At 68.7% G+C, this 40,404-nt stretch carries 58 protein-coding genes and 1 pseudogene (1 of these 59 running past the window's edge); 52 read left to right on the forward strand and 7 right to left on the reverse strand.

The window, feature by feature from the left end; translation table 11 throughout:
- Nucleotides 1-455, forward strand: partial view of a tyrosine-type recombinase/integrase gene (locus LY40_RS17575; protein WP_183787557.1) — the 3' portion only. 451 nt of this gene lie to the left of the window's left edge; the window shows 455 of its 906 coding nt (coding positions 452-906); its start codon lies off the left edge, out of view; the stop codon is at nucleotides 453-455.
- Here the strand turns inward: LY40_RS17575 and LY40_RS17580 are convergent.
- Together LY40_RS17580 and LY40_RS17585 are read right to left on the reverse strand one after the other, a co-directional pair.
- Nucleotides 452-1,183, reverse strand: a complete 732-nt coding sequence (locus LY40_RS17580) for a hypothetical protein (protein WP_183787552.1) — start codon at nucleotides 1,181-1,183, stop codon at nucleotides 452-454. The two genes, LY40_RS17575 and LY40_RS17580, sit on opposite strands and share 4 nt — an antisense overlap.
- 117 nt (nucleotides 1,184-1,300) lie before the next feature.
- The gene (locus LY40_RS17585; RefSeq protein WP_183787551.1) at nucleotides 1,301-1,750 is read right to left on the reverse strand and encodes a helix-turn-helix domain-containing protein; all 450 of its coding nucleotides are present in this window, start codon (nucleotides 1,748-1,750) and stop codon (nucleotides 1,301-1,303) included.
- 190 nt (nucleotides 1,751-1,940) lie between these two features.
- Here LY40_RS17585 and LY40_RS17590 point away from each other — a divergent pair, with 190 nt between their 5' ends.
- The 41 genes from LY40_RS17590 to LY40_RS17785 all read left to right on the forward strand — a co-directional run bounded on the left by LY40_RS17590 (nucleotide 1,941) and on the right by LY40_RS17785 (nucleotide 23,889).
- Nucleotides 1,941-2,285, forward strand: a complete 345-nt coding sequence (locus tag LY40_RS17590; RefSeq protein ID WP_183787550.1) for a helix-turn-helix domain-containing protein — start codon at nucleotides 1,941-1,943, stop codon at nucleotides 2,283-2,285.
- Nucleotides 2,282-2,530: a hypothetical protein gene (locus tag LY40_RS17595; RefSeq protein ID WP_221213709.1), complete on the forward strand. Its 249-nt coding sequence runs from the start codon at nucleotides 2,282-2,284 to the stop codon at nucleotides 2,528-2,530. The genes LY40_RS17590 and LY40_RS17595 overlap by 4 nt, the downstream gene beginning before the upstream one ends.
- Nucleotides 2,531-2,597: 67 nt before the next feature.
- Complete coding sequence (locus LY40_RS17600; protein WP_183787549.1) at nucleotides 2,598-3,002, forward strand: DUF732 domain-containing protein; 405 nt, start codon at nucleotides 2,598-2,600, stop codon at nucleotides 3,000-3,002.
- Complete coding sequence (locus LY40_RS17605; protein ID WP_183787548.1) at nucleotides 3,002-3,313, forward strand: hypothetical protein; 312 nt, start codon at nucleotides 3,002-3,004, stop codon at nucleotides 3,311-3,313. The genes LY40_RS17600 and LY40_RS17605 overlap by 1 nt, the downstream gene beginning before the upstream one ends.
- Nucleotides 3,310-3,657 carry a hypothetical protein gene (locus LY40_RS17610; protein WP_183787547.1) on the forward strand — a complete coding sequence of 116 codons (348 nt, stop codon included), beginning with the start codon at nucleotides 3,310-3,312 and terminating at the stop codon, nucleotides 3,655-3,657. The genes LY40_RS17605 and LY40_RS17610 overlap by 4 nt, the downstream gene beginning before the upstream one ends.
- On the forward strand, nucleotides 3,654-3,959 hold the full coding sequence (locus tag LY40_RS17615) for a hypothetical protein (RefSeq protein ID WP_183787546.1): 306 nt from the start codon (nucleotides 3,654-3,656) through the stop codon (nucleotides 3,957-3,959). Before LY40_RS17610 ends, LY40_RS17615 begins: the two co-directional genes overlap by 4 nt.
- Nucleotides 3,956-4,102 (forward strand): hypothetical protein, encoded by a 147-nt coding sequence (locus LY40_RS17620; protein WP_183787545.1) that lies wholly within the window; start codon nucleotides 3,956-3,958, stop codon nucleotides 4,100-4,102. Before LY40_RS17615 ends, LY40_RS17620 begins: the two co-directional genes overlap by 4 nt.
- On the forward strand, nucleotides 4,099-4,365 hold the full coding sequence (locus LY40_RS17625) for a hypothetical protein (RefSeq protein WP_183787544.1): 267 nt from the start codon (nucleotides 4,099-4,101) through the stop codon (nucleotides 4,363-4,365). Before LY40_RS17620 ends, LY40_RS17625 begins: the two co-directional genes overlap by 4 nt.
- Entirely contained in the window at nucleotides 4,362-4,547 is a 186-nt protein-coding gene (locus LY40_RS17630) for a hypothetical protein (protein WP_183787543.1), read from the forward strand. Before LY40_RS17625 ends, LY40_RS17630 begins: the two co-directional genes overlap by 4 nt.
- Nucleotides 4,544-4,732, forward strand: a complete 189-nt coding sequence (locus tag LY40_RS17635; protein ID WP_183787542.1) for a hypothetical protein — start codon at nucleotides 4,544-4,546, stop codon at nucleotides 4,730-4,732. Before LY40_RS17630 ends, LY40_RS17635 begins: the two co-directional genes overlap by 4 nt.
- A complete protein-coding gene (locus LY40_RS17640; protein ID WP_183787541.1) occupies nucleotides 4,729-5,445 on the forward strand; it encodes a hypothetical protein in 717 nt (238 codons plus the stop codon). Before LY40_RS17635 ends, LY40_RS17640 begins: the two co-directional genes overlap by 4 nt.
- Entirely contained in the window at nucleotides 5,442-5,843 is a 402-nt protein-coding gene (locus LY40_RS17645) for a hypothetical protein (protein WP_183787540.1), read from the forward strand. Before LY40_RS17640 ends, LY40_RS17645 begins: the two co-directional genes overlap by 4 nt.
- 66 nt (nucleotides 5,844-5,909) lie before the next feature.
- Nucleotides 5,910-6,215, forward strand: coding sequence for a hypothetical protein (locus LY40_RS17650; RefSeq protein WP_183787539.1), 306 nt, complete (start codon nucleotides 5,910-5,912; stop codon nucleotides 6,213-6,215).
- Nucleotides 6,212-6,988 (forward strand): BRO family protein, encoded by a 777-nt coding sequence (locus tag LY40_RS17655; RefSeq protein WP_183787538.1) that lies wholly within the window; start codon nucleotides 6,212-6,214, stop codon nucleotides 6,986-6,988. Before LY40_RS17650 ends, LY40_RS17655 begins: the two co-directional genes overlap by 4 nt.
- Nucleotides 6,989-7,022: 34 nt before the next feature.
- A complete protein-coding gene (locus LY40_RS17660; protein WP_183787537.1) occupies nucleotides 7,023-7,781 on the forward strand; it encodes a hypothetical protein in 759 nt (252 codons plus the stop codon).
- Nucleotides 7,778-8,059, forward strand: coding sequence for a hypothetical protein (locus LY40_RS17665; RefSeq protein WP_183787536.1), 282 nt, complete (start codon nucleotides 7,778-7,780; stop codon nucleotides 8,057-8,059). Before LY40_RS17660 ends, LY40_RS17665 begins: the two co-directional genes overlap by 4 nt.
- A complete protein-coding gene (locus LY40_RS17670; RefSeq protein ID WP_183787535.1) occupies nucleotides 8,056-8,538 on the forward strand; it encodes a hypothetical protein in 483 nt (160 codons plus the stop codon). The genes LY40_RS17665 and LY40_RS17670 overlap by 4 nt, the downstream gene beginning before the upstream one ends.
- Nucleotides 8,535-8,906, forward strand: coding sequence for a DUF6248 family natural product biosynthesis protein (locus LY40_RS26550; protein ID WP_504968460.1), 372 nt, complete (start codon nucleotides 8,535-8,537; stop codon nucleotides 8,904-8,906). The genes LY40_RS17670 and LY40_RS26550 overlap by 4 nt, the downstream gene beginning before the upstream one ends.
- The gene (locus tag LY40_RS17675; protein WP_258937453.1) at nucleotides 8,903-9,481 is read left to right on the forward strand and encodes a hypothetical protein; all 579 of its coding nucleotides are present in this window, start codon (nucleotides 8,903-8,905) and stop codon (nucleotides 9,479-9,481) included. The genes LY40_RS26550 and LY40_RS17675 overlap by 4 nt, the downstream gene beginning before the upstream one ends.
- Before the next feature lie 99 nt (nucleotides 9,482-9,580).
- Nucleotides 9,581-10,012 (forward strand): RusA family crossover junction endodeoxyribonuclease, encoded by a 432-nt coding sequence (locus LY40_RS17680; protein WP_258937454.1) that lies wholly within the window; start codon nucleotides 9,581-9,583, stop codon nucleotides 10,010-10,012.
- A 4-nt stretch (nucleotides 10,013-10,016) separates the two neighbouring features.
- A complete protein-coding gene (locus tag LY40_RS17685) occupies nucleotides 10,017-10,241 on the forward strand; it encodes a hypothetical protein (RefSeq protein ID WP_258937455.1) in 225 nt (74 codons plus the stop codon).
- On the forward strand, nucleotides 10,238-10,444 hold the full coding sequence (locus LY40_RS17690) for a hypothetical protein (protein ID WP_258937456.1): 207 nt from the start codon (nucleotides 10,238-10,240) through the stop codon (nucleotides 10,442-10,444). Before LY40_RS17685 ends, LY40_RS17690 begins: the two co-directional genes overlap by 4 nt.
- A gap of 118 nt (nucleotides 10,445-10,562) precedes the next feature.
- Nucleotides 10,563-11,291: a DNA-methyltransferase gene (locus LY40_RS17695; protein ID WP_258937457.1), complete on the forward strand. Its 729-nt coding sequence runs from the start codon at nucleotides 10,563-10,565 to the stop codon at nucleotides 11,289-11,291.
- A 76-nt stretch (nucleotides 11,292-11,367) separates the two neighbouring features.
- Complete coding sequence (locus tag LY40_RS17700; protein ID WP_258937458.1) at nucleotides 11,368-12,003, forward strand: hypothetical protein; 636 nt, start codon at nucleotides 11,368-11,370, stop codon at nucleotides 12,001-12,003.
- Nucleotides 12,004-12,137: 134 nt separating this feature from the next.
- On the forward strand, nucleotides 12,138-12,521 hold the full coding sequence (locus tag LY40_RS17705) for a hypothetical protein (protein WP_258937459.1): 384 nt from the start codon (nucleotides 12,138-12,140) through the stop codon (nucleotides 12,519-12,521).
- Nucleotides 12,522-13,384: 863 nt separating this feature from the next.
- Entirely contained in the window at nucleotides 13,385-13,882 is a 498-nt protein-coding gene (locus LY40_RS17710) for a phage terminase small subunit P27 family (protein ID WP_258937460.1), read from the forward strand.
- The gene (locus LY40_RS17715) at nucleotides 13,860-15,572 is read left to right on the forward strand and encodes a terminase large subunit (RefSeq protein WP_258937461.1); all 1,713 of its coding nucleotides are present in this window, start codon (nucleotides 13,860-13,862) and stop codon (nucleotides 15,570-15,572) included. Before LY40_RS17710 ends, LY40_RS17715 begins: the two co-directional genes overlap by 23 nt.
- A 12-nt stretch (nucleotides 15,573-15,584) precedes the next feature.
- Entirely contained in the window at nucleotides 15,585-17,036 is a 1,452-nt protein-coding gene (locus LY40_RS17720; RefSeq protein WP_258937462.1) for a phage portal protein, read from the forward strand.
- The gene (locus LY40_RS17725) at nucleotides 17,023-18,135 is read left to right on the forward strand and encodes a VG15 protein (protein ID WP_183787572.1); all 1,113 of its coding nucleotides are present in this window, start codon (nucleotides 17,023-17,025) and stop codon (nucleotides 18,133-18,135) included. The genes LY40_RS17720 and LY40_RS17725 overlap by 14 nt, the downstream gene beginning before the upstream one ends.
- Nucleotides 18,136-18,186: 51 nt before the next feature.
- The gene (locus LY40_RS17730) at nucleotides 18,187-18,867 is read left to right on the forward strand and encodes a hypothetical protein (protein ID WP_183787571.1); all 681 of its coding nucleotides are present in this window, start codon (nucleotides 18,187-18,189) and stop codon (nucleotides 18,865-18,867) included.
- A gap of 42 nt (nucleotides 18,868-18,909) precedes the next feature.
- A complete protein-coding gene (locus tag LY40_RS17735; RefSeq protein ID WP_183787570.1) occupies nucleotides 18,910-19,881 on the forward strand; it encodes an SU10 major capsid protein in 972 nt (323 codons plus the stop codon).
- Nucleotides 19,882-19,883: 2 nt separating this feature from the next.
- Nucleotides 19,884-20,105, forward strand: a complete 222-nt coding sequence (locus LY40_RS17740) for a hypothetical protein (protein ID WP_183787569.1) — start codon at nucleotides 19,884-19,886, stop codon at nucleotides 20,103-20,105.
- Nucleotides 20,102-20,455: a hypothetical protein gene (locus LY40_RS17745; protein WP_183787568.1), complete on the forward strand. Its 354-nt coding sequence runs from the start codon at nucleotides 20,102-20,104 to the stop codon at nucleotides 20,453-20,455. The genes LY40_RS17740 and LY40_RS17745 overlap by 4 nt, the downstream gene beginning before the upstream one ends.
- A gap of 18 nt (nucleotides 20,456-20,473) precedes the next feature.
- Entirely contained in the window at nucleotides 20,474-21,043 is a 570-nt protein-coding gene (locus tag LY40_RS17750) for a hypothetical protein (protein WP_183787567.1), read from the forward strand.
- A complete protein-coding gene (locus LY40_RS17755; protein WP_183787566.1) occupies nucleotides 21,040-21,444 on the forward strand; it encodes a DUF6093 family protein in 405 nt (134 codons plus the stop codon). Before LY40_RS17750 ends, LY40_RS17755 begins: the two co-directional genes overlap by 4 nt.
- 5 nt (nucleotides 21,445-21,449) lie before the next feature.
- Nucleotides 21,450-21,806, forward strand: a complete 357-nt coding sequence (locus LY40_RS17760; protein WP_183787565.1) for a hypothetical protein — start codon at nucleotides 21,450-21,452, stop codon at nucleotides 21,804-21,806.
- Nucleotides 21,807-22,214, forward strand: coding sequence for a hypothetical protein (locus tag LY40_RS17765; protein WP_183787564.1), 408 nt, complete (start codon nucleotides 21,807-21,809; stop codon nucleotides 22,212-22,214).
- 12 nt (nucleotides 22,215-22,226) lie between these two features.
- The gene (locus tag LY40_RS17770; RefSeq protein WP_183787563.1) at nucleotides 22,227-22,394 is read left to right on the forward strand and encodes a hypothetical protein; all 168 of its coding nucleotides are present in this window, start codon (nucleotides 22,227-22,229) and stop codon (nucleotides 22,392-22,394) included.
- Nucleotides 22,395-22,432: 38 nt separating this feature from the next.
- A complete protein-coding gene (locus LY40_RS17775; RefSeq protein WP_183787562.1) occupies nucleotides 22,433-22,921 on the forward strand; it encodes a phage tail tube protein in 489 nt (162 codons plus the stop codon).
- Nucleotides 22,922-23,008: 87 nt separating this feature from the next.
- Nucleotides 23,009-23,635 carry a hypothetical protein gene (locus LY40_RS17780; protein WP_183787561.1) on the forward strand — a complete coding sequence of 209 codons (627 nt, stop codon included), beginning with the start codon at nucleotides 23,009-23,011 and terminating at the stop codon, nucleotides 23,633-23,635.
- Nucleotides 23,636-23,643: 8 nt separating this feature from the next.
- The gene (locus LY40_RS17785) at nucleotides 23,644-23,889 is read left to right on the forward strand and encodes a hypothetical protein (RefSeq protein WP_183787560.1); all 246 of its coding nucleotides are present in this window, start codon (nucleotides 23,644-23,646) and stop codon (nucleotides 23,887-23,889) included.
- Here LY40_RS17785 and LY40_RS17790 read toward each other — a convergent pair.
- Nucleotides 23,886-24,113, reverse strand: coding sequence for a hypothetical protein (locus tag LY40_RS17790; RefSeq protein ID WP_183787559.1), 228 nt, complete (start codon nucleotides 24,111-24,113; stop codon nucleotides 23,886-23,888). The genes LY40_RS17785 and LY40_RS17790 overlap by 4 nt on opposite strands.
- An 82-nt stretch (nucleotides 24,114-24,195) precedes the next feature.
- On the opposite strand from LY40_RS17790, the gene LY40_RS17795 reads away from it, so the two are divergent.
- The 9 genes from LY40_RS17795 (at nucleotide 24,196) to LY40_RS17835 (ending at nucleotide 36,193) form a co-directional block, all read left to right on the forward strand.
- Entirely contained in the window at nucleotides 24,196-28,236 is a 4,041-nt protein-coding gene (locus LY40_RS17795) for a phage tail tape measure protein (RefSeq protein WP_258937463.1), read from the forward strand.
- A 6-nt stretch (nucleotides 28,237-28,242) separates the two neighbouring features.
- Entirely contained in the window at nucleotides 28,243-30,174 is a 1,932-nt protein-coding gene (locus LY40_RS17800; RefSeq protein WP_258937464.1) for a DNRLRE domain-containing protein, read from the forward strand.
- Entirely contained in the window at nucleotides 30,171-31,433 is a 1,263-nt protein-coding gene (locus LY40_RS17805) for a hypothetical protein (RefSeq protein WP_258937465.1), read from the forward strand. The genes LY40_RS17800 and LY40_RS17805 overlap by 4 nt, the downstream gene beginning before the upstream one ends.
- A complete protein-coding gene (locus LY40_RS17810) occupies nucleotides 31,430-32,788 on the forward strand; it encodes a tail fiber domain-containing protein (protein WP_258937466.1) in 1,359 nt (452 codons plus the stop codon). Before LY40_RS17805 ends, LY40_RS17810 begins: the two co-directional genes overlap by 4 nt.
- Before the next feature lie 23 nt (nucleotides 32,789-32,811).
- The gene (locus LY40_RS17815) at nucleotides 32,812-33,579 is read left to right on the forward strand and encodes an SGNH/GDSL hydrolase family protein (RefSeq protein WP_258937467.1); all 768 of its coding nucleotides are present in this window, start codon (nucleotides 32,812-32,814) and stop codon (nucleotides 33,577-33,579) included.
- Nucleotides 33,579-33,917 (forward strand): guided entry of tail-anchored proteins factor 1, encoded by a 339-nt coding sequence (locus tag LY40_RS17820; RefSeq protein WP_258937468.1) that lies wholly within the window; start codon nucleotides 33,579-33,581, stop codon nucleotides 33,915-33,917. The genes LY40_RS17815 and LY40_RS17820 overlap by 1 nt, the downstream gene beginning before the upstream one ends.
- A 1-nt stretch (nucleotide 33,918) precedes the next feature.
- A complete protein-coding gene (locus LY40_RS17825; protein ID WP_258937469.1) occupies nucleotides 33,919-34,689 on the forward strand; it encodes an N-acetylmuramoyl-L-alanine amidase in 771 nt (256 codons plus the stop codon).
- Nucleotides 34,682-34,993, forward strand: a complete 312-nt coding sequence (locus tag LY40_RS17830; protein WP_258937470.1) for a hypothetical protein — start codon at nucleotides 34,682-34,684, stop codon at nucleotides 34,991-34,993. The genes LY40_RS17825 and LY40_RS17830 overlap by 8 nt, the downstream gene beginning before the upstream one ends.
- 327 nt (nucleotides 34,994-35,320) lie before the next feature.
- Nucleotides 35,321-36,193, forward strand: a complete 873-nt coding sequence (locus LY40_RS17835; RefSeq protein WP_258937471.1) for a DNA adenine methylase — start codon at nucleotides 35,321-35,323, stop codon at nucleotides 36,191-36,193.
- Here the strand turns inward: LY40_RS17835 and LY40_RS17840 are convergent.
- Complete coding sequence (locus tag LY40_RS17840; RefSeq protein ID WP_258937472.1) at nucleotides 36,190-37,734, reverse strand: hypothetical protein; 1,545 nt, start codon at nucleotides 37,732-37,734, stop codon at nucleotides 36,190-36,192. The genes LY40_RS17835 and LY40_RS17840 overlap by 4 nt on opposite strands.
- A gap of 620 nt (nucleotides 37,735-38,354) precedes the next feature.
- On the opposite strand from LY40_RS17840, the gene LY40_RS17845 reads away from it, so the two are divergent.
- Nucleotides 38,355-38,717 carry a hypothetical protein gene (locus LY40_RS17845; protein WP_258937473.1) on the forward strand — a complete coding sequence of 121 codons (363 nt, stop codon included), beginning with the start codon at nucleotides 38,355-38,357 and terminating at the stop codon, nucleotides 38,715-38,717.
- A gap of 158 nt (nucleotides 38,718-38,875) precedes the next feature.
- On the opposite strand, the gene LY40_RS17850 is transcribed toward LY40_RS17845, so the two are convergent.
- The 3 genes and pseudogenes from LY40_RS17850 to LY40_RS17860 all read right to left on the reverse strand — a co-directional run.
- A complete protein-coding gene (locus LY40_RS17850) occupies nucleotides 38,876-39,406 on the reverse strand; it encodes a DUF3558 family protein (RefSeq protein ID WP_258937497.1) in 531 nt (176 codons plus the stop codon).
- An 84-nt stretch (nucleotides 39,407-39,490) separates the two neighbouring features.
- On the reverse strand, nucleotides 39,491-39,955 hold the full coding sequence (locus LY40_RS17855; protein WP_258937474.1) for a hypothetical protein: 465 nt from the start codon (nucleotides 39,953-39,955) through the stop codon (nucleotides 39,491-39,493).
- Nucleotides 39,956-40,002: 47 nt separating this feature from the next.
- Nucleotides 40,003-40,404 (reverse strand): annotated as a pseudogene (locus LY40_RS17860) (hypothetical protein); the annotation flags it as partial.

Below are 40,404 nucleotides of genomic sequence, written 5' to 3' on the forward strand. Positions count from 1 at the left end.
CGGAGATCGTCGAACTGACCGTCGACGCTGTGGACCTCGAGCAGGATCAAGTGCACGTCCTCGGCAAGGGTCGGCGGCCGCGGGTGCTGTCGATCGGGTCGAAGACCTCGCTCGCGCTCTCGCGGTATCTGCGGGTGCGCAGCAAACATCGGCAGGCCGAACGGCCGGGGTTGTGGCTGGCTACGAAGAACCGTCCGCCGATGACAGTCAACGGCTTCAAGCTGATGTTGCGTCGCCGCGGCCGCGAGTTGGACCCGCCGATTCAGAACCTGCACGCGCACCAGTTCCGCCACACGATGGCGCACGAGTGGCTCGCCAACGGCGGCAGCGAAACCGACCTGATGCGCAACGCGGGCTGGCGCTCGCCGCAGATGCTACGCCGCTACGGCGCTTCACTGGCCGACGAGCGTGCCCGCGATGCGCACCGGCGGATGGGGCTTGGCGACCGGATCTAACGCTGCGGATCGACGAGCTCGGCGACGGTGTCGACGAGCGAGAACACCAGCGACTGCGGGCCGCGGTCGGAACGCCCATCGTCGGGCCGGTCACGGCCGGGGTGGGTGTGCTCGCCGGGAAGGCCGTCCGGGCGGGCGCCGGGCCGGGGTCGCTCGGGCTCGGTGTCCGGCTCGTCGCTGTCGTCCGTGTCCGGCGGCGGCTCGGTGGTCGTGGTCGTCGTGGTGATGGTCGTTTCGTCGTCAGGCGTCGCGGTCGGTGTGGTGGTCGAGACCGTCGGGTCGGTCGTTGGCGGGGTCGGCCTGCTTGCCCGTGTGGTGCCGGGCGCATGACCGGTCGTCGTGGGGTTGGTGGGGTCGTGCTCGGCGCGAGGGTCGACGGGCTGTCGCCGCACCGGTTTCCGTGTGAGTATCGGCTCGGATAGCTGCGTCGTCTCCGCGGTGCCGCTGTCGCCGGCGGCCGGCGCGTCGGAAGTGGGGGCCAGGGCGGGGCGCACGACCAGCAACGTGGTGGCGACCGCGGCGGCGACGGTCACGCCGCCGAGTGCAAGCGGTCGCCCGTGCGCCTGCCGCGTGCGGGCCGTCGACCGTGGAGGCGAGGTGTCCGGTTCGGACGGCGGAGGGGTGAGTGCACGGTCGGCGTCGGCGTAGACGCGCAGCCACGGTTGGCGGTCGACGAACGTTTGGCGGAGCCGCTGACGATCGCGGGCGCGCCTACGTCGCAGGGTCACCACGGCGAGGGTCGCGCCTACGCTGATCAGGGCGAGTGTGATTGAAAGTTGTATCGGGAACACTCGGGCAGGGCTACCCCGCGTGAGCAGGCATTTTCAATGCGTGCCCCGTCGCGGTTAGCCGCCCGTGTTCGCATCGTTACGGGCTGCTGCGCCATTTGGGCGGCTACCCGTGCGTTCATGTAACACCCGGAGCCGCTCGGCGACGGTGACCCGCCAATCGGCGATGGTTTCGCGTTTCTCGCGCCGCGACAGGCTCGAGGCGATGACTTCTTCCTCGTAGGGGTCGCGCGGGTCGTTCAGATCGATCACTCCGACGTCGTCGGTGTCGTCGTTGACGTACTCAGGTTCGCCGCCATTGCGGATGCGGTCGAGGCTGCCGAGCTTCCAGCCGAGCGCCTTCTCGATCCGTGATTCCTTCCCCTCGCTCAGGCGTAGCCCGTTCTCGAGGTTCTGAACCGTCCCGCGTGACACACGAGCGGCCTTGGCGAGTCCGATCTGACTCCAGTCGTGCTCTTCCCGCGCGGCGCGTACGTACCTCCGCACACCCTGCCCATCACTGCCCATGTGTGCACGATCCCGCTTAGGTCTGCCCATCGGCAATGCCGATTGTCCAACGACAGTGGGCCGAGTTCGGCGAAGTTGGGCGTTCGTGAGCCTGTTTGGCATGACCCAAGTGTGCCTGACGCTGCCCAAACGGCACAACTAGTCGGCACATGGTTGCAAGTTTGAGCAGTTTTGGGCATAGTTCGGCGACATGCCAGCCGTTCCCACAGACACCGGCGCCGACATCCGCCGCGCATACGAGGACGCAGGACTGTCCCGGCAGGCGTTCGCCGCACTGGCCGATGTCCCGCCCAAGACCATCACCAACGTCACCAGTGGCGGCCACTGCTCGCGCAGCACCGCTGCCCGCATCGCCCACGCGCTGAACCAGGCGCGCGCCCGGCTCGGCCTCGTCCGTGACTGGACCCCAGATCGCGTTCTGGGCAAGCGGCCTGAGCCGAGCCGGCCGCGCGACAACCGCCCGCCCAAGGACACCCCGAAACCACCGCCCGACGCGCCGGCACGCAAACAGCCCAAGAAGCAGGTCGCGGCATGACCCCGGAACAGCGCGTCATGCGCGCCCGTATCGCCGCCCACGCCCAGCACGCCCAGGGCCGGACCAACACCGCCGCCGCGCGCAAGGCGTTCGCAGACCGGTGGGAACGCGAGGTCGACCCCGACGGCGTGCTCGCGCCGGTCGAACGTGCCAAGCGCGCCGAGCACGCCAAGCGCGCCCACTTCCAGCGTCTCGCGCTCAAGTCCGCACAGTCCCGCGCCCGCAAGACCCGCAACGCGGCATGAGTGCGGCCCCGGCGCTGCAACGCCGAGGCCGCTGAACACCGGCACCAACTACCGAAAGGAAACACCGGTGAACATCACCCATCGTATCGCCGCCGCGGCCGTCACGGTCGCTGCTGCCGCAGCCCTGTCCGGCTGCGCCACGGAGGTCGTCGGGGAGGCTGTGCCCGCGCCGCCGACCACCGAGGCGCCGGTCGGCCCGCTGCCCGCCGCCCCGGATGCGCCGCGCGAGTTCGACGAGATCGGCGCGCAGGCGTTCGTCGACACCGTCCGCGAGGAAGGGATCCCGTTCGGCTCCGAGGCCGACCTGCTTGCCCTCGGCCGCATCGCGTGCCCGCACCTGGTCGGCCACCCCCCGTCGATCGTCGACGCCATCGCCACGTTCGAGAACGCGGGGTACGCCACCGACGACGCCGGATTCATGGCCGGAGCCGCGACCGTCATGTGCTCGTGGGAACAGGGCGGTGACATCTGATGGCCGCGACCGACATCGACCGCATCGAGGCCGTCACGGCCCACGCACGCGAGCACGGCCTCGTCGGCACGATCAGCACCATCGGCGTCGGCGGCGCGCTCCCGCCGACCGTGTGGCTCAACAACACGCAGGCATTTATCCCGTGGGCTCGGGCGGTCAGCGCCGAGACCCTCACGGCCCACGGCAACTACCAGACCTGCAGCGGCACGCTGCGCGACGGCACGCCCGTGCTGGTTCAGGCCGCCCGGGGAAGCGAGGCGTCGCTGACGATCGCCGTCGAGGACCACCCCGAGTCGGGTGAGTCCGCATGATCCCGCTGACCTGGTGGATCGCCGCCAACTCCGTCGTCACCGTGCTAGCGGTCGTGCTCGCCGCCGCGGCGTTCCTCACCTACCGCAGCTACATGCGCCACGCCCGCAACGTCGTGCAGGCGCACGAGCGGTGCGGCCACTGCCGCCCTCCGCATCTGCGACGCGGCGAGTACGCCACCGGTGGTCGTGTGTCTCCCGAGGCGCCCGCGGAGCGCACCCAGCCCGGCGACCTGCCGCTGCTGTGCGGCGACGACCGGCCCGTCAGGGGTCGGCACGCCCTCACCGACGACACCCGCCACATGCCCGCCATGGGCAACCTGCACGCCGGGGGTGAGCCCCGATGACCCCGCGCGAGCAGACCGCCATGATCCGCCGCGCCCTCGCCGACGCCGGGTACCGCGTTGCGTCGCTGCACCTGCCGGACGGCACCCCAGTGCCGCGCAGCGTGACCGTCGGCTCCCGGAGCCTGGACGCCCACGTGCTGTCCGAGATCACGGTCGACGAGGGCGGCGCTGCCGCGCTGAACGTGCTGCGCCGCCTCGTCGACGACTATCTCGGGGCGTGCGCCGTGGTGAGCACCCAGACTTCGGCCCCGCGCCACATTCGGGTACTGCTGCCCGCCGATGCCGGGGGTGTGGACCAGTGACCGCCCGGTGGCACGACACCCGCCCCGAGCCGCGCGACGACGCCGGCCCCGGCGCACTGGCCGGCTGCGCCTTCCTGGCGTTCGTCGCCATCTACATGGGACTGCACGTGCTGCTGTGGGTCGGCCAGGTGGTGATCGCGTGACCGGCAACGAGATCGCCCTCATGTATCAGGGCGGCACGGACCGCCTGCTGCAGGCGTTCGATACGCGTGAGGTCACGCCCGAGCAGGTTAGGGACCGGCTGTCCGAACTGGGCCGCGCCGACCCCGAGTCGGGTCACGGCTGGGAGGACGAGTTCGTCGCCGCGGTGCTGACCGCCATCCGTGACGGGCATGCCGACCCGGTGCGGCTCGCTGGCGACGCGCTGATCGTCACGTCCGCCGACTTCCCGAGGTGGTACGCGTGACCTGTGTCCCGCCCCGTGGCCCGGCCGACTCGTTGGTCGGCGCCCGCGACTGCCCCGAACACCCGGCTCCGCGCCCAGAGCTTCCGCTCGTCAGCGCGATGCGGTGGACGCCCGACTTCCCGGTCTACCGGCCGTCCGATTTCGACACCCCGCCCTACGTGCCGAGGCGGGTGGTCGCGTGATCGACCGCGACCGGGTCGAGCTGCTGTTCCGGCTGCACGGCGTGCCCTGCCCCACGTGCGGCGTTCCGGCCGCCGCGGTGGTGCGCACCGACCGGGGCACCGCCACCGCCCACTACGCCAACCCCGACACCGGCAGCGGCCGAATCTGCCCACACCCGTCGACCGACCAGGAAGTGCACGGATGAACGAGGAAACCGCGAAAGCGCTGCGGGCGCCGTTCCCCGACGAGGACATTGGCAAGCTGCCGCGCGTGACGTGCAAGGCATGTCGCGAGCGCTCGTGCCAGAACCACCGGACGCAGAAGTGCCAGGTGTGCGGCAGCTACATCAGTACTCAGCATATCCACCTCGACTACGTCGGCCACGCCGAACTCACCGACCGGCTGCTGCAGGTCGACCCCGAGTGGACGTGGGAACCGGTCGCGTGGAGCGCCGACGGCACCCCGCATATCGACGCTGTCGGTGGCATGTGGATCCGGCTGACCGTGGCCGGGGTGACGCGGCTCGGTTACGGCCATCCGGACGGGAAGCGGGGCGGCGACGCGGTCAAGGAGATCATCGGCGACGCCCTGCGGAACGCGGCCATGAGGTTCGGGGTGGCGCTGGATCTGTGGCGCCGCGAACCGGCGCACCTCGACGACACCGCCGAGCCCGAGCAGCAGCAGGCGACGCCGACTGCGGCGACCACGGACATCGACAACGCGATCAAGAACATGCGCGACTGGATCGCCGGGGCGGGCATGACCGACCGCGACGAGGTGCGCGCGTTCGTCAACAAGATCGTCGGGCGTGAGGTCGACGGGCCGCAGTCCATGAGGCGCACCGAGATCGAGCGCGTCACGCAGCGCGCCCGCGAGATCGCCACCGAGAGCAAGGCGTCCGGAGGTGGTGAGTCGTGAGCCGTACCCCGCCGCCGATGATCCTGTCCACCCCGGATCTGCTGCTCTGCCCGCTGTGCCTTGACACGCCCATCGGTGACGGGTACGTCGAGCTGTGCCCGTCGTGTGACGCGACGTGGCAGTCGGGGACTGACGGCCCCGGCCAGTGGGTCGAGCACGACGCGCCGCAGTGCCGCTCGACGATCCAGCCGCACCGGCACCGGGTCGACATGCCCTCGCTGTCGTGGCGCTGCGCACTCGCCGACGGCCACGACGAGTGGCACCGCACCTCACAGGTGCCCGGCCTCGAGTGGAACGACGATCACCACGCGCACACGTACCTGCCTGGCCTGCCGACGATCGACTGCGCCACGGGCGATCCGTGCGAGTGCGACGCCGACATCCCCGCCGAGCTGTGACCCGTGGTCGGCCGTGCCCGTGCAGGGGCGGGCACGGCCGACCACCCCATCCCCGAGGAGACACCGATGCCCGGAAACCCCGTCATGCGGGCACGTCGCGAACGGGACGCCTGCCCGCCCATCACCCCGGCCGAGGCCGAGCAGTGGGCCGACCGCGCGGTCGAGGACGCGTTCGACCTGATCGTCGACGTGCGCGAACTCGACCCGCGCGAGACGTACGGACGCCTCGTGCTGTGGGGCCGCCAGTCGCCCGCGCGGCTCGTCACCGCCTGCTACGCGCTCGCCGCCATGCACGACCCCGACACCCCGGCCGCCGACCTTCAGGCGCGCCTCGACGCCACACCCCGACCCGCCCAGGAGACAGCCGCATGACCGACCTGACCCCGTTCACCTACGGCACCGAATCGATCCGCGTTGTCACCGTCAACGGCGAACCGTGGTTCGTCGCCGCTGATGTCTGCCGGGCGATCTCCGTCGACATCACCCAGACCCGCCGGCTCGAGGACGACGAGAAGGGTCTGCACTCAGTACAGACCCCCGGCGGGCACCAGTCCGTGACGATCGTGAACGAGCCGGGGCTGTACTCGCTGATCCTCCGCAGCCGCAAGCCCGAGGCGCGCCGTTTCCAACGGTGGATCACGCACGAGGTGATCCCCTCTATCCGCCGCACCGGTGGCTACGGGCAGCCGCAGATCCCCGGGAGCTACGCCGAAGCGCTCGAAGCCGCCGCGCGGCAGGCACGCGAACGGGAGGCCGCCGAGCAGCGCGCCCGTGAACTCGAACCGTCCGCGAACGCCTGGGAGATGCTCGTCGACGCCACCGGGGACTACTCGATGCGCGAGGCCGCGCAGATCCTCGACCGCGACCCCGCGATCAACATGGGGCAGAACCGACTCGCCCGCTACCTGCGTGAAAACGCGTGGGTGGACCGCAAGGGCACGCCGTATCAGCGCAAGGTCGACCGCGGCCAGCTCGTCGCGCGCATCCTGCCGTACCAGCACCCGCACACCGGCGAGTCCAAGCTCGACACCCAGGTGCGTGTGACGGCGAAGGGGATGCGCGAGCTGCACCGCATGCTCGGCGGCGAGCGGCCGTTGCGGCTCGACCCGCCACCCGAGGCACAGCCCGCCCTGCTCCCTGCCTGAACCATTCGCACCGAGCACGGAAGGTGCCCGACCCATGCCCCGTATCCGCACCTACAAGCCCGACTTCTTCAAGTCCCTGGACGTGTCGGCCCTGCCATTGCGCGCACGGCTGACATGGCTCGGCCTGTGGACGCAATGTGACGACCACGGCCGCTTCCTGGATCACGTGAAGCTGGTCAAGGCGGAGGTGTGGCCGCTCGACGACGTCTCTCTGCGCGACGTCGCCGACGACCTCGACACGCTCGCCGCCGCCGGGCGCATTGTGCGCTACACCGTCGGCGACCGGGACTACCTGGCAGTGCAGAACTGGCACCACCACCAGTCGATCAACCGCCCGGCCGGACCGAAGTACCCGGACCCGCCGGAGCCGATCGCGGCACCCGCCCCGGGCGAGTCGGGGCACTGTCCACACTGCTGGCACCTGCTCACGGAGGGCTCAGTGAGCATTCACGGAGCCCTCCGTGACGCCTCACGCCAGGAAGGGAAAGGAAAGGAAGGGAGGGGAGGGGACGCGCGTGAGCGCGCGGACCCCCCACCCCGAACCTGCGCGAAGCACCAGAACACGACCAACCCGCCCGCTTGCGGTGGCTGCCGCGACGCTCGCCACGCCTACGAGCAGTGGGAGCAGCACCAGCAGCAGACACGGGCATCGGTCGCCGACGAGCTCGCCCGCGCCCGCGCCGACCCCGCCCTCGTCTGCGAGCACGGCCAGGACGGCGGCCGGCACGTTCGCAGCGATACCGGCGAACGGCTGTGCGCCATGTGCCGCCGAGCCGAACGGTCAGTCGCATGAGTCCCGCGTGGGTCGTGGTGTGCGCCTGCGGTGCCCTGTCCGACCCGTCCGACGTCGTCGACGACCTCGACGGCTGGGAGGACGACCACACGCAGCACGACTGCACCCACGTCGACCCGGGCGAGTGGGACGAGCACATCGGAGTTCGCCGCTTCCCGGCCCTTCCTGCGATGACCCGCTACGAGGTCGACCTGCCCACCCCCGCTCGAGACACACCCATCACCCCGGCCCGCCGGCCGCAGACCGGCCGACGCCGCACCCACTGGAGACCCGCATGAGCATCGACGACCCGACCGTCGAGGACACCAACGAGTTGGTCCGCCACTACCTCGAGGCCGCGTATCGCTGCATCGACGGCGACACCGCCGGAGGCGCATCCGCGCTGTCCGAATACGTCGACTACGTCGACCCCGAGGAAGGATTTGCCCGCCTGTGGGCGATCGCCTGCGTCGCCCCGGTCCTCACGGCCACCGCGGTGAAGCGGCTCGCCGACGACGGCCAGGACGGGTTCTGGCACGTCGAGGCCGACGTCGACGACATGCCCACGGACGTGCGCGCAGCGGTCCAGTCCACCTCGTACGCCCTCAACGACGACACCGAGGCCGTCGCCGACATCGTCGCCGCCCACTACCGCGCCGCAGGCGGCCCCACCCGCCCCGAAAACAGCACCACCGCGCTCATGCGGCTGGTGGTCGAGCACCTGCACCTGATCGCCCCGATGATCGAGGCCGGCGCGCTCACCCCGGAGAGCTCGTGACCACCCCGGCCGTCATGGGCACGGACGCCGCGGCCTGGGGCCGCACTCACGTGTGGACCCGCGACCTCCGCCGCGACCACGACAACGTGCCCGGCCTGACCCACAGGTGCCCGTGCCAGTGGGGGCCGTGCGGCCACTGCGCCGCCGACCGCCACGACCAGCGCGTTCACGAACGCCACCCCGAAGCAGCCGGCCAGCCGACGCCCGAGGACTGGCTCACCACCCCACACGGGCTCGCAGCGCGCCATCTACGAGCCCGTGTGGCTCGCCGACCGGGCGTGCAGCTGGACCTGCCCCTGCGCCGCCACCCACACCACACAACCCGCCCAGCCCGAACAGCTCGCACTCATCTGAGGAGATCCACATGACCCTCATCGGATCAAAACCCGACGTCGACGTTCCCGACCTGCCCACGCCGTGGACGTCCGACGGCGACGCCATCCTCGACGCGAACGGTCGGTACGTGTTGGCCGTCAACCCCGGGATCACCCACCTCGACCGACACCTGATCGCGAAAGTCGTGGCCGCCACCATCAACCTCGCCCACGGCCGACGAGACGACAACGACCCGACCACGCTGCACTACTCCCGCGAGCACTGCGCCCACATCGACTCCGACGGCGACGTGTGGGACCGCGTCGGCACCACGCAGGAGGAATGGCCGCCGCTCGCCGACGCGATGACGGTGTCCGCCGACGACCTCGACCACACGAAGCCGAACCCGCTCGCCCGCGCATCCCAGGGGCTCGACCCGTTCCCGCTGCCCGACCCGCTCGGCCACGTCCTCCCGGGCGACCCCGACCCCACCGCGAAACGCGTCAGCGGGGCGGACTGCGACGCCGAGTGGGACGCGCTCCTCTGCACCCGTGAGGCCGGCCACCCCGGCCACCACATCGCCGGAGGCGAAGACGAGGTCGTCGCCGTGTGGAGGGACGACGTATGACCGCCCAGCAGTTCACACGCGCCGACACGACACCCACCGAGGGCGACCCACTGCGGACACCCCGTCTGCGGCCCGCAGAGCGGCACTCAGACGTTCCGCGTGTTCGTCCCCGGCAACCCCGCCCCGCAAGGGTCCAAACGACACATGGGCAACGGCGTCATGGTCGAGTCTTCAAAACGGGTCAAGCCCTGGCGCGCGGACATCCGCGAACACGTCCTCGCCCGACACGACGGCACGCCCCTCGACGGGCCCATCGTGGCGTCCCTCGTGTTCTTCATGCCCCGGCCCAAATCGCACTACCGCACGGGGTGCAACGCCCACCTGCTGCGCAGCAGAGCGCCCACGCGCCCCACGGGCAAGCCCGACATCGACAAGCTCGCCCGCGCCGTCCTCGATGCCCTCGGCAGCGACGGACTCAACATCTGGCACGACGACGCCCAAGTCGTCGAGCTCCACGCCAGCAAGCACTACATCTTCGCGCCCGACAAGAAGCCCGGCGTGCTCATCAGACTCAACCCGCTGGAGGGCTGAACCCATGGACACCGACCGCAGTGCGACTCGCCCCGAACAGCCGGACGGCATCGATGACCACTCGTACGACCTGCCGTCACCAAAGCACGCCGTCAAGCGCATCCACGAGTTCCTGACGGAATACGGCGACGGGCTGATCGAACCAAAGGTTTGTCCGGAGTACGAGGGCACCATGCCGCCGCTCTACGCACGAGACCTTCAAGCGCTCGCGAACGAGGCCGACCGGTGAGCATCGACTACATCCGCCGCCACTACGACGTGCCCGCCAAACGCGGCGGACGCATCCGCGACTACCAGGGCCGCACCGGCACCATCACCGGCACCGCGGACGCCAACCTCACCGTCCGACTCGACGGCGACCACCACCCCTCCCGCTACCACCCCACGTGGCAAATCGAGTATCTGCACGACGACAGGACGACAGACGCATGACCGGTGCTTGCGTGCAAATCGGACGCTTCGTAGTATTTCCCTTCGCTGAGTGTGCCTCCCCGACAGTCAGCAGGCTGTCGACCTCGGTTCGGTCCATCCGTATCCCGGGAAAGGCGCCATGCATCAGCTGCACCACGGCGACGCGCTCGCCGTCCTGCCCACGCTCGACGCGTCCAGTGTGGACACGATCATCACCGACCCGCCCTACAACTCCGGCGGCCGCACCGCGTCCGAACGCCGCAACCAGACCGCCAAGGACAAGTACGTCTCCGGCGGCAGCGGCGTCGAAAAGGCCCTCGAGGACTTCACCGGCGACAACCGCGACCAACGAGGGTTCCTCGCATGGCTGTCGCTGACCCTCGGCGAGTGCCTCCGCGTCGCCCGGCCCGGCGCGCACCTGCTCGTGTTCTCCGACTGGCGCCAGGCGCCCGTGACCAGCGACGCGCTCCAGGTCGCCGGGTGGACCTGGCAGGGCACGCTCGTGTGGCACAAGCCCATCGCCCGGCCGCGGCGCGGCGGGTTCAAGGCGAACGCCGAGTACATCCTGTGGGGCACCAACGGCAAGTTCGACGGATCCCGCGAGGTTTACCTGCCGGGCGTGTTCAGCGCCAGCCAGCCGCGCGGCCGGCAACGTCGCCACATCACGCAGAAGCCCGTCGACGGGCTACTCGACGAACTCGTGGAGATCTGCCCGTCAGGTGGAACGGTGCTCGACCCGTTCGCCGGCTCCGGCACGACCGGCGAGGCCGCCCTACGTTCCGACCGCTCGTTCGTCGGCATCGAACTGTCCGACCACTACCACCGCATCGCACGCGACCGCCTCGACGAGGTCAGCTCCACCCCCTAGCCGGGGGTAACGCTTGGCTCGGGGGCGTCGCAGCTGGGAGGCCTGCCGCCCCCGAGCCAACCATTGAGGAGTGTGCATGAACGACCACGTCCAGCGCTGCGCCACCTGCCCGCCCGGCAACCCCCGCCAAGCCGACAGCGGCCTCGTGTGCTTCCAGTGCTCCAACCGCATCCTGCGGCAGCTGCGCGAACTCGAGGAGTACCTGCCCACCCTGCAGCTCGAGAAGCGCCGCGGCGGGGCAGAACGCGGCGCCCCCGGATTCGCGTCCACATCGCCCGCCGACGACACGACCATCCACCACACCGATTGGCGCACCAACTGGTCTGCCCTCGACGGTCTCGGCGCCGTCGCCACCATCCACCAGTGGGCCCGCGCCGTACGCGAAGATCGGGCGTTCAAGCCGCCCCGGCACGTCACCCTCACCACCGAAATCGAAGCGCTCCGGCAGAACCACTCGTGGCTCACGTGCCAGCCGTTCGTCGACGAATACGCCCGCGAACTCCGCGAAGTGCACGGTGCTGTGCGCGCAGCGGCCGGCGACCCCGCTCCGCATCCGGTCGGGCGATGCATTACCGCAGATCAACACGGCGACTGCGGGGGCACTGTATACGAGCGTCTCGACTTCGGTGGTGTGCAATGCGCAAGCTGCCACCGCATCTACGCCGGTCTCGACCTCGTCAGGTTGCGAGTTTCGCAGACAGAGGCAGGATAAGCCTCTCGAACGTGCCAGTTCGGCAAGTTGAAAGGAAATCCATGCGAGCAAGCGAGAAAAATTCATTCCAACCAATCCGGTGTCGACTTTGCGGCTACCCGGCGATAGTCGATCAGAGGTCCGAGCCAAAGCAGATGGCGAGCTCAGAAATACCGGCGTTCCGAGAACGTGAGCAGCTGCGCAAGGAGCGCCGGGTAGCGCTTGAGGATTCCGGCGTCAACTTCGACGATGTGGGCGCCGAGTTCGGCCAGGAGTGCCCTAACGACACCCATGACTTCGAAGAGATCTCGTGGGCATACTCGTGGGTCAGCCGCACCGTGCAAGACAGAGTCGGTCGGTGGCCGACCCTCAACGAACTCCGGTCGGCGGTTCAGGCTGCGCGAGAGTTCAGCAAAGAATACAGCGGGAAAGACGACGGTATGTTGATCGTTACCCATAAGGACGGCGTCACGATGAAACTGGACGACTGGCCCGGACTCGACAGGTTCGTACCGAAACGACACGACCAGGAGGAGTAGACGCCAATGCCCCGACTTTCGGCCCCCCTAGCTCTCCTCGCGCTTCGCCAATCGGGCTACATCGTTACTGCCGCCACGTTGCGGTCGTGGGTCCACCGTGGACATATCACCCGAACCGCCAGCGGCTACAGCCTCGAGGAGATCACCACCTACCTCGACCGGCGGGACACGCCGAGAGATCACCCCGACATTGCCGCAGGTCGAGACATGTGCAACGCTGTCTGAGGGGACAAGTGCATCCGAAGCCCGGCAGACCGTAGTAGAGACGGACTGCCGGGCTTCGTCATGCCAGGTGGGGGGTGAGGCAATGCCCCGCGCCGCCAAGCCATGCTCAACCCCGGGCTGCCCCGAACTCGTCGACACGGGAACGGGACGCTGCGCCGACTGCAGCACCCACGCCGAGCGGGCCCGAGGCACCGCAACCCAACGGGGCTACGACCATCACCACGAGGCACGGTTCCGGCAAGCAGTGCTCGCACGCGAACCGATCTGCGGTCGCTGTCGCCGAGCATCGTCGGAACACGCTGACCATTGGCCGCTGTCGCGGCGGCAGCTGCAGCAGGCAGGACACGATCCCAACGACCCGGCGAACGGGCGCGGGCTGTGCGCCAGCTGCCACTCGAGCGAGACCGCCCGGCATCAACCCGGCGGCTGGCACGTTCACCGAACGTGACGACCGACGTGACCCTCTGACCTGCGGAAACACGCCCCACCGAGCCGCGACCCTCTGACCTGCGGAAACGGGGTGGGGGGTGACCCCCGAGGCGGGGAAATCCTGGACCGCCGGGGAGGTAAACGGCTGGGGCCGCAGCTGATCAGGTTTTCGCGGACACGGAGAGTGCCGAGACGGGGGTGAGGCAGCCGTGGCTGACCCCGTGCGCAAGAAGCCGCACCTGCAGGCGGTCCGTGAGGGCAACCCGGGGAAGCGTGCGCTCGACGAGGGGCTGCAGCTGCCGCCGGGCGACCTCGAGGAGCCGGACTGGCAGGAGACGTTCCCGACGGTGAAGGACCGGTCGCGGCAGGCGATCAACCGCCGGGCGCGGGAGGTGGCGCGGCGCGAGTGGCGCCGCGTGGTGCCGGTGCTCAAGCACACGGCCGGCCTGGCCGCGGTGGACGCGGCGGCGTTGCAGGACTACTGCATCTGCGTGGCTCGGATCGACCAGTGCGAGCGGGACCTGTCCCGCCACGGGCTGGTGATGGAAGGCGAGCGCGGGATGCAGAAGAACGGCTCGGCGACGATCGTGTCCCAGTACCGCGCCCAGTACAAGATCTACCTGCGCGAGTTCGGTCTGTCGCCGTCGGCCCGGGTCGGCATCAAGCCGCCGGGGGACGACGACGATGACAGCGACGTCTTCGACTGAGCTGCCGGTTCCGCGGGATGCGCTACTCGAGCTGGGCCTGACCGACGAGCAGATCGACGAGGCCGTCGAGTCGACACCGCTTGTGGTGGCGTGCCAGGCGCAGCGGCAACCGGGCGCGTGGTTCGACGTCGAGCGGGTGCGGCGTGCGCTGAAAGCCTTGGGCCAGTTCCGGCACACCAAGGGCCGGTGGTCCGGCCGCCCTTTCCGTATTGGCCAGGGGCTGGCGCCGTGGCAGGTGGTGTGGGTCATCGCCCCGGTGTTCGGGTGGGTGGTCTGGGACGAGGAGATCGGCGAGGTCGTGCGCGTCGCGCGCACGGTCTGGGTCGAGGTACCGCGGAAGAACGGCAAGTCGACGATCTCGTCGGGCATCGCGAACGTGTTGCTGCTCGCCGACGGCGAGGCCGGCGCCGAGGTGTACGCCGCGGCCGGTTCGCTGGACCAGGCGGGCCGGGTGTTCGAGGACGCCAAACGCATGTGCCTGACGTCGAAAGCGGCCCGCTCGCGGGTGCAGGCGTTGGCGTCGGTGATCCGCGTTCCGAAAACGGGCGGGGTGCTGCGAGCGCTGTCGAAGATCGCCGAAACCGCGCACGGTCTCAACGTCAGCGGTGGCGTGATCGACGAGGTGCACGTCCACAAGTCGCGGCACCTGATCGACGCGATCGAAACGGGCACCGGTGCCCGGTCGCAGCCGCTGATCGTGTTCATCACGACGGCCGACGAGGCCACCGAAGGCAGCATCTACGACGAGAAGCATTCGTACACGCGCAAGATCGCCGACAACGTCGTCGAGGATCCGTCGCACTACGGCGTGATCTGGGCGGCCGACGAGGGCGACGACCCGTTCGCCGAGGAGACGTGGCGCAAGGCCAACCCCGGGCTGGGCACCTCGCCGACGCTGTCCTACATCCGCAAGGAAGCCCGCAAGGCCGAGACCACCCCGAGCTACTTCCCGACGTTCTGCCGGTTGCACCTGAACCGCCGCATGCGGGACCAGGCACGGCTGATCGACATGGGCCTGTGGGACGGCAGCGCCGGAATGACCGACCTCAGCCGGGTGCAGGGACGTCGCGCGTGGGGCGGGCTGGACCTGTCGGCCGTATCCGACTTCACCGCGTGGTGGATGGGCGTCGAGACGTGGCAGCCGCACATCGAGCTCGAGTTCTTCTGGCGGTTCTACGTGCCCGAGGACCGGGTCGACGAGCTCGAGCGCCAGCTGCAGGTGCCGTTGAAGCAGTGGATCCGCAACGGGTTCGTGCGCGCCACCGAGGGCAACGTCATCGACTACACGGCGGTGCAGGCCGACGTGCTGGCCGACTGCAAGAAGGTCGACATGCAGCGCATCTCCTACGACCGCATGTTCGCCGGCCAGATGGTGCAGGAGCTGGACACGCAGCTGCGGGGCGTGGACGTGGTGCCCGTGGCGCAGACGTTCCTCGGAATGTCGCCCGCGATCAAGGAGCTGCAGCGGCTCATCGGCGAGGACGCGCTGCGGCACGGCGGCAACCCGGTGGCCCGGTGGATGGCGTCGGTGGTGGAGACCAAGGACGACGGCAACGACAACCTCAAGCTCGTCAAACCCGAGCGGCAGAAATCGCAGGCCCGCATCGACGGCATGTCGGCGCTGGTGACCGGTTTGGACGGATACGTGCGCCGGCCGGTGAAGAAGAAGACGAAGGTCGTCGCACTGTGAGGGGAGGTTCCCGTGGCGCTTCCCCAGTCCGATGAGGAATGGATCCACTACCTGTCGATCCAGCACGACGCCGAGATGCCCGAGCTGGAACGGCTGAACAGCCACTACGAGGGCACCCAGCCGTTGACGTACATGCACCCCGAGGTGCTGCGGGAGGTCGAAGACCGGATCCAGCCGGTCGTCATCGCCTGGCCGCAGCTCGTGGTGGATGCGCTCGAGGAACGGTTGGATGTCGAGGGGTTCCGGCTACCCGACGAGGAGCGGCAGGACGACGACCTGTGGCGGGTGTGGCAGGCCAACGAGATGGACGAGCAGTCCCAACTCGGGGCCGTCGATTCGCTGGTGATGCGCCGCTCGTACGTGTCGGTGGGCACGAACGAGGACGACCCGGACACACCGCTGCTGGCGGCCGAGTCGCCGCTCGAGATGTACGTCGACGTCGACCCGCGCACCCGGCGAGGTCGCGCGGCGCTGCGCCGGGTGACCGACGAGGACACCTACGCCCGCATCGGCGAGCGGCACGCCACGCTCGTACGCCCGGACTACACCGTCTGGTACGAGTACGGCAAACACGGGTGGAACGAGGTCGACCGCGACAACCACAGACTCGGCGAGCTGTCGGTGGTCTCGCTGGTGAACCGCGCCCGGCTGTCGTCTCCCCGGGCGCGCGGCAACGTGGCACAGCGTCAGGCGCGCAACGGCCAGTCCGAACTGGCGCCGATCATCCCGCTGTCGGACGCGGCGAACAAGATCGCCACCGACATGATGGTCGCCGCCGAAGGGGTGGCACTTCCGCTGCGCGGGTTCTTCAATGTGAACCCGGACGATCTGCAGGACGCCGAGGGCAACCAGCTCACTGCCGTGCAGGCGCTCCTGAAGAAGTTCCTCACCGTCCCGGACTCCGGCGAGGGCGCCCGGGAGTTCGAGTTCGCCGGGGCGAACCTGGGCGGGTTTCACGAGTCGATCGACGCGCTCGCGAAGCGCGTTGCCTCACTGGCGGGGCTGCCGCCGACGTATCTGGGGTTCACGACGTCCAACCCGGCCAGTGCGGACGCGATGCGGTCGGCCGAGTCGCGGCTGGTGAAACGGGCCGAGCGCAAGCAGCGCGCGTGGGGCGGTGCGTACGAACGCATGTGCCGCATCGTGCGCCGCCTGCAGACCGGCGAGTGGGACCCGCGGATGCGGCAGCTGGAAACGGTGTGGCGCGACGCGTCGACCCCGACCGTGGCGCAGAAGGCCGACGCCGCGGTGAAGATGTACACCACGAAGCCGGATCCGATCGTGCCCCTGCGGCAAACGCGCGAGACCATCGGCATGACGGCCGCGCAGATCCGCCGAGCCGAACGCGACGACGAGCGACGGCGACAGCAGGATCCGCTCGGCGCGATCGCCCGCGGCATGAGCGACGGCGGTGTCCCGGCCGGTGTTCCTGGCGGGCAGGACGGCGACGGTGACGACAGCTGAGGTCGCCCAGGACCACTACCGCGACCGGCAAGCCATCGCCGCGGCCGTCGCCGCGGAGGCCGCGGAGGCGTGGCGGGAGCTGAACCCGGGCGACCTGGACGCGTGGGACCTGCCAGCTGCGCAGCTCGCCGTCGTCCTGACCGGGGCGCAACAGCAGGCCGCGAGCGCCGCCGACGACTACGTCGACACAGCACTCTCAGAACAGGGAGCGGAACCGTCCCCGGCCGGGCGGGTCGACCCGCGCCGGTTCGCCGGTGTCGCCTCCGACGGCCGGCCGCTCGAGGGGCTACTGCGGTCACCGGTGGTGGCGACGAAGCTGGCCCTTGCCAGAGGCACCACGGTGCCGCGGGCACTGGCCACCGGGCAGGCCACATTGGACATGATGGTGCGCACCCAGGTCGCCGACGCTGGCCGCGCCGCGGACGGCGTGGCCGTGGCCGCCCGACCGAGCACCGGCTACGTGCGCATGCTGCAGGGCAAGTCGTGCTCGCGGTGCGCCATCCTCGCCGGCCGGTACTACCGGTGGTCGGCCGGATTCTGGCGGCACCCGCGGTGCGACTGCATCCACGTCCCCGCCCGCGGGGAACAGGCGGCCCGTTCAGAGGGACTCGTCAGTGACCCGAAGGAGTTCTTCAACTCGCTGTCACCGGCCGAGCAGGCCCAGCTGTTCACCAAAGCCGGCGCCCAGGCGATCCGAGACGGGGCCGACATGAACCAGGTCGTCAACGCCCGCCGCGGCGCGGCCGGGCTGAGCAAGCCCGGCGGAAGGTTGACGCGTGAGGAGCAGCGCATGCTGCGCGGTGGCCGCGACCGGGGCGAGCTGGCACGCACCGACGTGTTCGGCCAGCAGGTGTTCACCACGACCGAGGGCACCACGACGCGCGGCCTGGCCGGGCAGCGCATGCGCGAGCAGGGCGCCCGCACCACGCGCGAGTCCGGCGAAACCGTGACCCGCCGGGCCCGCGGCGGCGACGTGCAGCGCACCGTCAACCGACGCCGCGTACAGGCGCCGCGGCTGATGCCCGAGTCGATCTACGAACTCGCCGACAGCCGCGACGACGCGATCCGCCTGTTGAAGCGGTTCGGCTACATCATCTGACCTCCCGTGCGCGCGAGGCGCACGGGCTTTCACCTCTGCGATGGAGGACCCATGCACGAGCACCTTCCCGTCCACCCCCGCACCGGTCTCCGTGCCGTAGGCGTCGTCGTCGGCCGCCCGGTGTGGCCGGTCCTCGGCGGCAGCGAGCAGGCGGGAGACCCGCCTGCACCACCCGCGGCACCTGTGGACGGTGAGGCAGCGGCCCCGAGCAGCGCCGAGGCAGAGCCGAAGAGTTCCGACGCGGGCGACCCGCCGAAGGACTCCGACGACGAGGCGCTCGGCGACGCGGGGAAGAAGGCGCTGCGGGCCGAGCGTGAGGCACGGAAAGCGGCCGAACAGCAGATCGCCGACCGCGACGCGAAGTTGCGGGAGTACGAGGACGCCAAGCTCACCGAGCAGCAGCGCCTTGAGAAGGAACGAGACGATGCGCGGGAGGCTGCGAGTTCGACGGCGCGCGAGGCGGCGTTGTACAAGGCGGCCATCGACCACGGCCTCAACGCGGAGGACCTCGAGCTACTCGAGGGCGTGCCGGCCGAGCAGATCGAAGACCGCGCGAAGCGGCTTGCAGAAAGGCTCAACGCGCGCCCGGCCCCCACGCCGAAGCCGGACCCGTCGCAGGGCGGGCGCAGCGGCGCCGGTCTGAACCTGGACACCCAGATCCAGGAGGCGCAGCGCAGCGGCGACTTCCGCGAGGTCATCGCGCTGCAGAACCAGAAACTCGCCGAACAGTAACCCACGGGCACCGAGTGCCCAGATCGCAAGGAGTACGCCGATATGGCTTCCGTGACCGGATTGGGCACCACCTACGACCTGCCCAACTACACCGGCATCCTGCACCAGCTCACCCCCAGTGACACGCCGTTCTTCTCCGCGATCGGCGGGCTGACCGGCGGCGGCCAGACCACCTCGACCGAGTTCGAGTGGCAGACGTTCGACCTGCGCAGCGCGGGCCAGAACACCAAGGTCGAGGGCGCCGAGCCGGAAGACTCCGAGCGGACGCGCGCCAACGTCACGAACGTGGTGCAGATCCACCAGGAATCGGTGGGCGTGTCCTACTCGAAGCTGGCCGCGCCCGGCCAGAAGGCGGGCACGAACAACGAGGCGCAGAACCCGATCCGCAACGAGCTCGACTGGCAGGTCGAGCAGATGCTCAAGCAGATGGTGCGGGACGTCGAGTACAGCTCCCTGCGGGGCACCTACCAGAAGCCGGCCGACAACACCACGGCGCGGCAGACCCGCGGCCTGCTGCCCGCGATCACGACGAACGTCATCAACGTCGACTCCGATGGGGCCGGCGCTTCGGGCCCGCTGACCGACACCCTGCTGCTCGACCTCATGCAGTCGGTGTACGACAACGGCGGGCTCATGGAAGCCGAGACGGCGACGATCATCGTCAACTCGTTCCAGAAGCGGCAGCTGACGAAGATCTTCGTCGCCGACAAGGGCTACCAGGAGCAGAGCCGCAACGTCGGCGGTGTCAACGTCCAGACCATTGAGACCGACTTCGGCCGGGTCAACGTGATGCTGGACCGCCACATGCCGGCCGACCAGGTCGCGGTGGCCTCGCTCGACCAGTGCCGCCCCGTGTTCCTCGAGGTTCCGGGCAAGGGCCACTTCTTCGCCGAGCCGCTCGCCAAGACCGGCGCGAAGGACCGCACGCAGCTCTACGGCGAGGTCGGTCTCGAGTACGGCGCCGAGTCGGCCCACGGCAAGATCACCAACCTGTCCACGACGCCGCAGGCGTAGCCATGTGGCTCGAGGCTGGGATCGGAAGTTATACCGGCGAGCTCATCAACGTGTCGACGTTGTCTCGGTTGCGGGTCGTGGACTACCAGGGCTCCTGGCGCGTAGAAGGCTTTCTGCCGGGCGAAACGGACGCACTGTGGCTCGCGAACGGGTACGACTCGTTCGCGGCGGCGCGCGATGCGATGCATGCAATCGCGGCAGGACTCACCCCGGAGGATCCATGACATACATCGTGAAAGCGGGCTACGTCACCGCACAGACCAAGGTGGGCAAGGGCAGGGCCTACATCGACATCCCCCGCGGGGCACGTCTTCCCGACGACGTGTCCGCGGAGGAGATCGACTGGCTGCTGCGCTCCGGCCAGATCGCCGCCGACGACGGCCCGGCCGACGAGACCGCGGAGCCCGCCGGAGCGCCGGACGATGCCGACGATGGCGCGGACGAGGTGAGCCTCGAGGACACCGACAAGGACGGCCTCGTCGCGCTGGCCGAGTCCGAGGGCGTGGACATCGACAAGCGGTGGACCGCGGCACGCATCGCCGAGGCCATCCGCGACCACCGGAACAACAAGTAACGGAGGTGCGGAGGTTCGATGGCTGATCAACTCGCAACGGCCGAGGACCTCCGCACCCTCCTCGGCGAGGACGCAACCGGCCTCACCACAGCCGAGGCCGAGCTGCTGCTGCAGCTGGCCACCGGTGCCGTGCAGGCCGCGGCTGGGCAGTCCATCCTGCAGGCCACCGAGACCGTGGCGGTGATGGGCACGGTCGAGTCGTGGCTGTCACTGCCGAACCGCCCGGTGACCGACGTGTCGTCGGTGACCCTCGACGGCGCCGAGGTGTCGGACCACAAGCGGTTCGGCGACCGGCTGTGGCGCGCCCGCGGCTGGGCCGCCAGCGCCTATGAGCCCTCGACCGTCGAGGTGACCTACACCCACGGGTACCTGACCACCGACGCGGGCGCGCAGCTGGCACGGTCGGCGACGCTGATGGTGGCAGCGCAGATGTTCTCGAACCCGTCGAGCGCGGGCGGGTTCTCCATCGACGACTACCAGGAACAGGGCACGCCCAACTCCGACATGGCCGGCATGGTGCCGCAGCGTCTGCAGCAGGCGCTGCGACGCCAGTACGGGCCAGGCGCGCGCATGGTGAAGATCGGATGAGCCGGGCGCTACGGCTGGCCCGTCGCGGCCAGCGGAAGGCCGAGTCGCTCATGGCCGACCAGTGCACCATCCGGCCGAACACGGGCGAAACCACCGACCCGGACACCGGCAAACTCGTGCCCACCTACGGGCCGTCGGTCTACGAGGGCCGCTGCAAGATCCAGAACCAGCGGCTGCGGTATCCCAGCGAGCCAGTGGCGGGCGAGCACCAGTGGACGGTCGCGCCGACCGAGGTGCACATCCCCGTCCGCGGCACGGCCGATGTGGCGACCGGCCAGGTCGTGACCATCACCAGCTCGCACGACGACGACAACGTCGACCGCGAGTTCCGCATCCGGGTGGGCGACCGCAAGACCTACGGCACAGCTATCCGGCTCATCGTCGAAGAGATCACGGGGTGAGCGCCATGAACAACGACGTGCGCCGACTCGCCGCCGATCTGGATAAGAAGGCGGCCAGGGCCCTCCCCGCGGTGGCCGCGGTGGTGGCCAAGGGCGCGAACAACATCAAGAAGCAGATGCGGGACGAGGCCACCTCGCAAGGGTCGTACCAGCACTTCCACCGGACCATCGGCTACGACCTGCGCAAGGGCGGGCTCGAGGCCGAGATCGGTCCGGACAAGGACAAGATGCAGGGCCCGCTCGGAAACCTGTTGTATTTCGGCACGTCCCGCAGCGGCCCCGTGCTCGACATCGACTCGGCGCCGGATGCGGAGGAGCCGAACTTTCACCGGTTCCTCGAGCAGGTCACCGAGGAGTTGTAGGTGACTCACTACGACGAGGTCGCAGCCCTGCTGGACGCGACCGGATTCACCGTGCACAAAGGACACGTGCCGGACAGCCCCGAGTTGCCGTACGCGGTGCTGTGGTGGCCCGGAGTAGGCCGCCGTTCCCGCAACACACTGGCCGGATCCTCGGGCCGCTTGGACGTGTCGTTCCGCATCACCTCCATCGGACTCACCGACGTCGCGGTGCGGATCGTCGCCGAGGCGATGCAGAACGCCGTCCTCGACGCGTATCTCACCGTCGACGGGTGGGTCACTCACCAGATTCTGCACCGCGGCACAGACGTGCCGATCCAGGAAGACCGCGCCGTGACCGACACGGCGTCGGGCCGGCATCCGCTCTACACCGTCGACGCGTATCGGCTGGCTGCAGAGCGCGAACAGTAGGAGGACACCGCCATGCAGTGGGTAGAGCTCGAACACGACAAGACGAAGCGGCGCCACAAGTTCCCGAAGACCACGGGCGCGGTGGCGAGCGCGAAGCGGCGCGGCTGGTCCGAGCCGAAGAACACCGCCGACAAGGCCGCGGGCAAGGAAACCCCGGCGCCGACCACCGCCGCCAAGTAACCCCGCAACACCTGCGTCTCCTGGGAGGGTGACCGACATTGTCCGACATCATCACTGACGGCAAGACCAAGGTCTGGGAAGTCCCGGCCATCGCCGACGTCACCGCGCCGACGGTGACCGAGCTCGACGCCGGTCAACAGCTCGAGAACCGCATGACGCCGGACGGGCTGGCCGGGTTCGAGCCGGAAACGGCCGACGTGGACAACACCGCGCTCAGCTCCACGTTCGACACCAGGCTGCCCGGGCGCGCGTCGTGGTCGAACACGCAGCTGATCCTGAAGAAGCAGTCCGGCACCGACGAGGTGTACGACACGTTGGTGCGCGACTACGACACCCACATCGTCGTCCGCCGCGGCACGAACGCCAGCGACGCGTGGGCCGCCGACGACGAGGTCGAGGTGTACCCGGTTCGGTGCGGCCAGGTTAGCAACAACCCGCCCGAGGCTAACTCGGTGCAGCGCTACACCGTCCCGGTGAAGGTCACCGGCGACCCGGAGATCCGCGCCGTCGTCACCACGGCTGCCTGATCTGCCTATCTCCCCGCCGCCGGCTCCCCCGGCGGCCGGCGGCGGGGCCCTACCAACCACGTCGGGGAGAAGTCGGGAGTGTCGGGAATGGACATCGAAGAAGTGCGGCAGCGGATGCGGCAGGCCCAGCGGGCCGAAACGTCGGTGCCGATCTGTCTGCGCGGCGACCTCGTCGCCGAGTGGGAGGATCTGAACCGGCAGCTGCAGGAGCGGCAGAAGCAGCCGCGGGACTCGCTCGACGACGACGGCGGCATGCACCTGGCTGAACGGATGCAGGCCCTGTCCGACGAGATGCGCGACGCGACGGTGACGCTGCGGTTCCGCGCCATGCCGCGCCGAGACTGGTTCGCCAAGCTCGCCAAGCACCCACCGCGCGACGGCAACCAGTTCGACAAGGCCCTCGGTCTGAACCAGGACGCGTTCTTCGAGGACGTGATCCCCCGGTGCCTCGTGGAGCCAGAGCTCGACGCCGCCGAGCTCGCCGAGTTGCTCGACGTGCTGTCCGGCGCGCAGTACCAGGCCATCACGAACGCGGTATGGGGCATCAACGGCAGCGAGGTGAGCGTCCCTTTCTCGCCGATCGCCTCGCGCATGACAGCGTCCTCCGACGCGACGTCGAGGCAGCAACCCGAGCAGGCGTCTCCATCCGCCGGTGGAACGGGTGGGAACCGGAAGAAGTCACGCTCCACGAGTACGACGAAGAAGGCCGGCTGACCCGGTCGGTGACGACCTGCGAGTCGGAGTGGGACGAGGACTCGCGGGCCCACGTACTGGCCCTGCTGGCCGTGGAGGAGCAGACCTGCCGCTGCGGCGGCTACCTCCCGGAAACGTCCGACCCGGCCAACGAGGGCCGCTACACCGCGTCACCGCCGGTGCGGTGCTACCGGTGCGAAGTTCTCCATGCCCACATGCAGAGCTACGACAAGCCGGATCCCGCGTGGGTGGCGTGGCCAGTGGAAAAGCGTTAGCGGGCTCGCCACAGGTAGAAGCCGAGGCCTCCAGCGGTAAGGGCGCCGACGACCACGAGCCCGACAACTGTCGGCATCGCGACCAGCGCGGCGACGCCGAACGCGGCGATCAGGAGCGCTGGGATGAGACCCACCAGGTAGGAGCTGAGGCCCTTCGCTTGTTCGGTCCATCGGTTCAGCGTGCTCATCTGCCCTCCCAGGTCTGCTCTCGGATTGTCCGCCATGTCCGTAATTCTCGCCAGGGGGTGACACACAGTGGCTGACCGGTCGATTTCCGTCACTCTCAAGGCGAACATTGCCGGGTATATGGCGGCGCTGAAGACTGCAGGCCGTCAAACGAGGGACCTGAACGACCGGCTGGTCCAGAACCGGCAGGCCACAGAGGCTGTGGGCCGCGGGCTCGTCGGGTTCGGCACGGCCGTGGTGGGCGGCATGGCGCTGGCCACGAAGGCGGCGATCGACTGGGAGTCCGCGTGGGCTGGCGTCACCAAGACAGTCGACGGGTCCGAGTCGCAGATGGCTGCGCTCGAGGCCCGGCTGCGGGACATGGCTACCGAGCTGCCCGCTACGCACGAGGAGATCGCCTCCGTCGCGGAGGCGGCCGGGCAACTGGGCGTGCAGCGCGAGTCGGTCGCCGGGTTCACCCGCACCATGATCGACCTGGGCAACACCACGAACCTAACGGCTGAGGAAGCAGCCTCGGCCATGGCCCAGTTCGGCAACGTCATGGGCACGTCCCAGGACGACGTGGACCGGCTCGGCTCGGCGCTTGTCGCCCTGGGTAACAACTCGGCCACCACCGAGGCCGACATCCTCGAGATGTCGCAGCGTCTTGCCGGGGCGGGCAATCTCATCGGTGCGACTGAGTCAGACATCCTCGCCATGTCGGCCGCGCTGGCCTCGGTCGGCATCCGCGCGGAGGCCGGCGGCGGATCCATGTCGCGGGTAATGCAGCAGATCCACACTGCCGTGTCGGAGGGCGGCGAGGCTGTCCAGGGGTTCGCCGACGTGGCCGGCATGTCGGCCGACGAGTTCAGCAACCGCTGGTCAGACGACCCTGTCGAGGCGATCAACTCGTTCGTCCTCGGCCTCAACAATGTGGAGGCATCCGGCGGCAACGTCGTGGGCGTGCTGTCCGACCTCGGCATCCGCAGCACCGAGGACGTGCGCACCATCCTGGGCCTCAAGGGCGCCACCGACTTGTTGTCCGACTCGCTCGGCATCGCGGCCGAAGGGTGGGAAGAGAACACAGCCCTGTCGGAAGAGGCACAGCAGCGTTACGACACCGCAGCGTCGCAGATCCAGGTCGCATGGAACACGATCAAGGACGCTGCCATCGATGTTGGCGCGGCCATCATGCCGGTCGTGTCCAGCGTCGCAGGAACAGTCGGCGATCTGGCGCGTGCGTTCTCCTCGCTGCCCGACCCAGTGAAGGGAGCGCTCGGCGTTCTCGGCAGCGTGGCGGGCGTGGCATCACTGGCCGCAGGTGGGTTGATGCTGATGCTTCCTCGCATTCGTGACACCCGCGACGCCATCCGCGACCTTGGACTCACGGGCGACAGGGCCCAGGGGCGAGTACGCAGGCTCGGCCGCTCGATGCGCACAGCATCCGTGGCCGCCGCGGGGCTTGGTGCCGCAGCGGTCGGCATTGACGCCATCTTCGGAAGCCGGACGCTCGAACACAACCTGGAAGCACTCACGGTTGGCCTGGAGCGCTGGGCCACGCAGAGCAAACTTAGCGGCGAAGCGGCGCGTTTCCTGGGTGACAATGCCGAGGATCTGTCGTCCGATTTCGAACAGATCGGCTCGTGGGCGAACTTTGCTGCACGCCCGGCTCAGGCCCTCGGCGAGACTCTGTTCGGGTGGGCAGGTGTCACCAGCTCGATCGGTGACGCCGAGAAGCGTGTGCAGAGCCTCGGCCAGGCGCTCGCGCAGCTCGTCGAAGAAGGGGACGCAGACGTCGCGGCTGCCGCGTTCGAGCGCATCGCGAAGGTCGCCGGAGATGCCGGTGTTTCCACCGAGCGCGTGCGCGAACTGATGCCAGAGTATGCCGCGGCACTCGAAGTGGCGGGCGACGAGGCGAGTAACTCGGCTGGCAAGCAGGGCGAGTTCGCCGAGGGCGTGGGCGATGCCAAGTCGGAGACCGAGCAGGCCACCGACGCGCTGCAGGAGTACGCCGATCAGCAGCGGGCAATGGTCGACCCCGTCTTCGCGCTGCAGAACGCGCTACGGCGGCAGGAGGAGGCCCAGCAGGACCTGGACGAGTCGATCCGGACGCACGGTCCGAACTCGGAGCAGGCGCGCACGGCTCAGTGGGCCCTGGCCGAGGCGATCTCCGGTGTCGAGCAGGCCGCGCTGGACGGTGACATCTCGTTCGATGCCTTCAAGACGAAGCTGCAGCAGTGGGTCGAGCAGGGCAAGATCAACCAGGCGACGGCCGACACGCTCAAGGAGCGGGTGAAGACCCTCCGCGAGGAGGCCGAGGACTACCGCGGTCCGTATGACGCCACGTTCAATGCCAACACCGGGCAGGCGCGCGAGAAGATCCGCAGTCTGAACGAGCTGCTCGACATGTGGGACGGCAAGGAATCGACGGCGTACGCCAAGTTGATCCCACAGATGCTCGCGCCGGACTACCAGGGCAGCAACACCGGCCTGTACAACTTCAACTTCCCCGGCGGCGCGACCGGCGGCACGATCACGCGCTCAGGCATCAAGCGGTACGCCGGCGGCGGGACGATCGTCGGGCCGGGCACGGGCACCTCGGACAGCATCCCCGCGTTCGCCGAGGGTGGGCCGCTACTCGTGAGCAACGGCGAGTTCATCTCTACGGACGCGTCGCGGCGTCGCAACGAGGCTGCGTTGATCGCCGGGAACCGTGGGGCAACCCTGGTGCCCGTCGGCGGGGACGGGGCGAGCGCAGTCGGCGAGCGTGACGCGGCGCTGCAGGACATGCGCCAGACGTTGCAGACCGTCGCCGACAGCGAGGACGCGTGGAACACCGCGCTCAACGAGAACTCCGACGCGTTGGAACGTTCCGAGACCTTGGCGGGCAGCCTGGTCGACGTCGTCACCCGCACCGGCAACGTCGCGGGAGACAGCGACGCGGCCTACGGCCGGTTCTCGACACGGCTGACCCAGTGGGACGGCCAGGCGCGGCGCACTCAGGCGCGGGCCGACGCACTCGCCGGGCGGGTCGTGAATCTCCGGGGCGAGGCCGAGGACTACCAGGGCGGATACGACGCCACCCTGACGGCGAACACCCACCCGGCGCAGCGGGCCATCCGCGAGGGCGTCGGGGTGATGAACGACTACCTCGACCGGCTCAACAACACCACCGTCAAGATCGGCGCCCAGTTCGATTTCGGACAGTCGGGCGGCGGTGTCGGCTCGGTGAACGTCTCCTACGGCCTGGCCGACGGCGGCCCCGTCGTGGGCCCTGGCGGCCCGACGGACGACCAGGTGCCGCTATGGGGATCGAACGGCGAGTACATGATCCGGGCGGCGGCCGTGTCGAAGTACGGCCGCGGGTTCCTCGACATGGTCAACGCCGGCAAGTACCGCGACGGCGGCCTGATCGAGCCGCGGCGCCGCACGACCTACCGGCCGTCCGATACGTTCGGCTCGGCGCTTGAGGGCGGCGACATGCTCGGCGACCTGTTCGAGGCCACCGAGGACATCCTGGCGCGTGGCGCCTCCGAGTGGGCCTCGAGCCTCGTGTCGTCGGCGGGATCCGGCGGCGGGGCTGGTGTGGCGCGGTGGCGCAGCGTGGCGGCACGGGCGCTGGCCTATACCGGCTCGCCGATGTCGTGGCTGCCCTCGCTCATGCGGCGCATGAACCAGGAGTCCGGCGGCAACGCGGCGGCGTTCAACGACTGGGACATCAACGCCATCAACGGCGTCCCGTCGCAGGGGTTGATGCAGACCATCCCGCCGACGTTCTACGGCTACGCCGGTGAGCTCGCGCCGCGGGGGATCCTGGATCCGTTCGCGAACATCGTCGCGGCGATCCGCTACACCGTCGACCGGTACGGAAGCGGACCCGCCGGGTGGAACCGGCCCGGCGGCTACGACGAGGGAGGCATGGCCAGCGGCGTCGGCATGATGGCCAAGCGCACGATCGAGCCCGAACGCGTGCTGTCGCCGCGGCAGACCGCGTCGTTCGAGCAGCTGGTGCGCGTCCTCGACCGTGGCGGCGCCGGCGGCAGTGGCCGGGGCCCGCAGACGATGCGCATCGTCAGCGGCCGGCTGGCGATCGAACAGGACCGCCAGGGTGGCCTGGTCGCAATGATGCGCGACGTAGTGGCGCAAGAACTGTCCGACGAGCGTGCATTCCGCGGGAGGTGATGTTCTGTGCCGACGAACCTGACCCGCGCGAGCTACGACACGCTCGTCAACGAGGCGGAGCCGAACCGAAACTACGGGAGCTGGAACCGGATTACGGTCCTCGGCGGCCCGTCGGGCGAAGTGCGATATGCGTTCGTGTTCCTGCCGGGTACGCCTCCGGCGGGCGCGTCGGTGTCGCAGGCCACGGTGCGGCTTTGGCTGCACGGCTCGAACTGGGCGGGTGGGCCGCACACGATCACCGCTCGGCGGATCATCTACCCGTGGCGCGAGTCGCTGCTGACGTGGAACCGCACCGTGTCTGGGCAGGCCACGACGCAAAACGCGGCGTCGGTGTCGGTGACGGACGGGGTCGACGGGCAGCTGGTCGAGCTCGACGTGACGCAGATGATGGCCGACGTGGCCGGCGGCGCCGCGTGGCACGGCGTGCGAATCGAGGTCGACACCGCTGACGGCACCCCGCGGCGTGTGTACTCGTCGGAGGCCACGCCGACCCGGCGGCCGCAGCTCGAGGTGGCGTGGAACCGTGCGCCGTTGGCGCCGATCGACCTGTCACCGTCCGGTGGCCAATCCGTGTCGGTCGCCTCGCCGTGGCTGGCGTGGCACTTCCGTGACCGCGAGGGCGACGGTCAGGCCGAGTTTCAGGTGCAGCTGTCCACGACGTCCACCGTGGATTCCGGCGGGGCGTTCGGCACACCGGAGTTCGACAGCGGATGGACGGCCAGCACGGCCGAACGTCTCAACTTGTCCGACACCTCCTACGCCGGACTGGCCGATGGTGATGTGCGGTACTGGATCGTGCGCACCCGCGACGAGCACGGGGCGACATCTCCGTGGTCGGCGGTGCACGAGTTCCGCCGCGACACCAAGGGCGCGCTGGACGTGTCATCGCCGATCGATGGCGGCACGGTCGACCAGACCACCCCGCCGATCACCTCGACGATGACTGGACGGGACCAGGAGGCGCTCGCCTACCGGCTGTGGGAGCAGCGCGACGGGTACTGGCTGTCGGTGTGGTCCACCGGTCGGTTTCTCGCCGAAGCGGCCGACGGCGAGTCGTTCACGTTCGACCTGCCCGCCGGGCTCATCCGCCACTCCGGGAATTACATGCTGGACGTGTGGTCCTACGACACTGTCGACCGTGTGGCCACGCCGGGCGACCTGGTGCACGTGCCCGCATCGGTCGAGTTCACGTTCACCCGCTCGGCTACGCCCGAGCCGGTGACCGCCCTCGACGTCGTCGACGACGGCCCCGGCGTCCGGCTGACGTGGAACCGGGCCGCTGGATTGGCCGTCCCTGACTTCTTCGCCCTCGTCGTCGACGGCGTGCGCGTGTTCGACCGGCTCGACCCGCTCGAGCACTCGCTCGGCGGCGACCCGATCGAGTTCGAAATGGTGTACTACGGCGCCACCGCGAGCGTGGAGCACACGTTCGAGATCGAGGCCGTCGTCGAGGACACCGGCGCGTTGAAGCACTCCGACGGCAACGCCACCGCGACGCACACGCTGGACCTGACAAGCCCGGGCGGCGTGTGGCTCGTCGACGACGACAACCCGCCGGCGAAGCCCGGCGAACCGCCGAGGTTGATCCGGCTTACCGGCACCGAGCCACCGGATCTGCAGATCGGCGAGTCGTCGGGCAAGTTCCACCCCATCGGCCGCCGCGACACCGTGTACATCGTCGACGCGATCCGCGGCTACGAGGGCACCGTGTCCGGCACCGTCGCCGCCGACGACCCCGGTGGCGAGGGGTTCATCGAAACCGTGGCGTGGATGAAACGCGAAGCCAACGTCGGCCGCCCCTGGCGACTGATCTTCGGCGACATCAACGTGCCGGTGCAGGTCCACGAGGTCAGCGACACGCACGCCGACACGTACCAGCGGCGACACCCCGTGTCGATCGACGTGTCCCAGCTCGCCGAGTTCGAGGAGAGCCAGTGATCCCGCTCGGCCTGTCCGCCGACGACCAGGCAGCCTACGAACGCACCCTTGCCTCGTCGCACCGGATCCGCAAGACCGTGCGGGTGCACGACCGCGACGAGCGGGTGATCCACGAGTTCCAGGGAGCCATCCTGTCGGGGTCGGTGCATGTCGACATGTCGGGCACCACATCTCAGTTGGGTTTCGCCGCCGGTGACGGAAACTCGAGTGGCCGTCCGGTTCGGACGCTCGAGCTGACGGTGCTATTGCCGCGCAAGGACCAGGCCTGGAACCCGTCGACGCCGGGCGAGGCCGCGTTCGCCGACAACTTCATCTCGGTCGAGTACGGCGTGTGGGTCGAGGACCTCGCCGCCGGCCCCGGGTGGGTGGACGTGCCGATCTTCTGGGGCCCGATCACCGGCATCGACCAGGACGGCGACCAGATCACCATCCGCGGCTCCGGCAAGGAGGTCCTCGGCATGGACCCGGTGCTGCTGTGGAAGACCATCAACGTTTACCCGGGACAGTCGCGGGTCGGGGCGATCCGGTGGATCCTGGCCAACATCGGCGAGAAGCGGTTCGACCTGCCCGCGTTCACGTCGAAGATGCGGAACCGGTGGTCACTGGACCGCCGCGCCGAGCCGTGGGTGATGGCCTCGTCCATCGCCCGGTACGGCAACTGGCAACTGTTCTACGACGGGCGCGGACGCGCGCGGCTACGCGAGTACCCGCGGAACGTCATGTGGACGTGGCGCTCGGGCGAGGGCGGCACGCTGCTCACCAAACCGAAAATCAGCTACGACCTGTCGGCGATGCGCAACGTGGTCGAGGTCGTCGGCTCGCCCCCGTCCGGCTCCACACGGCAGATTCGCACGGAGTCGCGGCCCCCGTCGTGGCACCCGCTGTCGCCATGGTCGCTGCGCCGCAACGGCGAGCGGCGCAACGTGGTGCACGTCGAGGACAACGCCGACGTCAACAACCGCGCCGAAGCGCGCGCGCTCGGTGACCGACTACTCGACCAGCACATCACCGCAGGCGTGCAGATCGAATTCGACTCGCTGGTGATTCCGCACCTCGAAGAGGGCGACCGGGTGGCGGTCAAGGTCGGCCCGACCTACGCCTCCGGGCCGCAGCGAGTCCTCGAGGGGCAGACGTTCGAGTTCAGCCTGCTGCAGTTCACGATCCCGCTCTCCTCCGACGAGCCCATGTCGATCGGTCTCAACCGGCGCGTCTCGTGGCGCCGCCGCGGCGAGACCCCGTTCTACAGGTGGACACGATGACGACCCGTACCGGACGCATCGACACCGTGTGGCTGGACTACCACGGCGTAAATCTCACCGCCGACGCACCAGCCGGATCGACGGTCCTGACCGTCGAGCACGTCGCCGACTTCGACGAGGCCGGCGGCGACCTGCTCCACGTCCCCACCGGTGAGGTGTACGCCTACGACACCGTCGACACCACAGGCGCCGACGACACGATCATCCTCACCGACCCGCTGCCGACCGGTGTGGGCTTTGCCGAGGGCGACGCGATCCGCATCTGGCCGCTGGTGACCGACGCCTACGCGCACATACAGCTCGAGGACGACGCCGACAACGAGCCGATCGTCGCGCGCATCCAGCACCCGCTCCGCGGTCAGGTCGCCGAAGGCAGCCGCCAGGACCTCGAGCGGGAGATGGCGTTCGTCGAGTTCACCGGCCGCGAGTGGGTCGTGCGAGACGTGGTCGGCCGTGACGACGCGGTGTGGTTCGGCGAGCTGCGCACCGACCACGAGGGCAACAAGCGCATCGTGATCAACAAGCGCGGCGAATCGTCGCCGGTTGAGATCCGCCTGTACCCCTACGACGGCGACGACGACGCGTGGTCCACCCTCGGCGTCAACACCGACGTCAACACCGGCAACGTCGGCGTGTTCCTCTACCCATCGACCCGCCGCGCCGACGGCGGATACGCCGGGCTCTCCGCGACCGAGGACGTGGCGCAGCTGCTGCACGTCCAGCCCGACGCCACCCCGGGCGTTCGAACCACGATCGCGGCCTCCGAGGACACGTTCGGCATGCGCAGCGGCTACGGCCGCATGACCATCGACGGACAGATCCCGAACGTCGACGGCACCAACCTGCGGCGGATCACCATCGAGCACCTCGACTCGGCCGGCGCAGCGGTCCCAAACGCCACGCTGTGGCTCCGCCGCGAACACGGTGTGAACAACTCGCCGTGGATCGCCGCGCCTGAGCGCAACTCCGGCATCTTGTTCGGCGCCGACCGGGTGTACATCACCGGTGGCGATCAGGCCCTGTCGTCCTCATCGCACGGGCCGCTGACGTGCTCATCACTGACCCAGTCGTCGAGCCGCGAGGACAAGACCAACGTCAACGAGCTGACGTTCGACCCCGTGGCCGCCGTTTCTGACGCCACGGCCTACACCTGGAACTACCGCTCCGAAGCCGACGACGCGGCGTTCGTCCACGTCGGACCGATGGCCGAGGACCTGCCGTCCCAGGTGCTGCAGCACGACGGCGACGGCAAACCGCTCGTCGATCTTGGGTCGCTCGTGGGTGTGCTGTGGGCCGCGGTGCAGCAGCTGTCCGGCGAAGTCGCCGACCTGAAATCCCAACTCGGCCAACCGTAGAACTGACTCTGGAGATCCCCAACGTGAGTAGACCACTCGCGGCGATGGCGGCTGCCCTCATGACGTCGACGCTGCTCATTTCGCCCACCGCCACAGCACAGTCCAGCACCAGCACCTGGTGCGCGAGCCAAGACCGGATCGCCGTGCTCGGCGCGAGCTCCGAAACCGGCTACGGCACCACCGGCTATGACCCGACGGTCGCGGACGAGTACGACGCGACCCGCTACGGCTGGGTCGCGAGGGTAGCGCGCAACGCGTCGGCGGAATGGGACACGGCCACCGACGTGTACGCGCACAACGGCGCCACGATCGCTGATTTCCTTCCCGACGAGCCGAACCCCGGCGGAAGGCACTGGCCCACCACCCACAACGCGATCGACAACGTGGAGGCCACGCAGCCCGATCTGATCCTCATCGGCGGCGCCGGCGCGAACGAGTACGTGTCCAACGTCGCCCCCGCCACGTACGAGGCCCACCTGCGCGACCTGGTGCAGCAGCTCCGCGACGCCCGGTCGGGCGTGGACATCATTCTGATCACTCACCCCGATATCCAGTGGCCGGACGCCGAGCGGCCGTGGCAGGACTACGCCGCGATCACCGACCAGGTCGCTCGCGACACCGGCTCCGGATTGGTGGACATGCGGCAGTACATCGACTCGCCGAGCACGACCGGCGCCGCGGGTGTCTGGTACAGCGACGACGCGCATCTCGCCGACGCCGGGCAGGCGTCCCAGTCGTCGACGATGTGGACGCTGCTGTGGAGCGCGGTCGGCGGCTGCGGGACGACGTAATGACCCGGCCCGGCGACACCGCGACCGACGTGGCCCTGCGCAACATGGGCCACGAGCTATCGACTCTGCGAGCAAGCATGCACGACGAGCTGGCCGCGATGCGCACCGACATTGCAACCCTGGCACAGGAGTTGCGGGCGCACACGGCGGACCAGGGACCACGGCTCGCGGTCCTCGAGCACCGGGCCGACCAGGCCGAGCGCGCCATCGCCGATCTGGAGTCCAAACGCGACACAGCCCGCATCGAGACGCGCCGGCTGGTGGGCACCTCGGTCACGGCCGTCATCGTCGCCCTACTCGGCTGGGTGCCACCCATCATCACCTGGATCGGAGGCTGACATGGCCAAACCCCCATCCCCGCCCTATGTTCCCGCGAAACACACCGGCGGCAAGCAGACCCGGCTCGACCGGATCGTGCTGCACTCCACGGTGTCCGACACCAAACGAGGCGGAGCCCGCGCCATCGCGCGCTACTTCCAGAACCCGACGTACGTGTCGAGCGCGCACTACGTGGTCGACCCCGGCGAGGTCATCCAGACAGTGTGGGACCACACCATCGCCTGGCACGACGGCACGAACGTCAACAGCATCGGCGTGGAGATGTGCGACCGGCCGCGCCGGGTGCCCGGCAGGTGGCAGGGACGGCAGCACAAGCAGATGCTCGACCGCACTGCCGACCTCGTGCGGCAGCTGTGCCTCGCCTACGACATCCCGATGCGCAAGCTCACCCCGGCACAGATCCGCGCTGGCGAGAAGGGCATCTGCGGGCACGCGGACATGCGCGACGCGTTCCCCGGCTCGACGTCGCACTGGGACCCCGGCCACTTCCCGTGGCGCCGATTCATCCGCCTGGTCAACCGAAACGGAGCAACCACCATGAGCAAGGGCAACGCACTCCGAGCGATCCGCGAGTACTGGAACAGCGAGTGGCACAAGATCAAGACCGTGAATGGGCAGGTGTCGTTGCGCGATTCGATCTTGCGCACCCGCGAGCTCGCGTGGGAGAGCTGGCAGAACCTCGGCGGCCGGATGCGCGAGCAGTCCGCGCAGCTCGACCGCATCGAGAAGAAGCTCGACCAGCTCAACACGAAGAGGGCGGGCGATGAGTGACCGTCTGACCTCGTGGGTGCGCACCGTCGTGCCAGCCCTGTGGGCCGCGCTCATCGCGTGGCTCGCCGGCCTCGGCCTGCCCGAGCAGTTCGCCGACACGCTCGGCGGGCTCGCCGACGAGCTCGTTGTCCCCGCGGCGCTCGCCGGGGTGTACGCGCTCGTTCGCTGGGCCGAACCGCGGCTGCCGAGGTGGCTCGCCCGGATACTGCTCGGGTCGAGCAGGCCGCCCGCGTACCGACGGCTACGTGCGCTGTCTCATGAGGTTGGTGGCACGGCGTCGTCCAGTGCGAGCTGGCGCGGGTAGTCGTCCGACACCTCGATCTGCGCGGCCGCGTTGAGCGCGAAACCATCTCCTAGGGCCTTGACCTGCATATTGTAACGTATATGATCGTTACATGTCGAGTTTGAGGACGTTGTCAGACGAAGAGCTGCGCGACCGGATTAGGGGCCTGCGTGGGGAGCAGCTTCGGCGCGCAGGGAAGTCGCACGAATGCGAGGTTTGCGACCGCGAGTTCCATGCACGGTCGGGGGCCAGGTACTGCTCCGGTCGGTGTCGGGTTGCGGCCTTCCGGGTACGGACCGGCGCAGCTGAGGCTGCGCCGGCAGGTGGTGCGTGATGTCATCCGCCACCATGACCGCGCCCTTGACGATCACCCCTGCCGGACGGACAGCGGCCGTCAGCCCATTGCGCTACCCGGGTGGCAAAGCGGTGCTGGCCAGCTTCTTCGGAGACGTGATCGAACGACTCGGCATCTCGTCGCCGAAGTACGTCGAGCCGTACGCCGGGGGCGCAGGGGCGGGCGTGGTGCTGCTGCGTCAGGACCGCATCGACGAGCTCGTGATCAACGACATCGACCCCGCGGTGCACTCATTCTGGGCCTCACTCGTCGCCAACCCAGACGCATTGGCAGGGCTGATCGTGGACACGCCGTTGAACGTGGACGAGTGGCGCAGGCAGAAGGCGGTGTACCGCGCTGCCGATGAGTCCGACCCGCTTACGTTGGGGTTCGCGTTCTTCTACCTCAACCGCACCAATCGGTCCGGCATCCTCAACGCCGGGCCGATCGGCGGCGTGAAGCAGACGGGGAACTACAAGATCGACGCCAGATATCCCGCCGACAAGCTCGCCGAGAGAGTGTCCGAGATCGGGGCGCTGGCGTCGAGGATCACCGTGCTCAACCGGGACGGCATGGCCGTCGTCCGCAGCTACGCCAACGATCCGTCCGCGTTCACCTACGTGGACCCGCCGTACGTGGACGCAGGTGGGAGCCTGTACCTCAACGCGTTCGACCACCGCGACCACGCCGATCTAGCTAAGACCTTGGACGCGGCGGCCGACGGCAACTGGATCCTGACCTACGACCCGTCCGACTTCGTCCGCCGCCTCTACACCGCGCACGACGTGCGCGAATACCAGCTCAGCTACAGCGCCCACCGCGCAGGCAAAGCCAAGGAACTGCTCGTCGCCTCACGTCCCGTGCGCCGCCTGCTGGCGACCGCCTAACTCGACCCAGTCTGTCCGCCCGATTCCACGCCGACGATCTCGACAAGAATCGGCTTGAGCCGGTCCCACGCTGCATGCACTTCCTTCGCCGCCACGAACTGGTCCGGCTCGTGATTGGACGTGTTCAGCGAATCCGCCGTCCCAGCAAGCTGGTCAGCGTTCATCCGACCCGTACGCTTGATCGCGCTGATGTGCGAGGTCATCTTCTGGTCCTTTTGGAACTCCTTGGACAGAGCCTCGACACACTCCTTGAGCATGCGCGGCGTCGACTGACCGTTGGTCCGGAAGTAGTCCTTGATCGCGCACTCCAGCACTGTTCGAAGAAGATCATGCGTCGCGTTGGGGAAGTCGCGAACATCGAGTCGACCCAGCTCCTCAAAACGCCGCCGCAGCCCAGCTGATGTCCCGGAGTACACGAAGCCGTCCATATCCAGCCTTGACTTCGTGTCACCACGGTTCGGGCCGCGCGACTTTGGCTCAGCGTCGTCCTTCGGTTTCTCGGTAGAGCTCTGATCGCCGGTGTGTCCGCCCTTGTCGCCCGAACTGGTCCCGTTTGTGGCGTGGTCTTTGTCTTCTGAGCCTCCCGCGCCGGGCTCGCCAGAATCGTCGTCCCCTTGGGGCTGCCGGGGATGCACGCGCTGCTCGCCAGCGACGATCCGCCGTAGCTCCTCCGCCAACTCGTCGTGCTCGGGGAACTTTGCGATCAACTCCCGCGAGCGCGTGTTGAGCGTCTTGTCCTTGAGCCTCCCCAACAAGTACAGCAAGCCACGGCGTTGACCGTCGTCGATCTCCTTGCTGACCAGGAGGCCGTCCTTCTGGAAGGCCAGACCCAGCGCGTCATGGATCTTCTTCGGTGTGTAGGCGTACTCGAAGGTCGTCATCTTGAGTTCGCTGTTCATGACGAAGTCGCGCAGCTCGGGATCGTCATACCGCAAACCGCGGATGACCTCCCGCATCTCTCCCATCCTGATCTTCTTCGGGATCTGCGCGGCCTCCGCCGGATACCTCACGCGCAGATCGTCGACCGTCACCTCATCCGATAGCTGCGCGTGATAGAAGATCGCCTGCTGTTCCCTGATCCACGCCTTCTTCGACTGACCGGTGTGCAAACGAGCCAGCAACGGCTGAGCGTCCTCCTCGGAAGGCGCAAGCATCACACGAATGCTCGTCGGCGCGCCGTGACCCGGGTACCGGGAGATTAACCGCCTGACCGACCCAGCGCCGCCATGAGCGAGCAAACTGGGTTCCTGGATGACCTTCAGCGCGGTAACACGACGGTTCCCCTCCAACACCACGAGACCACGGGCATCACGGACGACCACCGGAATCTCGTTGTCGAGATAGCCGTCGCGCAGGATACCGCGCACCAGGTCCATCAGTTGCTCGGCTTCGAGCATGTACTTCGCGATCGCCGCGTCGGCGTCGGCGTGCTCAGCCTCCGTCAGTCCGTCGCCCCGGCCTTCTCGGACGCGCACGTTGCGCGGATCCAACACCAGATCGCTCAGCGACGCTTCCTCGATCGGCCAGCGCGTCATCGCCATCCCTATTCCGCCCCTCAGTCGGATCACTGCTCGCGTCACGTTACGGCCGAAGCGCTGGTCAGCGCAGCGTCCGTTCGTCGGCGGTGGACCGGTTAGCCGGTGCCACCAACCTCATGAGATAGCACAGCTACGCCAGTCAAAGGGAGGTGCCCACGTTCGCGCTGTAGCAGCGAGAGTGGGCAGAACTTCTTCTTTGGCTCCTCCGGAGGAGGATCCTGCTGTGGGTACGGCTGGCCCTGCTGTCCGTATGGCGGCTGGCCCGAGTTTGATGGGTCAGGATGCGTCACGAATTCGCCCCTCGGTTTACGTCGTTCTGGTCAGTGACATCTCTGCTGGTGTCGCTACCGGTGTGCAGCGGGTTAGCCAACGTGTCCGACCCGTTACGCGTTAAATGTCCGGTAGTGACACCCGCGGCTGTGTCGCTCCCGGGGGCTTGTCAGGCGCTCCACTGGCCGTCACCTGCTTGGCTGAACCCTGAAGCGCATCCGCACCGCGGCGGCATCGGCGGCGTCCGAGGCCACATGGTGCGTATCTATCCACTGTCCGCCGTCGACCCGACCGCGGACGAGCAGGTGACATCACATTGCCCAGACGGAAGAACATGTGTTCGACTCGATGACATGACGCGAGAGCAGGCAGCGGAGCGGGACCGGGACGCGCGACGGTGGATTGCCCAGCGGGCCGACGAGTGGCGGGCGATCGCACGGGCGGTGCCGTTCTGGGAGATCGACCGGAGCGGTGACGAGATCGTGGTGCGCGAACGCGGCGGCCAGCCAATGGCCACCCTGCACGGCGGTTGGGCATCGGCCATGGCCGACTTTTTGCAGACCATGAACACAGTCTCCGGCACTGCGCTCGCCGAGCTACTGTGGCGCATCGGCGGACACGGCGGCAGTCACGACATTCGTACCGAGGCGGAGCGACTGATCAAGTACATGCGGCTCGACGAGGTGCGGCGCGAGCGTCACGAATCGGACCAGTAGAGTGATCACCTCGCGCGCCCCGTGCCGAGTACAGTGACCACCGGGACAGCGGCGCGGAGCTTGGCATCCAGCGGACCAGTTCAGGACCGGCATCCCACGTGACGGGCGATCGCCGCACGTATGGCGTCAGTAGGCCCCCGTGCTACCTCGCTACGCGCTCAGTCCTGCGGCAACCTCGGCTCGACGATCGCAGCCACTTCATCGGCGATGGTGCAACTCTTCTCGGTGCCTTCGGTTGCAACGACCGTGACGTCGACACGTGATGTAGCGGAAACGCCGATGGCAATGGTGCAAGGGCCGGTGCTGGGAATCCGCGCATACTCACGTCCGTCAGCTTCCGCACGCTCGATCCCGTTGCCCCTGTCGACTGCATCGTCAAGGCCTTGTTGGTCGCGCATCGCTACCGTGATCACCCTGTTCGGGTCGGTCGTCGGGCTATCTGTGTCCTTATCGAAGGTGCAGGCGCGTGCGCTTCCTACGTTCTCCGGAGACCCCTGCGGAAAGGTTCCGTACTTCGCCAGTTCTTCGGAGCTCAGAACTGAACACGGATCGATCTCGGTCAACGGCGTAGCCCCTGGCTCAGTTGCACTAGAGTTGCCTGGCGACTCCGACGCCTCCGCTGGGGTAGTACTTCCGTCTGGCATCGGTAAAGGTTCGCCACCTTCACCCGACGAACAACCGGCCGCCATGACGGAGAAGACGCCAACAACAGCCGCGGCGGCTACGCGAGCCTTCACCAATGTTCCGGAGCCTCCCAGGCAATACTCAGCGGACTAGACGTCGCGCAGCTTAGCGGCTTCTTCCGCCTCCGCGTACTGACCAGAGGCACGGTACAGCGCCTCGTTCAGGGCGCTCAAGGTGGCCTTGAGCGCCTGCAACTGTGGAATGACGCCCTGGTCGCCGTCGGCCGAGGCTCGGACGTGCTGTGCGACCTGCTTGGCGTATGGGCCGCTGCCGAGCTTTGGTTCTTGCGCCAGAAGCTCGAAGGTCGTCTGCTTCCGTTCGATCTCATCGATCATGTCGTCGCAGACTTTGGTCATCTGCTTGACGCCTTCGGGGTCGGTGCGGAAGCCGCCCGACTTTGCGGCGTTGACCATCTGCTCGGCGCCGGTCTTCATGTTCTCGACGCCGACAAGGAAGCCGCCTACTTGTTTGCCGACCCCTGCGCCGATCTGTGCACCAGCAGTGCCGCCGTCTTGTCCTCCGCCAACCGGGTTATCGCCGAAAGCGCCGGTCATGTCTGCTTCCCCTCGTCGATCGATCCGTAAGCGTGTGCAGGTAGTGACTATTCGCCGATGACGGGTGGTGCGGTGCGGGCGTCGGTGCCGAAGAGGCTTTCGGGATCGGCTTCGACCAGCCACGAAGGACGCTGGTGTTCCTCTTCGTCGCCGCCCTGCTGGCCCTTGCCAGCACCTGCGCCGCCCATCATTCCCGAACCACCCCGGGCTCCCGAACCTCCGGCCGCGGCGGCGGCACCCGGCGCGGCGCCCGCACCGCCCATACCCTTCGCGGCACCCGAGGCAGCTCCCGCACCAGCGGCACCGCCTGCGCCCGCCGCACCCGCTGCTCCCTTGGCCGCTCCGGCCGCGGAGCCACCACCGGTCGGGCCGAACCCGGCCGAGGCGGCGCGGCCGCCGAGCTTGCTGTTGTACGGCGTCGAACCACCGGCCTGGCCACCGCCCATCGG

Source organism: Prauserella salsuginis (assembly GCF_024648885.1).
Taxonomy (GTDB): domain Bacteria; phylum Actinomycetota; class Actinomycetes; order Mycobacteriales; family Pseudonocardiaceae; genus Prauserella; species Prauserella salsuginis.

Bases quoted from the DNA above. Each gene is read 5' to 3' on its own strand.
- LY40_RS17670 (WP_183787535.1), top strand. From the start codon at position 8,056: ATGAGCATCGACGACCCGACCGTCGAGGACACCAACGAGTTGGTCCGC.
- LY40_RS17730 (WP_183787571.1), top strand. From the start codon at position 18,187: ATGCACGAGCACCTTCCCGTCCACCCCCGCACCGGTCTCCGTGCCGTA.
- LY40_RS17700 (WP_258937458.1), top strand. From the start codon at position 11,368: ATGAACGACCACGTCCAGCGCTGCGCCACCTGCCCGCCCGGCAACCCC.
- LY40_RS17590 (WP_183787550.1), top strand. From the start codon at position 1,941: ATGCCAGCCGTTCCCACAGACACCGGCGCCGACATCCGCCGCGCATAC.
- LY40_RS17795 (WP_258937463.1), top strand. From the start codon at position 24,196: ATGGCGGCGCTGAAGACTGCAGGCCGTCAAACGAGGGACCTGAACGAC.
- LY40_RS17845 (WP_258937473.1), top strand. From the start codon at position 38,355: ATGACGCGAGAGCAGGCAGCGGAGCGGGACCGGGACGCGCGACGGTGG.
- LY40_RS17735 (WP_183787570.1), top strand. From the start codon at position 18,910: ATGGCTTCCGTGACCGGATTGGGCACCACCTACGACCTGCCCAACTAC.
- LY40_RS17650 (WP_183787539.1), top strand. From the start codon at position 5,910: ATGCCCGGAAACCCCGTCATGCGGGCACGTCGCGAACGGGACGCCTGC.
- LY40_RS17840 (WP_258937472.1), bottom strand. From the start codon at position 37,734: ATGGCGATGACGCGCTGGCCGATCGAGGAAGCGTCGCTGAGCGATCTG.
- LY40_RS17850 (WP_258937497.1), bottom strand. From the start codon at position 39,406: ATGGCGGCCGGTTGTTCGTCGGGTGAAGGTGGCGAACCTTTACCGATG.
- LY40_RS17610 (WP_183787547.1), top strand. From the start codon at position 3,310: ATGATCCCGCTGACCTGGTGGATCGCCGCCAACTCCGTCGTCACCGTG.
- LY40_RS17705 (WP_258937459.1), top strand. From the start codon at position 12,138: ATGGCGAGCTCAGAAATACCGGCGTTCCGAGAACGTGAGCAGCTGCGC.
- LY40_RS17810 (WP_258937466.1), top strand. From the start codon at position 31,430: ATGACGACCCGTACCGGACGCATCGACACCGTGTGGCTGGACTACCAC.
- LY40_RS17685 (WP_258937455.1), top strand. From the start codon at position 10,017: ATGGACACCGACCGCAGTGCGACTCGCCCCGAACAGCCGGACGGCATC.
- LY40_RS17835 (WP_258937471.1), top strand. From the start codon at position 35,321: ATGACCGCGCCCTTGACGATCACCCCTGCCGGACGGACAGCGGCCGTC.
- LY40_RS17780 (WP_183787561.1), top strand. From the start codon at position 23,009: ATGGACATCGAAGAAGTGCGGCAGCGGATGCGGCAGGCCCAGCGGGCC.
- LY40_RS17770 (WP_183787563.1), top strand. From the start codon at position 22,227: ATGCAGTGGGTAGAGCTCGAACACGACAAGACGAAGCGGCGCCACAAG.
- LY40_RS17660 (WP_183787537.1), top strand. From the start codon at position 7,023: ATGCCCCGTATCCGCACCTACAAGCCCGACTTCTTCAAGTCCCTGGAC.
- LY40_RS17745 (WP_183787568.1), top strand. From the start codon at position 20,102: ATGACATACATCGTGAAAGCGGGCTACGTCACCGCACAGACCAAGGTG.
- LY40_RS17675 (WP_258937453.1), top strand. From the start codon at position 8,903: ATGACCCTCATCGGATCAAAACCCGACGTCGACGTTCCCGACCTGCCC.
- LY40_RS17585 (WP_183787551.1), bottom strand. From the start codon at position 1,750: ATGGGCAGTGATGGGCAGGGTGTGCGGAGGTACGTACGCGCCGCGCGG.
- LY40_RS17715 (WP_258937461.1), top strand. From the start codon at position 13,860: ATGACAGCGACGTCTTCGACTGAGCTGCCGGTTCCGCGGGATGCGCTA.
- LY40_RS17760 (WP_183787565.1), top strand. From the start codon at position 21,450: ATGAACAACGACGTGCGCCGACTCGCCGCCGATCTGGATAAGAAGGCG.
- LY40_RS17615 (WP_183787546.1), top strand. From the start codon at position 3,654: ATGACCCCGCGCGAGCAGACCGCCATGATCCGCCGCGCCCTCGCCGAC.
- LY40_RS17740 (WP_183787569.1), top strand. From the start codon at position 19,884: ATGTGGCTCGAGGCTGGGATCGGAAGTTATACCGGCGAGCTCATCAAC.
- LY40_RS17640 (WP_183787541.1), top strand. From the start codon at position 4,729: ATGAACGAGGAAACCGCGAAAGCGCTGCGGGCGCCGTTCCCCGACGAG.
- LY40_RS17695 (WP_258937457.1), top strand. From the start codon at position 10,563: ATGCATCAGCTGCACCACGGCGACGCGCTCGCCGTCCTGCCCACGCTC.
- LY40_RS17655 (WP_183787538.1), top strand. From the start codon at position 6,212: ATGACCGACCTGACCCCGTTCACCTACGGCACCGAATCGATCCGCGTT.
- LY40_RS17820 (WP_258937468.1), top strand. From the start codon at position 33,579: ATGACCCGGCCCGGCGACACCGCGACCGACGTGGCCCTGCGCAACATG.
- LY40_RS17750 (WP_183787567.1), top strand. From the start codon at position 20,474: ATGGCTGATCAACTCGCAACGGCCGAGGACCTCCGCACCCTCCTCGGC.
- LY40_RS17665 (WP_183787536.1), top strand. From the start codon at position 7,778: ATGAGTCCCGCGTGGGTCGTGGTGTGCGCCTGCGGTGCCCTGTCCGAC.
- LY40_RS17755 (WP_183787566.1), top strand. From the start codon at position 21,040: ATGAGCCGGGCGCTACGGCTGGCCCGTCGCGGCCAGCGGAAGGCCGAG.
- LY40_RS17605 (WP_183787548.1), top strand. From the start codon at position 3,002: ATGGCCGCGACCGACATCGACCGCATCGAGGCCGTCACGGCCCACGCA.
- LY40_RS17830 (WP_258937470.1), top strand. From the start codon at position 34,682: ATGAGTGACCGTCTGACCTCGTGGGTGCGCACCGTCGTGCCAGCCCTG.
- LY40_RS17595 (WP_221213709.1), top strand. From the start codon at position 2,282: ATGACCCCGGAACAGCGCGTCATGCGCGCCCGTATCGCCGCCCACGCC.
- LY40_RS17855 (WP_258937474.1), bottom strand. From the start codon at position 39,955: ATGACCGGCGCTTTCGGCGATAACCCGGTTGGCGGAGGACAAGACGGC.
- LY40_RS17790 (WP_183787559.1), bottom strand. From the start codon at position 24,113: ATGGCGGACAATCCGAGAGCAGACCTGGGAGGGCAGATGAGCACGCTG.
- LY40_RS17825 (WP_258937469.1), top strand. From the start codon at position 33,919: ATGGCCAAACCCCCATCCCCGCCCTATGTTCCCGCGAAACACACCGGC.